The following is a 57671-nucleotide window of genomic DNA, read 5'->3' as shown; positions in this document are numbered from 1 at the left end:
TGTTTCGCTGGTGGTGAGCTGCGGCGATATGCCCGCCGCCTACCTCGAATTCATCACATCGGTGCTGAATGTGCCGCTGTTCTATGTGCGCGGTAACCACGATACGGGCTACGATGAGCGGCCACCCGGCGGTGAAAACTTACACCGGCGCATTGTGAACTATAACGGCATTAGTTTTTTTGGTATTGAAGGCTCTATCAAATATAACAACAGTCCGATTCAATATTCTGAAGGCGAAATGGGGGGGATGGTGCTCAACAGCGCCATGCCGCTGCTCGCCCGCAAGATGCGGAAAGGACGCGGAATTGATATTTTCGTCACGCACTCGCCCGCCAAGGGCATCCACGATCTCGACGATCTACCGCACCACGGGATCAAAGCCTTCCTGCGCTTCATGGATTGGTTCAAGCCGCGCTACATGGTGCATGGACACGTGCATACATGGGATCGACGAACGACGGTGGTCACGCAGTATGGCGAGACGTGCATCATGAATATCAACCCTGTGACGTTACTCGAAATTGAGCCGGAGCCCTAGTCCAAGAGGTCGACCAACATGTGGAAGCACTACTACACCGTCACCACAACCGCTGAGGCGCTCGAACTGCTCGCGCAGTATCGAGACCGCGCCCGCGTGATTGCTGGGGGAACGGATATTATCATTGAACTGGAGCGCGGCCAGCGCCCGAATCTCGACGTGCTCATCGATATCACGCGCGTATCCGGTCTGGACGAGATTCAACTGCGCGGTGACGAGATTCGCCTTGGCCCGCTGGTGACGCATAATCACGTCGTGGGCAGCGACCTACTGGTGCAGCGCGCGCTGCCGCTGGCGCAGGCATGTTGGGAAGTCGGCGCGCCGCAGATTCGCAATCGCGGCACCGTCGCAGGCAACCTGATCACCGCCTCGCCCGCGAACGACACCATCGCGCCGCTGATGGCGCTCGGCGCGTCGGTCATCCTCAGCTCGCTGGAAGGCGAACGCACGATACCGCTGGCGCAGTTTTACACTGGGGTGCGCCGTTCGGTGATGCGCCCAGACGAACTCCTCACGGGCATCACCTTCCCGGCGCTCTCAGAAAACGAACGCGGGACGTTCCTCAAGCTCGGGCTGCGGCGCGCGCAGGCGATCTCCGTGGTCAACGCTGCGGTCGTACTGTCGTTCGCTGGAGACACCGTCGCGAAGGCGGCGATCACACTCGGCAGCGTCGCGCCCACGATCTTTCGGGCGGGTGTCGCCGAACAGGCGCTGATCGGCAAACCACTGACCATCGAGGGCATCCGCGAGGCGGCGCGGCTGGCTGCCGCCGCGACGAGCCCGATTGACGATGTGCGCGGCACGGCGGAATACCGCGTAGAAATGATCCGTGTATTGGTGACGCGGGTGCTCAAAGCGCTGTTGGCCAAGTCACAAGCCGCGGCTTTCCCGACCGAACCCGCGATGCTGTGGGGGGATCATCAGGGGGCATCGGCTTCAGCACCCGAGCAGCAGATCGATCACACTGAAGCGGAACCGATTGTCACGGTCATCAATGGGCAGCCGATCACTGTGCCGACGGGGCAGGGCAAGACGCTGCTCCGCTTTCTGCGCGAAGACGTCGGCCTGACCGGGACGAAGGAGGGCTGCGCGGAAGGGGAATGCGGCGCGTGCACCGTGTTCCTCGATGGCGCGGCGGTCATGGCGTGCATGGTTCCGGCTCCGCGCGCCCACGGCGCGGCGGTGGTCACCGTGGAAGGGCTGCAGGCGGACGACGAGCTCCATCCCATACAAGAAGCGTTTGTGGAGGCTGGCGCCGTACAGTGTGGGTACTGCACACCGGGGTTCCTGATGGCGGGCGCGAAGCTGTTGGAAGAGCACCCCGACCCGACACGCGCCCAGATCGAAACGAGTATCACGGGCAACCTGTGTCGCTGCACGGGTTACTATAAGATTCTGGAAGCATTTGACGCGGCCGCGAAGTTGAAGAGACAAGAGGTGATGCATGAGCAGTCAAGTTAAGATTCAAGATAAAAAACGCGGTCGGCGGTCATGGCCCGTCATGGGCTTTTTGCTGATCGTCGCCTTCACAGTGATCGCTTATCTGATCGCCCCGGGCGTCATCGATTGGCTGCGCGACAATCTGCGTGGCTTCCGAACCACGGGTATGAACCAGACCACGCTGCGCTGGGTATTTACGGCCATCATCGCTCCTGATTCTCTCGCTGTTCGCCGGAATGATCATCGCCGTGGCCGCGCCCAAGAAGCCGATCAACGTCAAAATGAGCGATCTGGCGAAAGAACGCGATCAACTGGTGGATGCCAAGGCGAAGCGCAAGAAACAGCAGCGCCGCATTAACCGCGAGTATCGCGAACATGTGGAAGGGAAGAATAAGTAGCCTATGGATCGGACTGTTCCCAAGACTGGCAGTGAAGAGATCGAACTGTACATGCGAACGTACTATTCGCTGCTCAGGTCGAGTCAAACGATTCAGATTGAAACGCTCGTGGAAAGCCATCTGACGATGGATTCGTCGCTGCATGTTTTGGCGCGGAGTCCGCAGCCAGATGTGTCAACGCTGGTCTACAGCAGCATGCGCATGCCGCCGTGCATCATCGACGTGGATTTGGTGGTGCTCGGTCAGCTTGACCGGCAGTTCAGCGCGGCGGGCTACCCGATCAACGAGTGGGAGAAGGTGTACTCGTCGGGGCGCCGCCGCCGCACGCATTTCAACGAGGCGCAGCGGACGATGGCCGTGTTCGTCGCCAGTCGGTCGGACATTGACGACCTCATCCCCATGCTGACCGCCTACCAGATCGAATGGAATAAGCTGCATCACCTGCTGCAAGGCGAGATTCCGAAGTTGTTCCTCGCGCAGTATCAGAACCGGCAGGACCCGCTCACGGACGCTGAGATCGAGATGCTCTCCACCGCGCTGCATGTCGAGTCAGCAGATTTGCGGCGCTTGGAAGTCGCTTGGGGCGGGCGCTTTGTGCAAACCCTCGACCGGATGGCGCACGGGCGTAAGCAGTTCGGCGTGCGTTTGCTGGCCGGGTCGCTGGCGGCTTATCGTCGGGCGACCGCGCAGTGGTGGGATGAAGTGGTTGCGCAGGTCGGCAATGCGGTCAACCTACAGGAGCGCCCGATCTACTTTGTTTCCAGCAACGCGCACTCGGTCGTCAACCCGCTGACCGGGTTCGCGATTCGCGAAGAGGCGAACATCCTGCGGTACATGCAGTCGCGCGGTCACCAGAACCTGCTCAGCGAGTATCAGGCGATTCAGGCTGATCGCGGACTGACACACAAGCACAATTTTCTGTACTACGTGCTCAAAAAATACCTGACCGATGTCGGCGAGAAGCCGCGCAATCAGATGGCGGCGGACGAGCGCGAGTCCGGCATTTACCGTGTGCCGAGTCAGCATGGGTTTGACATCGAGACGCAGGTGATCGAGCTCAACAAGCTGCATGCCGATTGGCTTGACCCGCGCGTGAAGGGGGATTTGCCGACCGACTGGCTGCCCTACAGCGATGCGCTCATCCTCAACATTGACTACCCGCTCGGTTTGGGCGCGTATGAACTGCTGACCCGCTTGTCGGAACAGGTCTCGCACCTGGTTGGCGTGTACATCATGGGCAAGGCGGCGACGCTCAACGGGCGCATCGGTGATGTGATGATCTCGAACGTCGTGCACGATGAGCATTCGCAGAATACCTACCTGTTCAATAACTGCTTCACCGCACAGGATATTGCGCCGTTTTTGACCTACGGCACGGTGCTCGATAATCAGAAAGCCATCAGTGCGTTGGGGACGTTCCTGCAGAATTCACGCTATATGAGCGTGTTCTATCAGGAAGGCTACACCGTGATCGAGATGGAAGGTGGGCCGTACATGTCCAGCGTCTATGAAGTGGTACGCCCCAAGCGTCATCCGCAGAATGAGATCGTCACACTCTACGGCGCGCCGTTCGATGTCGGTATCCTGCATTACGCGTCCGATACCCCGTTCACCAAAGGCAAGAACCTGGGGACGAACCTCAGTTACGCGGGCGTTGACCCCACCTATGCAACGTCGGTCGCCATCCTGCACCGCATTATGGCGAAAGAGGCGGAGCGGATGCGGTCGGTCAAGCCGTTGGTGGCGGCAACCTAGCCAAAGGAAGGTTAGTTCATGGTGGAACCACTGAAGGCGGTCGGGCAGAGCATCCGCCGTTTTGATGCGACAAGTAAGGTCACTGGGGAGGCACTGTACCCCGGTGATTTCAATATGGACGGGCAGTTGTGGCTGAAGATTCGCTTCAGCGACCGCGCACATGCCCGCATCCGGTCAATTGATACGAGCGCTGCCGAAGCGCTGCCGGGCGTGGTGCGGGTCATCACGGCGAAAGATGTCCCGGTTAATGAGTATGGTTTGGTGACCAAGGATCAGCCGGTCCTTTGTGGACCGGGCAGTACGATCAGCGGTGCGGACGTGGTGCGCTGCTACATGGATAATGTCGCGCTGGTCGTCGCCGAAACGGAAGCGATTGCGGCGGAAGCGGCCAAGCTGATCCAGATCGATTACGAGGATCTGCCCGCGGTCTTTGACATGGAAGCCGCCATGCTTGAAGGCGCGCCGCAGCTTCACGAGGATAAGCCCAATAACATCGAGATTCACTACCGCATCCGCAAAGGCGATATGGCCGCTGGGTGGGCCCAAGCCGCTGTGGTGGTCGAGGGCGAATACAGCACGGGGTATCAGGAGCACGCCTACTTGCAGCCGGAAGCGGGTCTGAGCTACATCGACGAGCAGGGGCGAGTGACGGTCATCGTCGCCGGGCAGTGGACGCACGAGGATCAGTACCTGATCGCGCACGCGCTGAACCTCCCCGAAGAACAAGTGCGCGTGATCTACCCGGCGATTGGCGGGGCCTTTGGCGGGCGCGAAGATATGTCCGTGCAGATTGTGCTCGCGCTCGCGACACATTACGTGCGCCGCCCGGTCAAGACGATCTGGAGCCGTGAAGACTCGATCAAGTACCACCACAAGCGCCATCCCGTCACCGTGAAGGCGAAGTGGGGTGCGACCCGCGAAGGTAAGCTCGTCGCGATGGAAGCGCGGATCGTCGGCGATGCGGGGGCGTACAACTACACGTCGAGTAAGGTGCTGGCGAATGCCAACCTGATGGCGACCGGCCCGTATGAGTGCGAGAACGTCCATACAGACACGTATGCTGTGCTGACCAACAACATCCCGACGGGGGCCTTCCGCGGGTTTGGTGCGCCGCAAGCCTGTTTAGCCGCGGAAGGGCTGATGAACCGCCTCGCCGAAGCGCTGAACATGGACCCGGTGGAACTGCGCCTGCGTAATTCCATTCGGGAAGGCAGCTTCCTCTCGGTGGGGACACCGCTGCCGCCCGGTGTGAGCATGCCGCAGGTGATTGAACGCGGCGCGCTGGAAAGCTACTGGACGCGGACGAACGGCTGGCAGCGGCAGGCGGTCGAACAGCCGGAGAACCCGGCACTGCGGCGCGGGATTGGTTTCGCGTGTGGCTTCAAGAATGTCGGCTATAGTTTCGGCGCGCCCGAACAAAGCTGGGCAACGGTCGAACTGTACGGCAATACCGAGATTGAGCACGTCGTCGTGCGGCACGGTGGCGCGGATGTGGGGCAGGGGACGCACACCGTCATGGTGCAGATGGCAGCGGATGCGGTCGGTGTGCCGATTGAGTGCGTCAAGTTTATTGGGCATGATACGGCGGAGACGATGACGGCGGGCAGCGCGTCCGCATCACGGCTGACGTTCATGTCCGGCAACGCGATTTGCGGCGCGGCGGCAGAAGCGCTCGAAGCGTGGCGGCGCGAAGAACGCCCGGCCAAGGCGACTTATCGCTATCGTCCGCCGAAGACCACACCCTATGACCCTATGACGGGCAAGTCCGAACCGAACTTCGCCTACGGGTATGTCGCGCAGGCGGTGGAAGTCGAAGTCGATATTGAGACGGGTTTCGTCCGTGTATTGCGCGTAGTCAGTACGAATGACGTGGGCAAGGCGGTCAACCCGCAGCAAGTGCAAGGGCAGATTGAGGGTGCAGTCATTCAGGCACTGGGCTATGCGGTCATGGAGCATCTGATCTCGGTCGATGGCCGCATCCGCAACCCGTATCTCTCGACGTACTTGATCCCGACTGTGCTCGACATCCCCATTGAAGTCAAATCGGTGGTACTCGAATACGCCGATCCAATTGGCCCGTTTGGGGCGCGTGGGATGGCGGAAATGCCGTTCGTGCCGCTCGCTCCGGCGATTGCGGCGGCGGTCAAAGATGCGACGGGCGTCTGGATTGACGATCTACCTCTGATCCCGGATCGCGTAGTCAAGAAGCTGCGGGAGCAGGGCGTTGGCGTTCTTTGAGCAGGCGCGCGTCGTCGTGCGCGGTGGTGGCGATTTAGCCAGCGGCGCGATCTTCCGGTTGATCAAGGCGGGGTTTCCGGTCATCGTGCTTGAGCTGGATGCGCCGCTGCTCGTCCGACGGACGGTGTGCTTTGGCGATGCGGTTTACAGCGGCACGCGTACCGTCGAAGGCGTGACGAGTCGGCTGGTGTCCGACCCCGAGGTGGCATATGCGCTCAGTGCGCGGGGCGAAATCCCCGTGCTGATTGATCCGCAGGGACTCGCGCTGGTAGCGCTCCGACCGATGGTCGTGATCGATGCACGGATGGAAAAGCGCAACCTCGGCACGACGATCAGCGACGCACCGCTGGTGGTCGCCTTCGGTCCCGGTTTCACAGCGGGTGTAGATTGCCACGCCGTGATCGAGACGAATCGCGGGCACAACCTCGGACGCGCTCTCTACTCTGGCTCAGCCGAACCAGACACAGGCGAACCGGGCAGCGTGCTGAATAAGACGCATTCGCGCGTGCTGCGCGCGCCAGTTGACGGCCATGTCGAGCCGCGCTTCGCCATCGGCGACGTGATCGAAGCAAGGCAGGTCATTGCCACGGTGGATGGACAGCCCATCACAGCCGCATTCACGGGGATGCTGCGCGGCCTCATGCACGAGCGGGTGCAGGTGCGCGCGGGTATGAAAGTCGGCGATCTGGATCCGCGTGTTGAGCGCGAGCACTGCTTCACCCTGTCCGATAAGTCGCTGGCGGTGGGCGGCGGCACGCTCGAAGCGGTGCTCGCGTCGTCAGCGGTGCGCGCCGCGCTGCGATGAAACTGCGTGACGCTTTCCGCATCACGCGCGGCGAGGTCGTCGCGTTGACGGGGGCGGGTGGAAAGACTTCTACTTTAACCGTGTTGGCGCATGAGCTGGCCGATGAAGGTTGGCGCGTACTGGCAACGACCACCACGCGCATCGCCGAGGATGAACTGGCGGCTATGCCTCATGCGCTCAAACCTGAAGTAGGCGCGGCGGCGATCTCGGCGGCACTCGAGCAGCACCGCTTCAGCTTTATCTACACGGGGATTCGCGGCGGCAAGGCCTACGGGTTCGATTCCGTCTCGTGGCTGCTGGACTCGGTCGATGCTGACGCTTTGATCATTGAAGCAGACGGGGCACGGCGCATGGTCTTCAAAGCGCCGTACGCGCACGAGCCAGTCATTCCGCCGGAAACGTCCCTCGTCGTGCCCGTCGCTTCCCTAAAGGCGCTTGGGCAACCGCTGGACGAGGAGCATGTCTACAACGCACAGGCCATAATCGACAAGTTCGGGTTTTACCCCGGCGCACCGATCAAGTCGCCGTGGGTGGCGCAGGTGCTGCGCGATAAGGATTTCGGACTGAAGGGCGTGCCGGATCGCGCGCGGGTGGTGGCGTGGCTCAACGCAACGCCAGCCAGCGGGTATCAGCGGGCACGGGCGCGCCTGATCGCCCGGCTTATCCTCAGGTCACCGCGGGTGACGGCGGTGGCGCTAGGTTCGACAAGGAGCAGTGATCCGGTGAGCGAAGTGCAGCGCACGGTGGGCGCGGTCGTATTGGCGGCGGGGATGTCACGCCGCATGGGCGAGATGAAAGTGCTGCTGCCGTGGTCGGATGGCCGGACGATTCTCGAGCATATCCTGCACCAGTTGGCGCTGGCGCGTGTCGAACCCGTGGTCGTCGTGACGGGCAACCGCGCGGATGAGGTGCGGGCGGCAGCGGAGCGGTCGGGCGCGTTGACCGTGCATAATTCCGAGTATGAGACTGCGGAGATGCTGTCGTCGCTGCAGGTTGGTTTGCGGGCGCTCCCGGCGCATGTCAGCGCCGCGCTGATTGTGCTTGGGGATCAACCGCGCATTCAGCCGCGCGTGGTGGATCAGGTCATGATGGCTTATGCCGAAGGGCAGGGTGACCTGGTCGCGCCAAGCTATCAGATGCGGCGCGGACATCCAATTCTGATTGATCGGCGGTATTGGCAGGAAATTTACGATCTTCCGAAATCTGGCGCGCCGCGTGATGTGATTAACCGCCATCCGGTGACGCATATCACGGTCGAGACGGACAGTGTGCTCCGCGACGTGGATACCCCGGACGACTACCGCGAGGAGCGCGGGCGTGCCGGGTTGAGCTGACTACTGCTTGAACCAGTTGATCAAGCGCGAGACCATATTCTTCTTTTGAATATTCGCCTGATCATATTCGTGCTGCAGGCGCTTGGTCAAATGCTCCAGCTCGTTGACCTGTATGCGCGCGCCATTGACGATCACCCAGTTGCTGTCGAGCGCGCGCAAGTCTTTTGGCATCCGTTTATAGAGTTTTTTGTACGCATCGGCGTAATGTAGCATTGCCCGTTCTGCGCTCATCTCCAAAACCCCAGACCCCACCTTGATCTCTCCGTATTTTAGCAACAATTTTATCCGCCTGCATAGTTGACGTTGGTTTGGACATCGTAAGGGTAACGCGTCCTAGGTATAATGGGATGAGAAAAAGGAGTCATAGCAGCAATGGCATTTACACGAGCAGATTACGAAAAAGCAGCGGCTGTTATTCGCAATCGCACCGATCTTCCGGTGAAAGTGGGTTTGGTTCTCGGCTCGGGCTTGAATGTCCTCGCCGATGTGCTGGAAGATCGTGTGGAAATTCCCTATAAAGATATTCCCGGTTTCCCGCAGTCGACGGTCGAAGGGCATGCGGGTGAACTGGTGCTCGGTCGGCTGGAAGGCGTGCCGGCGATCACGCAAAAAGGGCGCGCCCACCTCTACGAAGGCTACAGCGCGCAGCAGATCACGTTCCCGATCCGCGTGATGCAAATGCTCGGCGTGAACACACTGATCCTCACGAATGCGGCGGGCGGCCTGAACACGAGCTTCCGCGTGGGCGATGTGATGCTGATCGTGGACCACATCAATTTCGTCGGCATGGGCGGCAACAACCCGTTGATGGGGCCGAATGATCCCTCGCTTGGAGTGCGCTTTGTCGGTCTGGCGCAGACGTATGATCGGCATTTACGCGCGCAAGCGGTGAATGTCGCCGCGGAGAACAACATCAACCTGCAGCAGGGCGTGTACGTGTGCCTCTCCGGCCCGCAGTTTGAATCGCCTGCCGAGATTCGCATGCTGCGGACGATTGGCGGTGACGCGGTTGGCATGTCGACAGTGCATGAGGTGCTGGTCGGTCGCCATGCGGGGATGCGCGTGCTGGCGTTCTCCGGCATCACCAACGAGTGCATCGACCAGATCGATACGGAACTGGAAACGAATCACGAGGAAGTGCTCGATGCGAGCCGCATCCTTGTGCCAAAGCTGGAAACCATTCTGCGTGGAGTGCTGCGGTCATTGCAATGATTGCCAGCCTGGTCTTCTTCATCGAACAAATCGCGACGGGACTATATATCGTCCTCGGCGTGCTGTTGTTTCTCGCCCTGCGCTGGTGGCTGCGAGCGAATGGCGCGTATCGTGCGACGCACTTCGAGCTCGAACGCGAGGTCGCGCGCTACAACCGCTCGAACGCCGGAACGGTCGTGATCCTGCTGCTGGAGTTGCTGCTGATCATCATCGGCTTACAACAGATCGTCGCGCCGACGCTGCGCGGCACGCTGAATCTCGAAGTCAGCCTGGTCAGTATTGCCGAAGATGGCGATTTCCGCACGCCCGTGCCTTCGCCGCCGTCCGGTGGTCTGGTGATTGACCCCAGCGGCGTGCAGCTCGGTGAAGTCGACCCGGCGTCGCAGATTTTGCCGACGCCGACGCTGACGCCGACCCCGGTCGGCACGATTGTGCCGAATGCGCCGCCCGCGGCGTGTACCTCACCAGAGGCGACGCTGGCGATTCCGGCGAATGGCATGGTCGTCTTCGAGCCGATCACCGTAGTGGGTGTGGCGACAACCGAAAACTTCTCGTTCTATCGTTTTGAGCTCAAAGGCGAATCAACGTCCGGCAATTTCGCGATCATCGGTGTCGACGGGACGCAAGCCGTGCCGGTCGAAGCGGCGTTGGGGCAATTTGTGCCCGCCTATTATCAACCGGGAGAATACGAGTTCCGCCTGACCGTGTTTGACATCACTACCGCTGTCCGTGCTTCGTGCACCGTCACGATCTACATCAGCGACCCCATCCCAACGCCCACTCCGCTGGGAACGGAGGCCGGATCATAACGGTTTCTGTCGGCATTATCGGGGCGGGTAAGGTTGGGGGAACGCTAGCTCGTCTATGGTTTGAACGCGGATATCGCATCAGTGCGGTGTACAGCCGCAGCCCGGAACGCGCGGCGGCACTGGCGGAGCGAGTCGAGGCACAGGTGGTTCCGGCAGCGGCGGACGTCGTCGACTACGCCGATCTGACCGTGATCGCGGTGCCGGATGATGTGATCGAGACGGTTGCGGCGGCGCTGGCAGTCGCGGATTGGACGGGGAAAGCGGCCGTTCACACGGCTGGATCCCGGGACAGCGCGGCGCTGGCAGTTCTGCAGAGTCGCGGCGGACTGGTCGGCACGCTGCATCCGGCGTTTCCGTTCGCCGATGTCGAGACGGCGGTGCAAAGACTGCCCGGCGCGGCGTTTGCGCTGGAAGCGGATGACCCGCGCTTATATGGCTGGTTGACCGACCTCGTGGCGGCACTGGATGGCCATCCGATCCGCATCCCGCCCGGCCAGAAGGCGCTCTATCACGCGGCATTGGTGATCGCCAGCAACTACGCGGTGACGCTATATGCGGCGGCGGAAGCGCTGCTGCTGCGCCTTGGGGCGGGACGCGAACAGGCCGACACCGCGCTCAACGCGCTGGTTGCCGGGACCGTCGAGAACCTACGGACGAAAGGCATTCCGGATGCGCTAACGGGGCCGCTCACGCGGGCGGACGTCACCACGATCGGATCACACTTGCGGGCGCTGGCAGATGATCCGGCGCTGGCGGAAATCTATGTGGCGCTGGCGCGACAGACGTATCCTCTGCTTGAGGCGCGGGGTTTATCTACTGACAGGATAGAGATGCTGTTGCGAGGGTACCATGCGAGTGAGCATCCGTGATATTCAGAAGATGAAGGCCGACCGTGAACCCATTGTCATGATCACGGCGTACGACGCGACGAGCGCGCGCTTGAGCGAAGCGGCGGGCGTGCCCATGCTGCTGGTCGGCGATTCATTGGGGATGGTGATTCAGGGACATGATGTGCCCGTTCCGGTCACCTTGGAGCATATTATTTATCACGCGGAGATTGTGACCCGCGTGACAGCCACGGCGCTGATCGTCGGTGATATGCCGTTCATGAGCTACAACGTGAGCGTTGAGCAGGCGCTGACCAACTCAGCGCGGCTCATGCAGGCCAGCGGTGTGGGCGCGGTCAAAATGGAAGGCGGCGAGTATCTCGCCGAGACGATTCACCGCGTGACCCAAGTCGGCATTCCCGTGATGGCGCACATCGGCTTACAGCCGCAGAGCGTGTACAAGGTCGGCGGGATGCGGGTGCAGGGGCGTGACCTGGATGGCGCGCGCCAACTGCTGCGCGATGCACAGGCGATTGAAGAGGCGGGCGCATTCGCGGTTGTGCTCGAATCCGTGCCTGCGCCGCTCGCAGAGATGATCACGCACAAGCTGCAAATTCCGACCATCGGGATTGGCGCCGGGGCGGCGACCGACTGGCAGGTGCAGGTCTTTCACGATATTCTTGGCCTGTTCGAGGAATTCACGCCGCGCCATGCTAAACACTACGCCGAACTCGGTGGGGTGATCCGTGAGGCGATTGGCAATTACGCGCGGGATGTGCGGGAACGCAAGTTCCCCGCGCCCGAAAACAGCTTCAACATGAAGGATGACGTATTGGCGGCGCTGCAAATCAACGGGGCGGATGAGCATGCAGGTCATTGACAGCATTGAGGGGCTGCGCAAAGCGCGGAAGGCAATCACCGGGCGCGTTGGGGTTGTGCCGACAATGGGCGCGCTGCACGAAGGGCATTTGACCTTGGCACGGCAGGCGCGCGCCGACAACGACACCGTCATCGCGACGATTTTCGTCAACCCGACGCAGTTTGCACCCAATGAAGACTTCAACGCTTATCCGCGCGATCTGGCACATGACCTCTCCATGCTGGAAACACTGGGAGTCGACGTGGTGTTCACGCCGACTCCGGCGCTGATGTACCCACCGAACTTTCAAACGTTCGTCAAGGTCGATCAGGTGACGCAGGGGTTGGAAGGCGACCTGCGCCCGAATCACTTCCGCGGGGTGGCGACCGTCGTCAGCAAGCTGTTCAACCTGACGCAGCCCGATGTCGCCTACTTTGGGCAGAAGGACGCGCAGCAGGTCGTCGTGATCCGCCGCATGGTCGCCGACCTGAATTTCCCGCTCGAAGTGGCCGTAATCCCGACGGTGCGCGAGGCCGACGGTCTCGCCATGAGTTCGCGCAACGTCTACCTGACGCCGGAACAGCGGGCGGCGGCAGGTGTGATCTACCGCGCGCTGGTTGCGGCGGCGCAGGCTTACGATGAGGGCGAACGCACCCCCGCCAATCTGCGGGCGGTCGCGCGGAACGTGCTGAAAACAGAAGCGCAAGCCGAGATTGAGTACGTCGCGGTCAACGACCCGAGCACGCTCATCGGTGTGCATGAACCGGCAGAGCAGCCGCTGCTGCTGTCGATGGCCGTGCAGATCGGGCGGCCGCGTCTGCTCGATAACTGCCTGCTTCCGTGGTCACTCAATAATCGTGAGGGTCTCACCGCCACGCTCGGCGTATGATACGACCTGCACGTCTTATCGTCGCCTAAAGGTTACATGAGTTTTACAAGTTTCTAAGAGACTTCTTGCGGTTCTTCGCGTATATTAAGATGTGTATTGACCGGAGAGGGTATTGACGATGATATTTGACACTAACTATCTTCTGCTGGTGTTTATCCCGACCCTACTGTTGTCGTTGGGCGCGCAGTTTTTCGTGCGCTCGGCATATTCCAAGTGGGGCAACGTGCGCAACAGCGCTGGCGCCACGGGCGTGGATGTCGCCCGCGCGATTTTCAGTCGCACGAATGTACAGGAAATCCGGTTGGAGGGTACGCCCGGCCAACTGACCGACCACTTTGATCCCGGCAGCAACATTGTGCGGCTCTCGCAAGGCATCGCGACGACGCCGTCGGTTGCCGCGATGGCGGTGGTCGCGCATGAGCTCGGCCACGTGCAGCAGTATCAGCAGCGTTCGCCCCTGATCGCCGCCCGGCAGTTCCTCGTCCCGGCAGTCACCTTTGCGCCGCAAATTGGCTACCTGATGATCTTCGCGGGCTTGTTCCTGCGCATGACCGGGTTGATCTGGGCGGGCATCGCGCTGTTCGCCGTGATGGTCGTGTTCATGATTTTGACACTGCCTGTGGAAATCGACGCCAGCCGGCGCGGGATGGCGCTCTTGCAGCAGTCCGGTCTGATGACCTCGGAGAGCGATGCTGGTGGTGCGCGCCAGGTGCTGACGGCGGCGGCGCTGACCTATGTGGCGGCGGCGATTACGTCAGTGCTGCAATTACTGTACTTCGTGAGCCTCGCCAATCGACGGCGCTAGGCGAAAGCTCGACCAAAATCAAACGCCCGACTCACTGTGAGTCGGGCGTTTTTCGTTTATTCGAGCGTTTCGCTGTCGATGCGCCGCCGCAGGCGCTGTAAGCGTCCGCGGTTGGGACGGATGCGGTTCACCAGATCATTGAGCTGACGGCTCAGACGGATGAGGCGCTGCCGCCAGAAGGCAAACGCGTAAATCGCCTCACGCCGCTGCCGATTGAGCATCTTCGAACGGTCATCGGGCTTCGGCGCGCCCCACTTGACGACCATCGACGCCCAGGTCAACCCGCCGCCAAAGCCCACAAAGGCGATGTGGTCGTTTTCCTTAACGCGTCCCGCCTGAATGGCCTCCACGAGCGCGATCGGAATCGAGGCAGCGGAGGTGTTGCCGTAGCGATCCAGATTGACATAGAACAGGCTTTCTTCGACCTTGAGGCTGCGCGCCGCTGCCGCGATGATGCGCAGGTTGGCCTGATGCGGCACGATCAGCGCGAGATCTTTGATGGTCAACCCGGCAATATCCAGCGCCTGATTGATGCTTTCACCAATTACGCGGCTGGCAAACTTAAAGACTTCGCCGCCGTTCATGTGCATTTTGCCGAGCTTGTGCCCGTTGGGCAGCGTCTCAATCTCGGCCATGTCAGTGCTGCCGAACGTCGGAATGCCGAGCAAATCGCCGCCCGAGCCGTCAGAGCGCAGCACGGCGGAGAGCACGCCGCCTTCGACCGAGCTGGCTTCCAGCACGACCGCGCCCGCGCCATCGCCGAAGAGGATGCACGTCCCACGGTCGGACCAATCAAGCACGCGGGACATGGTTTCCGCGCCGATGATCAGCGCTTTTTGTGAGCGACCGGAGCGGATCGCCTGAGCGGCCATATCGACCGCGTAAACGAACCCGGAACAGGCTGCGCTCAGATCGAACGCTCCCGCCTTGTTCGCGCCTAACCACGATTGGATCAGGCTGGCGGTGCTCGGGAAGACATTCTCCGGAGTCGACGTGGCGACGATGATCATGTCGAGCTCAAGCGGCAGAATATCGGCGACTTCCAGCGCGCGCTGCGCGGCCTTGAGGCCAAGAGTCGCCGTGGTTTCTTTGTCGCTGGCAATGCGCCGCTCGCGAATACCCGTGCGCTGACGAATCCAGTCGTCGGTCGTTTCGACGATAGCCGACAGATCATCATTCGTCATCACCGTCTCGGGGACAGCCATACCCCATCCGACGATGTGCGCGTAGCACGCAGCCTGAGGCGGCGGCGCAGAGCCGCGTTTATGCATGGCCATTCGTGTGGTACTTGCCAAAGATCAACACCGCGTTATGCCCACCGAAACCGAAAGAATTGCTCATCGCCACGTCGATCTGTCGCGCCACGCCGACATTCGGCGTGTAGTTCAGATCGCATTCCGGGTCCTGATTTTCCAGGTTGATGGTGGGCGGCACGAAGTTGTTCTGCATCGCCATGATGGTGAACACGGCTTCGACCGACCCCGCCGCGCCCATGAGATGCCCGGTTACCGACTTAGTCGAGCTGATCGGGATCGAGTAGGCGGTTTCGCCAAGCGCGCGCTTGAGCGCCAGCGTTTCACTCTTGTCGTTGAGCGGCGTGCTCGTACCGTGCGCGTTGATATAGTCGATGTCCGCGGGCGACAGTTCGGCATCTTCCAGCGCAAACTGGATGGCGGTGGCGGCGCCTTCGCCCGTTTCGAGCGGGGCAGTCACGTGGTACGCGTCGGAAGTGTGCCCGTAGCCGAGAATTTCGGCGTAGATCTTCGCGCCGCGGGCTACCGCATGTTCGAGGTCTTCGAGGATGAGGATCGCCGAGCCTTCCGCGACCACGAAGCCATCACGATCCTTGTCAAAGGGTCGGCTCGCATGTTCCGGATCGTCGTTGCGGCGCGAGATCGCGGTCATGTTGTTGAAGCTCGCGATGGCGACTTCGACCAAACCCGCTTCCGAACTGCCCGCGACGGCGATTTTCGCCTGCCCACGACGAATGATCTCAGTCGCTTCGCCGATGCAGTTGTTGCCAGTGGCACACGCGGTGGAAATCGCAAAGTTCGGTCCACGGATGCCGTACGTCATCGAGATTTTGCTCGACGGCGCATCGGGGAGCATCATCGGCACCATCAGCGGGCTGACCGCTTTAGGCCCTTTTTCGATGAAGGATTTGATGCTGTCGAAGATCGAGGAAATGCCGCCGATGCCAGAACCGATCACCGCGGCGATCTGGTAGCGGTTGTCGTCGGTGATTTCGATGCCCGAGTCTTCAATCGCCTGCTTGGCCGCGTAGAGCGCCATTTGCGTCACGCGGTCAGTCCGCCGAGCTTCGCGGCGGCCCAAAAACTCTTCGGGGTCAAAGTTCTTGACTTCACCGCCAAAGTGGTTCTCCAACTGCGACGTGTCAAACCGTTGGATCGTGCGAATGCCCGTTTTGCCCGCCGCAGCGTTGGTCCACGCTTCTTCTACAGTATTCCCGGTAGGACAGAGGATTCCCATCCCGGTTACGACAACTCGTCGTTGTTGCACCATCGTCTCTCCTAACAAAAAGCCGGCCGCTTTTTGATGATCATTTCGCGTATAAGGGTAGCAAACTTCTATCCCTACACAAGATGAAACCCCGCGCTAGGTCAGTCGTTACTCTGCGGGAAGCTTATGTTATAATCGCCGCTTTACGGAGGCAGGGTCGGGTGATACTGGTCACAGGCGGAACCGGATACATTGGACGGCACGTCGTAACGCGCTTATTGGAGCGTGGCCACCACGTGCGTTTGCTGCTGCCCGAACAGCGCACGCACAAACTGCCGTGGGCAGATCCACCGGAAATTGTGACCGGCAGCATCCTCGACGAAGAGGCGCTCTTCAAAGCGGTGACCGGCGTCCATGTCGTCATTCACCTCGAGAATGCCTTCTGGTGGGGACGGCGGCGCGACCTCGAACGCGTCGAACTGGCGGGCACGCGCCAGCTCATCACGGCGGCGCGGGCCGCGCGCGTTGGGCGGATCATCACGGTGAGCCAGTTGGGCGCTTCACCTTCGACGGCTTACACGCTGCTGCGCGTCAAAGGTCAGATGGAAGACACGATCAAGGCGAGCGGACTCGCCTACACGATCCTGCGCTCGGGCCTGGTGTTCGGTGAAGATGATGCCTTCATCAATCACATCGCGCTGGGCATGACAGCGAATCCGCTGTTTTTCCTGATGCCGGGACGCGGCGAAATTGTGCTGCATCCGATCTACATCGACGATCTGGTCAATGCGCTGGTGGCGAGCCTCGAAACAGTCGATACAGTCGATACGATTGTTGAGATCGGCGGCGCGGAGTACATCACTTTGTCCGATCTACTGCGGACGATTATGCGTGTTTCCGGTCGGCAGCGGATGGTGGTGAGTGTGCCGCCGTATATGCTGCGCTGGTTGACCGCAGTGTTTGAACGTGTGCTCCCACGTTCGCTGATGACCTCGCAGTGGCTGGACATTCTGGCGACGAATCGTACGGCGCGGTTAGGGACGGCTTTTCAGTATTTTGGCATTCACCCGCGGCGGCTCGAAGATACGCTGATGACGTACCTGCCCAAGCGCCGCAACGCGTTGGAACTGCTGCGGTATACCTTCCGACGGCGTCCGCGCGTCCTTTAGAGAAAGGTGGTTGCATGACAAACCGAGAAATCGAGATTCGACCGCTGCGCGCGCTTGCCGACATGCGGGCGGCCGTTGATCTGCAAAAAATCTATTGGGGCGCGGACATCGAGTCGGTGATCCCCGCGCATATGCTGTTCTCGCTGGCGAATCACGGCGGTCATGTGCTCGCCGCCTTTGATGGTGACCGGATGGTCGGTGTGCTGGTGGGTTTTCTCGGGACGAACATGGAAGAGGAAGACCGTCCCGCGATGGCCAACCTGCAGATTGTGTCGAAACGGATGGTCGTGCTGCCGGAGTATCGCAGCGGTGGCATTGGCTATCGCCTCAAGCGGGCGCAGCGCAGTCTGGCGATCACGCAGGGCATACGTCTCGTCGTGTGGACGTTTGATCCGCTGCTTTCGACCAATGCGCACCTGAATATCCGCAAGCTGTGTGCGATTAGTCACCAGTACCTGCAAGACTACTACGGCACGGAGAGCGAAGGCGGCTTGGCCAAACTCGGCTCCTCAGATCGGCTGCTGGTCGAATGGTGGGTGACGAATCGCCGCGTCGAGGAACGCCTGTATGGTCGCCGCGCCGATTTGAGCCTCGCGCATTATTTCGAAGCGGAGACGCCGATCCTCAACCCGACGGTGGTGCTGCCGAGCGGTCTTGTCGCGCCGCCGACCGAGGTGCTGCGTCCGTCCAGCAGTCTGGCGCTGCTCGAAATTCCGACCAATACGCCCGCAATCGAAACGGCCGACCCTGACCTGCATCACACCTGGCGCATGCACATCCGTGCCCAGTTCCAATACTTGTTTGAGCGCGGCTTTGTCGTCACCGACTTTTTGCACGATCAGCATGAAGGGCGCGAACGCGCATTTTACCTGTTGAGCTACAACGGCCCACAATTCGAATCCTTTTCTATGAGCTAAGGGGAGCCTGATGTCACGCGCGATCACAGTCAAAGATGTTGAGCTTTTCCCGGTGGCGATGCCCTTCGTCGAAAACCTCCGCACGAGTTTCGGTGAAGAACCGTTCAAGACGGCGATCATTGCCGCGCTGCACACCGATGAAGGCTTCACGGGGTGGGGCGAATGCGGTGCTGAGATTCATCCCGGCTACAGCTACGAGACGATGGGCACATCAATGCACGTGCTGAGCGAGTTCCTCGCGCCCGCGCTGCTCGGCAAGCGCATCAGCGATGCGACCGAAGTCCCGGCGCTCCTCAGCGCGACGCGCGGACATCCGCTGGCGAAGCACGCCGTGGAATCGGCAGTGTGGGACGCGCTGGCGCAGGCGAATGGACAGTCGCTGGCGCAGGCATTTGCCGCGCATCTGCCCGCTGGACACGAGTCCCGTGGCTACGCGAACGTGGGCGTAAGCATCGGCATTAAACCCACGGTCGAAGAGACACTCGCCGTGATCACGAAGCGTTTGGGCGAGGGGTACGGGCGGATCAAGCTGAAGATTCAGCCGGGTTGGGATGTCGAACTGGCGCGCGGCGTGCGTAAGGTCTATCCGGATATTCTGCTTATGCTGGACGCGAACAGCGCCTATACGCTAGCCGATGCCGATCACCTGAAGCAGTTGGACGAATTCAACCTGCTGATGTTGGAACAGCCACTCGGTCACGAGGACATCTATCAGCACAGCAAGCTCCAACCGCAGATGAGTACGCGCATTTGTCTTGACGAGAGCATCCTGTCGGCGGATGACACGCGCATGGCACTGGAACTCGGGGCGTGCAAGATCATCAACCTGAAGCCCGCTCGCGTGAGTGGCTACACGGAAAGCCTCGAAATCTACAAAGTGTGCGTGGAGCACAACACCCCGCTGTGGGTTGGCGGCTTGATGGAAACCGGGCCTGGGCGCGCGGCGAATCTCGCGTTCGCGTCGCTGCCGGGCGTGACGCTGCCGTGCGACATCTCCGCGACGAGCCGCTACTACGCGCAGGATTTGAGCGAACCGCCGTTCGAACTCCAGCCCGGCAGTCGCATCAATGTGCCGACCGGGTTGGGGATCGGCGTGCATGTGTATGAGGATCGCGTGCGGGCCGCCGCAGCGCTGTGGCGCGAACAATACCCGTATCAGCAGAGCTAAGGCAAAAGGACAAAGCAGCATGCCGCTCCAAGATAAACGCATCGCATTCATCGGCAGTGGGGTCATGGCGGAAGCCATGATCAACGGCCTGATCACGCAGAAACTGCTAACGGGCGCGCAGATCTCGGCTGCCGACCCGCGCGAAGATCGCGGCGCAGAATTGGTCAGCCGCTACGGACTGCGCTTCAGCACCGACAACGCGACAGTCGTCGAGAACGCAGACATCATCGTGATTTCGACCAAGCCGCAGGTGGTGGGGCAGGTGTTTAGCTCGTTGAATGGGCGGGGCAGCCGCGCCAGCATGGTGTTGAGCATTCTGGCTGGCGTTAAAATCGGTGCACTGGCGGAAGGTATGTTCAACCCGAACATCGTCCGCGCCATGCCGAACACACCAGCGCAGATCGGCGAAGGAATCACTGTGTGGACGGCAACGTCCGAAGTGCCGGATGCCAGTCGCGATGAAGCGCGCGCGCTGCTCGGCGCGTTGGGCGAAGAGATGTATGTCGACGATGAGAAATTCCTCGACATGGCGACGGCATTGAGCGGCACCGGTCCGGCCTATGTCTTCCTGTTTATGGAAGCGCTGATCGACGCGGGCGTGCATATGGGCTTTTCGCGCCGTGATGCCGAGCGTTTGGTGCTCAAAACGGTGCGCGGATCGGTTGATTATGCGATGCATTCCGGGTTGCATCCGGCGCAGCTCCGCAATCAGGTCACCAGTCCCGGCGGCACATCCGCGGAAGCGATTTACCAGTTGGAGAAGGGCGGATTGCGCACGGTGATCTCGCGCGCGGTCTGGGCGGCGTTCCAGCGATCGGTCGCGTTGGGCAAGGGGCAGAAGCGTAAAGAGGAGAGCGAAGACGTCTAAATGGAAAGATGAGCGTTTTGTGCGAACTATCACAAATTGCTGATCTCCGTTTGTGAAAAAGTGGACAGGTAGCACTGGATAAGGTAGAATTACAGCATTACGTTTTCGCACAGCGTTACATAAATCTTACGGTTGGTCTTTCTGACGCTCTGCGCGTTTGAATGCATCGTTTATCTCTATCGAGGAGACCCAGATGGCGGACATCTCCAGCAATATGTTTGAGTCCCTGCTGAAGCAAGTACAAGACTATACCCCTGAGATCGAAGCGGTCGAGGTCGGGTATGTCGAAGAAATTGGCGACGGCATCGCGCGTGTCGCTGGTTTGCGCAATATCCGCTACAGCGAACTGGTTCGCTTTAGCAACGGCGTCGCCGGGATCGCGTTCAACCTGGAACGTGATAACGTCGGTATCATCATTATGGGCGATTACGACACCATCAACGAAGGTGACGAAGTCCGCCCGCTCGGTCGTATCGCCTCGGTGCCGGTGGGCATGGGTCTGGTCGGTCGCGTGGTAAACGCGCTCGGCGAGCCGGTCGACGGTCGCGGTCCGATTGGTGAGACGGAATACTACAACATCGAACGTATTGCGCCCGGTGTTATGGAACGTCAGAACGTGAACCGCCCGGTGCAGACGGGTATCGTCGCCATTGACTCGATGACCCCGATTGGCCGTGGTCAGCGCGAGCTCATCATTGGCGACCGCCAGACGGGCAAGACGGCGATTGCGATTGACACGATCCTCAACCAGAAGGGCAAGGATCTGTACTGCATCTACGTCGCCATCGGCAAGCGCCGCGGTGAAATCGCGCGTTTGGTGGCGCTGCTCGAAGAAAACGGCGCGATGGAATACACGACCGTCGTCGTGGCGACCGCTTCGGAAGCAGCCGCGCTCCAGTACATCGCCCCGTACGCTGGCTGCGCTATCGGCGAATGGTTCATGGAAAACGGCAAGGACTCGCTGATCGTCTATGACGATCTGTCGAAGCATGCGTGGGCGTACCGTCAGGTTTCGCTGCTCATGCGTCGTCCCCCGGGTCGTGAAGCATATCCCGGTGATGTGTTCTACCTCCACAGCCGTCTGTTGGAACGTGCGGCGCAGCTCTCCGAAGCACGCGGCGGCGGCAGCCTGACCGCTCTCCCGATGATCGAAACGCTGCTCGGCGACGTCTCCGCGTACGTGCCGACGAACGTGATTTCGATTACGGATGGTCAGATCTTCCTTGAAACCGAACTCTTCAACGCCGGTCAGCGTCCCGCGATCAACGTCGGTATCTCCGTGAGCCGCGTGGGTGGTGATGCGCAGACGAAGGCGATGAAGCGCGTTGCGGGTGGTTTGCGCCTCGACCTCGCGCAGTTCCGTTCGCTCGCCGCGTTCGCGCAGTTTGGCTCCGACCTCGACAAAGCGACCCAGCGTCAGCTCGACCGTGGTCTCCGCCTGACCGAACTGCTCAAGCAGCCGCAGTATCAGCCGCTCTCGCTGTCAGATCAGATTGCGGTGCTGTTCGCCGGTACGCGTGGTCTGCTGGACAGCATTCCGGTGGAACGCGTCAAGGAATGGCAGGTCGCGTGGCAGCGTGCCTATCACAGCCAGTACGCCGCGATTGCCGATCACATCGAAAACAACAAGACCCTGCCGGAAGACCAGGAAAAGGCACTGCGGAGCGCCATCGAACAGTTTACCGCCAGCTGGAGTTAACCTATGGCAACCGCACGCGAAGTAAAGAAGCGTATTCGCAGTGTGAAAAACATTGGGCAGATCACGCGCGCTCTGGAGGCGGTCTCCGCCTCGCGGGTGCGTAAGGCGCAAGCTCGTGTGCTTGCCAGCCGTGCCTTCGCTGAAAAAGCGTGGGAAATTCTGCTCAATGTGCAAAACTCGATGACGGGGACGTCACTGCACCCCCTGTTGACCGCGCGTTCGGAAGTCAAGAACACGATGGTGATCCTCATCACCTCAGATCGTGGGCTGGCTGGCGCGTTCAACACCAACATCCTGCGTGTGGCCCGGCGCTTTCAGGATCGGTTGGGCAAGCCGGCGCGCTTTGTGACCATTGGTCGCAAGGGGCGCGACTCGCTCATCCGCGTCCAAGAGAATGTCGTGGCGGAGTTTTCAAACCCCGCCGAGACGACGCTCCAGCAGATTTCGCCGATTGTGCGCCTAGCCACCGAGGAATTTCTGAACGGGACGGTCGATGAAGTGTTCATCGCCTACACCGACTTTGTGAACCTGCTCACCCAGCGCCCGCGCGTGACGCGCTTGCTCCCGCTCTCGCCCTATGAGACGGAAGATCAGGTCGTTGCGGAGCTGATCAAGAATGCGCCGCACGTGTCGAGCGGCTCGGCTGATTATGAATATGAGCCGAGTGCTACAGCCATCCTCGACGAAATTGTGCCGCGCTTCACGCTGCTGCAGATGTATCAGGCGATCCTGGAAAGCCAGGCGAGTGAACATTCGGCGCGCATGGTCGCCATGCGCAATGCGTCGGACAATGCGTCCACGCTGGTCGAAGACCTCACACTGGTCTACAACAAGGCGCGTCAGGCAGGCATCACAAGCGAAATCCTCGATATTGTGGGCGGCGCAGAGGCGCTGCAAAACTCGATTGACAAGCTGGCTGGGAATATTGAAGCGGATCTCGCGGCACACGCGGTGGTCTAGCGGCAGGACTGGGGAGATATAGATGGCTGAAATTCAAGGGGTTGTGTCGCAGGTTCTCGGCGCGGTAGTCGATGTCGATTTTCCGCCCGGGCAGCTGCCGAATATTTACGACGCGCTGCGCATTGAGCGTGAAGGCGAAGAAGACCTGATTCTCGAAGTGCAGATGCACCTCGGTCACAACGCCGTGCGTACGGTCGCGATGGATACGACGGATGGCTTGAAACGCGGCGTCGCCGCTTTCGCAACGGGTTCGCCGATCACGGTGCCGGTTGGCCCGGCGTCGCTCGGTCGCGTGTTCAACGTGCTCGGTCGCCCGATTGACCTCGGCGCGGCAGTGGCGGACGATACCACCCGCCGCCCAATCCACAACACGGCGCCGGAATTCGAAGAACAGACCACCCGCATCGAAGTGTTCGAAACGGGCATGAAGGTTATTGACCTGATCGCGCCGATGACCAAGGGCGGCAAGACGGGCATTTTCGGTGGCGCGGGTGTGGGCAAGACCGTGACCATTCAGGAACTGATTAACTCGATTGCGACCCAGCACTCCGGTCTGTCGGTGTTTGCGGGCGTAGGTGAACGCACCCGTGAAGGCACGGCGCTCTACTACGAAATGAAAGAAGCGGGCGTGCTCGACAAGCTGGCGATGGTGTTCGGTCAGATGAACGAACCGCCGGGTGTGCGTCTGCGCGTGGCGCTTTCCGGTCTCGCGATGGCGGAACACTTCCGCGACGAAGGCCGTGATGTGCTGCTGTTCATCGACAACATTTTCCGTTACTCGCTGGCGGGTGCGGAAGTGTCAGCGCTCCTCGGTCGTATGCCTTCGGCGGTGGGTTATCAGCCCACGCTGGCTGACGAAATGGGGCAATTGCAGGAACGCATCACTTCCACGCAGACGGGTTCGATCACGTCGATGCAGGCCGTGTATGTGCCCGCGGACGACTACTCGGATCCCGCGCCGGTGGCAGTGTTCGCGCACCTCGACGGCACGATTGCGTTGGAGCGCTCGATTGCGTCGCGCGGTCTGTTCCCCGCGGTCGATCCGCTCGGCAGCACCAGCAAGATTCTCGACCCGCTGGTCGTGGGTGAAGATCACTACCGCGTGGCGCGTGAAGTGCAGCAGATCCTCCAGCGGTATAAGGACCTGCAAGACATCATCGCCATTCTCGGTATCGACGAACTGTCGGACGACGACAAACTGTTGGTCGCCCGCGCTCGTAAGATCGAATTGTTCCTCAGCCAGCCGATGAAGGTGGCGGAGCAGTTCACGGGTCGTGAAGGCAAGTACGTCAAGATCAAGGACACCGTGCGCGGTTTCCGCATGATCCTCGACGGCGAAGTCGACCACATCTCGGAACAGCTTTTCTACATGGCTGGCCCCATCGAAGACGTACTGGCGCGTCACGAAGAAGCGCTGCGGCAAGGGTAAACTGATGCCAATCGCGGTCGAGGTTGTCACGCAGGAAAAAGTGGTCTTCTCCGAGCCGGAAGCCGATATGGTGATTGTTCCGGCGGCGGAAGGCGAGATGGGCGTGCTGCCGCGGCACGCGCCCGTCCTGACCACGCTCACCTACGGTGAGTTGATCGTCCGCAAGGGGCGCGCCGAAGAACGCTTCGCCATTTACGGCGGCGTGGTCGATGTACGCCCGGATAAAGTCGTCGTCCTCGCGGATCTCGCCGAATCGTCGTATGAAATTGACGAAGCGGCGATGGAAGCGGCGCGCGCCAACGCCCAGAAGATGCTGCAGGAAGGCGTCGCGCCGGAAGAAAACCGCGCGGCCGCCCTCGCGCTCCGGCGCGCTGAACTCGCGCTGAAGATTCAGCGTAAGGTGCAGGCGCGGAGCTCGTCAGTGCTGCGTATCATCGACGATACGGGCGAGAGCGACTAACGTATCTCTGTCACAGGTTAAGCGCCCGATGGGAGAACTCCCGTCGGGCGTTTTGTTTGCTATAATACAGCCCGATCACCGCGCTAGAACAAGTAAGGGTCGCTATGGGACTGTTCGATAAACGCTTGGGTGTGGACTTAGGGACGATCAACACGCTGATCTCCGACAACGATCAGATCGTTTTACAGGAGCCAACGTTGGTCGCGATGACCGTCGAAGATCAGTCGGTCGTGGAAATCGGCCAGCCCGCGCGTGAAATGCTGGGTAAAGTGGACGACGAAGACATTCAGTTGGTGCGCCCGCTGCAAAATGGGGTCGTGGCTGACTACGATGTCACCGTGTTCATGCTGCGCCAGTTCTTCAACAAGATTGCCGGACGCGTCCGCTTGTTCAAGCCGACGATCATGATCACGGTGCCGTATGGCGCGAACAGCGTAGAAAAACGTGCCGTGCATGATGTGGCAATGGATGCGGGGGCGCGCGAAGCGATCCTCATTCCGGAACCGCTGGCGGCGGCGATTGGGGCAGGGCTGCCTGTGAGCACCCCGGCGGGTGACATGGTCGTGAATGTCGGCGGCGGCATCACCGAGGCAGCCGTGATGACGATGAACAATATCGTGCGCGCAGAGAGTGGGCGCGTTGGCGGGCTAAAGATGGACGACGCCATCATCAGCTATATTCGGCGCAAGTACAACCTGACTATCGGTCAGCCGTCGGCTGAGTCGGTCAAGATTCAGGTGGGCGCCGCGGTACCGCTGATGGACGAACTGACGATGGAAGTGCAGGGCCGCGACAACGTGAGTGGTCTGCCGCGCACGATCACGGTGAGCACGGGCGAGATCGTCGAAGCGATTGAAGAACCGCTGCGGGAAATTTCCGGAGTGGTCAAAGCGGTGCTGGGGAATACGCTGCCGGAGTTGGCCGCAGATATCATCGACCGCGGGATTGTGCTGACGGGTGGTGGCGCGATGCTGCGCGGACTGGATCAATATCTGACGCGGGAAACCGGCGTCCCGGTCTACCGGGCGGATAACGCGATGATTTCGGTGGCGATTGGAGCCGGGCGTGCCCTGAATGACCCTGCCATTCTGCGCCGGATCACTCAGAGCGTGTGGAGCTAACTAATCCAGATAGTAGGTCATGCGCTGCAAATGGATGACCGGGTCAATGTATTGAACATGCACATTGTCTGGCACATTCAGGTTGATCGGCGCGTAGTTGAGGATGGCGCGCACCCCCGCGGCGATGAGCGTATCGGCCACGGACTGCGCCGCCTCAGCGGGGACGGCGACCATGGCGATCTTGATGCCGCGCTCAGTAATGACGGTGTGGAGATTGTCGAGCGGCAGAATCAAAAACTCGCCGATACTCTTACCGACTTTGTCCGGGGCGCTGTCGAAGACACAGGCGATGTGAAACCCGCGGTTGGAGAAGCCTCGATACCGGGCGACCGCATTACCTAAGTCACCCGCGCCGATAAGTGCCACTTCCCAATCCCGTTCCACGTTCAAGACCTGCCGCAGTTGTTCCTTGAGGTAGGCAATTCGGTAGCCAGTGCCCTGTTTCCCGAACCCACCGAAGTGCGACAAATCCTTGCGAATTTGTGCCGAACTAATGCCCAAACGCTTGCCAAGTTCGTGCGAAGAGGTCACTTCCTGTCCCTCTTGCGACAGGCGTTCGAGCGCCCGAAGGTAGACCGGCAGGCGACTGATCACAATGTCGGGAATACTGGACGGCATAATGAGCGGTTCTCCTAACAGCCGATGGTGATTGTGAAAGATGTGACAACTTCTATAGTACCATTAAGCCTACCTTCACGCCAGCACAGTTTTAACAGTGTTGAAATAATCTGAACTGATTTTCATGTAGAATCGGATATAGCAGGGAACTAGGTGGAAGGTTTAGCGTTAGCACCGTATGTCAGTTAGCCGAAGCATATTTGTCCTCATCATCGTCACGCTCGGACTGCCGCTCGTCGCCTTTGGGCTGCGCGCTAATCAGGCGCAGAGCAGTGCGAGTGCTGCCCCACAGGTTGAGCAGTACATCGTCGGACGGGGAGCTGTGGAACTCTCCGTATCCGCTCTCGGAACCATGCAGCCAGATCAGACTGCGGCCTTAAGCTTCACGATTCCCGGGCGCATCACGGAGATTCCCGTGGTTGTGGGGCAGGCGGTCACCCCCGGTGACGTGCTCCTTGTCCAAGCCGATGAGCCGCTCCGCATCGCCTACCAGCAGGCCGAACTCGCGCTTATGTCCGCGCAATTGCAGTTGGATGATGTGCTCGACGGGCCGGATGAGGGTGAGATCACTATCGCGCGCGCCAATGTGACCGCGGCGCAGAGCGCGGTTGGTGCCGTGCAGGGTGCGGTCTCCAGCGCTGACCTGCAAACGGCGCAGCTTTCGTATCAACAGGCGCAAGCGGCGGTGGCGGCGGCGCAGGAAGCCCGCGCGACCGCGCCCGGTGGTCAGGATCAGGCCGCGTATGACCTCCTTGATGCCCGCATCGGGCAGGCGAGCTTCAACGCCGAAATCGCGCGGCTGCAGGTGGAACGCCTGCAATCGGGCAATCCCGCGGCAGTCGGGGCAGCCGCGGCGCGGGTGGCGCAGGCGCAGGCGGAATTGGATCGCCTATTGGCGGGCCCAACGCAAGCCGAGATTGACCGCGCTGCTGCCGGCGTCGACCGCGCGCAGTTGGCGCTCGACCAAGCGCAGGCCGCGTGGGACCGCGCCCGGTTGGTCGCGCCATTCGCTGGCATCATCAGCGCGCTTAACACGGAGATCGGTGCGCTGGTCGCGCCCGGTTTCGCCGTAGTTGAGTTGACCGACGCCACGCCGCTGCACCTCACCGTGCAGGTCGACGAAATCGACGTGCGCCAGATCGTTACGGGCATGCCCGCGCGGATTACCCTCGATGCGCTGCCGGAGGTCGAACTCCCCGGCGTGGTCGACGAGATCGCGCTGGTAGCCACCAACGAGAGCGGCATCGTCAGCTTTGACGTACGACTGCATGTCGACGCCACCGATCCGCGGCTGCGCGTCGGCATGACCGCGGAAGCCAATATCATCATCGAAGCAGAGGCTGACGCGCTGATCGTGCCGAACCAGTACATTCGCCTCGATCGGGCACAGGGAGATGCTTATGTCAATCTGCTGCAGCCCGACGGAACCCTCCTCGAAATTCCGGTGACGCTCGGCTTGCAGGGGCAAGACGTGAGTCAGGTGATCGCCGGGCTAACTGAAGGCGCTGTCATCGGCGTCGACCTCGCGGGTGACAGTCTATCGATCTTCGGGGGCTAAAAAGCGCATGCGGAAATTTCTCACTTATGCCGTGATCGGGACACTGGTCGCGGGGGCGCTGTTGGGCGCGCGTGAACTGCGGCAGTCCCAGCAGGCGAGCGACGAACCGCCCGTCGAGATCCTTGACCAGACGGTCGTGCAGCGGGGGAACCTGCGCGTGACTATCAGCGCGACCGGGGCGGTCAGCCCGCAGCGACAGGTGCCGCTCCTGTTTGAGTCGACCGGAACGGTCACTGAAGTGCTCGTCGGCGTCGGCGATACCGTGCGCGCGGGCGATGTGCTCGCCCGGTTGGATACGGCGCAAGCCGAGGCGACGCTCAACGAAGCATTGCTTGCGCTCGATGTGCAGCAGCGCGCCTATGCGCTGCTGACCAGCCCACCGCGCCCGGAAGACCTCGCCGTCGCGCAGGCGGCACTCAACAGCGCCCTCGCCGCGCTCAATGCGGCGGCTTCGACGGGTGTCACCGCGCAGGACGAGCAAATCGCCTATCTTCAGTCGGAATTGGCGCGCAATCAGTTGTGGCAAGCGCAGCTGCAGCGCGACATTGCGGCGAATCCCTCGCCGCTGGTCGATGTGTCCAGTCTGCTGCCCGACGGCGCGACCAACGTGCCGCAGGAACTTATCGATCAGGCAAATGCGGCACTCTCCGGCCTCATTCCGTCGAGCTCGCTCAACACGGGCAGCCTCAACGCAGGTCTGAATCAAGCCGAGTATGGCGTGGCGATTGCCGACTCGAACTACAACGCAACTCTCTCCCGGACAGGTGACGCGGCGGGCATCTCCTCCGCGCAGGCGGCGGCGACCGCAGCGCAGATCGCGCTGGATCGGCTGACGAACGGTGCGAGTGACCGCGACTTGCAGTTGGCAGAAATCGGCTTGCAGCAAGCAGAACTGGCCGTCGAAGCGGCGCAGGCCAGCGTCGATCGCGCGCTCTTGATCGCGCCGTTTGAGGGCGTGATCGCCCTCAACAACCTCGTTATCGGTGAACTCCCGCCCACGCAGTCAGCGGCCATGCTGCTCATGGATACGAGCGGTTACTACGTGGACATTGCGGCGGACGAGACCGATGTGGTCGATCTTGCGGTTGATCAGCCTGTCGAACTGGACTTTGACGCGCTGCCGGATCAAGTGCTTACTGGCAGCGTGGCGCGGATCAACTTGCTGCCGACGGTGCTCGGTCAGTTGGTCACGTACCCGGTCCGGGTCGCGCTCGACCCGACCGAGCAGCCTGTGCGCGTGGGCATGACGGCCACGGCGACCGTCATCGTGAACGAGCTGCGCGACGTGCTGGTGGTGCCGAATCGCTTCATTCGCTTAGATCGCGTGACGGGACGGGCGTACCTCACGGTGCAGGATGCCGCAAACAGCTTCCGCGAAGTCGAAGTGGTGCTGGGTCTGCGCAACGAGATCGACAGCGAGATCGTGAGCGGCGTCGATGAAGGCGCGACCATTGCGTTGATTCCGCGTGCCACCTTTGACCCAATCCGGGGATTCTAGGCGATGTTCAAACTCTGCAAACGGGATGCCGCGCCGCCGACGAGCACCGAACCCAAAGCGGTCATCGATGTGCGCGCGATCACCAAGATGTACAAGATGGGCGATGTCGAAGTCCATGCGCTGCGCGGCGTCGACCTCAAGATCATGGAAGGCGAGTTCGTCTCGATCATGGGGCCGTCGGGCAGTGGTAAAAGTACGCTGATGAACATCCTCGGCGCGCTCGATCAGCCATCATCTGGCGATTACTTCCTCGACGGCGTGAATGTCAGCCGCCTGAGCGAAAGCGATCTGGCGCGGGTGCGCAACAAGAAGATCGGCTTCGTGTTCCAGAACTTCAACCTGCTCAAACGCACGTCGGCGCTGCGGCAGGTGGAACTGCCGCTGATGTACGCGGGCGTGAGCGGGCGGCAGAAGAAAGCGAAAGCGGCGCTCGAATCGGTGGGGTTAGGCAGTCGGCTGGATCACCTCCCGAGCGAACTCTCCGGCGGGCAGCAGCAGCGCGTGGCGATTGCGCGGGCGCTGGTCAACGAACCGGCTATGATCCTCGCCGACGAACCGACGGGTAACCTCGACTCGCGTTCGGGCACGGAAGTCATGCAGATTTTTCAGCGGCTGAACCGCGAGCAGGGGATCACCGTGGTGTTCGTCACACATGACCCGTGGATCGCGCGGCACACCAACCGCGTGGTCATGCTGCGCGACGGGAGCATCATTGCGGATCAAGCGGTCAAAAGCCCACTGGTCGCGGGCGCAGCGGAGCGGCCGTCGCTCGCCGACGAGATGGAAGAGATTTTGCAGGATGCGTACTACGGTGGGCAGAAGGATGAGTACAACTGAACCTCGGTGAGAGCATCCGCATTGCCCTCGATGGGCTGCTGACCAACCGCCTGCGCGCGCTGCTGACCACGCTCGGCATTATCATCGGTGTGGGCGCGGTGATCGGCCTGGTGAGCCTCGGGCGCGGCGTCGAGAACTTCATCGCGGCGGAGTTTCAGGGGCTCGGCTCGAACTTGCTGTTTGTGTTTTCGAGCGCCCCCGCCAACGGCACGCGCACGACGATTCAGCCGCTGTCGACCAATGAAGCGGAAGATCTTGATAATTCAGCAGTTGCGCCGAGCATCCGCCAACTGTCGCAGGAGTTTGTGCTGCCCGCCGCCGTTGTCGCCGAGTCGGTGAGCATTCAACTGGGCGTGAGCGGCGTCACCGCGAACTGGGATGATGTGCGCAGTTGGACGACCGACAAGGGCGCGTTCATCAGCACGGAAGACATCGACAATGTCGCGCGCGTCGCTGTGCTCGGCACGACGGTCGTCGAGGCGATCTATGGCGACAAGACGTTTGACCCGGTCGGGCGCACTATCCGCATCAATGAGCGCGTGTTCACGGTGATCGGCGTGATGGCGGAGCAGGGCGGGGGCATTGGCGTGCTCGGCGACCAGAATGAAGTGATCTTCATCCCCATCTCCACCGCGCAGACACGTTTGTCCCGCGCGCGTACCCGTGACGGTGGCTACCGTGTCGACATCTTCAATATTCAGGCCGTTTCCGAAGATCGGATGGATCAGGCGGTGCGCGAGATTGAAGCCTATCTCGATGAAGCCCACGCCATTACGTTTCAAGGCGAGCAGGATTACAGCATCATCAGTCAGGCCGAACTGCTCAATTCGCTCGGGTCGATCACCGGGGTGCTGACCGTGTTCCTCAGCCTGATTGCGGGCGTTTCGCTGCTGGTCGGTGGCATTGGCATCATGAATATCATGCTTGTCTCGGTGACAGAACGCACACGCGAGATCGGCCTGCGCAAAGCCGTCGGCGCGCGGGGCAGCGATATCCTGCTGCAGTTCCTGATCGAAAGCGTATTCCTCTCGATTTTGGGCGGGGTGCTCGGCGTGGCGCTGGGCTGGTTCCTGACGTGGATCGGTGGTCAGCTTGTCCCCGACCTCACTTTGAGCGTCACCGGAGATGCGGTTGTGCTGGCGACGGTCGTTAGCACCGGGATCGGCGTCTTCTTTGGACTCTACCCGGCGAGCCGCGCCGCCCAGATGCGCCCGATTGATGCGCTGAGGTTCGAATAACATGATTGTCGAGAATACGCGCATCGCCCTCATTGGCCTGCGGTCGAATAAGCTGCGTTCGGTGCTGACGATGCTTGGCATCACGATTGGCGTCGCGGCGGTGATTGTGCTGGTCTCGCTCGGGCAGGCCGTCGAGACCTTTGTGCGCAACCAGTTTTTGGGCTTAGGCACGAACCTTATGCTCGTGTCGCAGCGCGAGGCCTCGCTGGCGGACGCGCGCACAGGCGGCGCGAGTCAGATGATGACCATGCGCGACTACGAAACCCTGCGCGATCTCTCCCGCGTGCCGGACGCGCTGAACGTGATGCCGCAGTTGAATTTCAGCCGCCCGGTCGCGGTCGAAGGGCGGCAGGCGAACGGACGCATTCGCGGCGTGACCGAAGCCTTCGTGCCCATGCGCAACCGGGATGTCGTCGCGGGGCGCTTCCTTGATCGCACGGATGTGGAGAGCGAGGCGCGCGTCGCCGTGATCGGCTTGACGGTGGTTGAGCGCCTGTTCCCGGACAGTTACCCCATTGGGCAGAACATACGCATCAGCGAGGTCACATTTCGCGTGATCGGCGTGATGGAAGAGGCGGGCGGGAGCGGCTTCGGCGGCGACGAAAATGACCTGATCTGGATTCCGGTCACGACGGCGCAGAGCCGCCTGAACACGGGGGAGGATGCGAGCGGTCGCAAACGCGTGACGAACGTGCTCGTGCAGGCGCGTGACGCGGACAGCGTCGATCTGGTGGCGGCGCAGGTGCGCGAGGCGCTGCGCGAGGCGCGGAACATCAACTTTCGTGACGAAGATACCTTCCAGATCTTCACGCAAACCGACTTACTGGAGTCGGTGGGGCAAATCACGAGCCTGCTGACGATCTTTCTCGCGATCATCGCCGGGATTTCGCTGCTGGTCGGGGGCATTGGCATCATGAATATCATGCTGGTGACGGTGACCGAACGCACGCGCGAAATTGGCCTGCGCAAGGCGGTCGGCGCGCAGAAACGCGATATTCAGCTCCAGTTTCTAACCGAAGCAACCGTGCTCTCGCTGCTGGGCGGGGCGTTTGGTATTGGCATCGCCTTGGCCGGATCGCTGGCGGTCTCCGCGGTGTCAGCCGATCTGCAGGTGCGGGTGCAACTGTCGAGTATTCTGCTCGCCACGCTGATCTCGATTGGGATCGGCGTATTCTTCGGCATTTATCCGGCGAATCGCGCGGCGGCGCTCAACCCCATCGACGCCCTGCGCTATGAGTAATCCGCGTGAAAGTGCGGGATTGCGAATGAGCGTTGTTCTCTACCCCTAAGGATGCTACAATGACCGTTAAGAATATTCCCCGCGTGAGTTCTTAAAGGCTGCGGCATGTCGGCAAAACCGAACGGTAAAGAGTTAGGGACCGAGGCACTTCTTGGAACTGTCCATGAGAGTATGCTGGACGGTCTGGGGCAGCTTCTCGACTACTTCGGCTTTAGCAAAGTCATGGGGCAGTTATACGCAGCCATGTTGTTGAGTGATAAGCCGCTCTGCCTCGATGATCTGGTCGAGCGTCTGGATATCTCCAAAGCCAACGCCAGCATGAACATGCGCACGCTCGAAAACCTGGGGATGGTGCGGCAGGTGTGGGTGCGGGGCAGCGGCGGACGCCGGAAGTTCTACGAAGCGGAAACTGACTTCTGGACGATCATCACGAACATTATCAAAGGGCGCGAGATGCGCGACGTGGATCGGGCGATTTCAGTGATGAACGCCAATATCCAGCGCTTGCAGACGGCTATGCCGGAGATGGGCGAGACCGATCAGCAGTTGGCTCAACTCTACGTAGAACGCATTACGCAGCTGCAGGGCCTGTTTCAGTTCGCGCAGATGATGATCAACGCGATTCTGGCGAAGGTTGCAGAAGGTGAAGGCGAGGATGACGGGGTGAGCCTGAAGGGCAACTTGCCCTTGTAGCGATTGTTCGCCTTGACTATAATGTAGTTGCCTGAGGGGGAATGGCGGAATTGGCAGACGCGCATGACTTAGGATCATGTCTCTTACGAGGTGAGGGTTCGAGTCCCTTTTTCCCCACTTGAAAACCTGATACGTGTCACCGATTGCCTGCCCTACACTCCCCCTAAATGTGCTATTCGAAACCCGTAGTCTCAAAAACCGACATCACTTCCCGGATCATCGCGTCATAATCCCCACCGAAACGCGAGACTTCATAGCATCCCAGCGGATTCTCCAGGACATTGACTAAGCATTTGTTGCAATAGGTACAGGGATTACTGGGACGGTCTAGGCCGGAAGCGAAAGTCTGCACGAGATCCGGATTGGCGATCAACGAGCGCGCGATAGAGACGGCATCGCAGTCCCCCGCACTGATGACCCGCCGGATTACCGATGCGGTCTGGAAACCCCCGGTACAGATCACGGGGACGGTGACGGCCTGCTTGATCGCGCGGGCATTCGTGACGTTGACACCCTCAATGATTTTGCCTTGTGCGCGCTTCCACAAGAGCCGAAAAATCATTCTCCCCGGCGGAGAACTGAGGAGCAGAAAATTCCGAAATGTGTACAGGCCGCTGGAGATGATCGAGTCATACGCACGCAAAACATCTTCGGCGGGAAAGCCGCCCATAGGGTTACGTGGATGCGGAAATAGGCTGCCCGCTGATACGTGGATCGCATCGACCCCCGCCGCCTCCAACCACTGGCAGATCTGAATTGAGTCTTCAAGCGTGTTGCCCCGTTTTTCCCACGGAATGACGGCGTTGTTGTCATCGACCGCGCTGATCTTCATCTGGAGGTGAAAGTCCGCGCCGACTTCCTGACGAATCGCTCTGACGACCTCCAGCACGAAGCGCGCGCGGTTCTCTAAAGAACCACCATACTCATCGCGGCGATCGTTGATGCCTGAACTGAGGAACTGGGTGATCAGGTAGCCGTTAGCGCCGTGCAATTCGATCCCATCGAGCCCCGCCGTTCGCGCGCGCCGCGCTCCAGCGGCAAAATCCTGAATAGTGCTCTTGATCTCCGCGGTCGTCATGGCGCTACACTGGAACCCGTGAAATGATTCTGTTCGACTGGTTGAGCTGAGTGCCTTTTTGCCCAGATTTTCCACGCCGCCGGCATCCTGCTGTCGCCCCGCATGACTTAACTGCAAAATGTACCGACAATCATGTTCGTGAACCTGCTCGCCTAAGCGCCGCCAAAACGGAATGGCTTCGTCGCGATGGATAGTCGCGTAGTTGGGCAGAATTCGTCCGCGAATGGACACCGGCACGAACGAAGAGATGATTGCGCCGACGCCGCCACGCGCAAACTTGAGTTCCCAGTTGATGCGTGCCTGAGTGCCAGAACCGTCATAGTTGTCGAAGCGACCGGAGATGTTTGAGCGGAAGACCCGGTTTTTCACGCTTAGATTGCGAAACGCCAGCGTCTGAAAGAGGATGTCGGGCTGCATCACACCCTCTCCGTCTCTTGCGCCCAATACGGCAAGTATTCGATGGGTTGGCGATGCCCCAGCAGGAAATAGCAGTAAAACACGTTGAGCCAGTGGAAGCCTTGCAGGTAGGCTTTGCACAACATCAGACTGTGATCGCCCGCGTTAGGCAGCACCACCATATCGCGGATAAAGCGAAATGGCAGGTTGATCCCGGTGTTGATATCGATGTTGTAGTTGAAGTGTCCGAGATGCTGGTAGGGGGCATAGAGTGGCTGCGGCGGCTCTTGCGCGATAAGGCTCGTTCTGAAGTACCCGAGCTGGATGGGCCGCCCCCGCCACATTCTGACGTTCCAAGCGCCCCGGTACTCTTGGTAGTCCTGAATGACAATTTCGTTATAGCCGAAATTCCGACCATCTTTCTTCCAAAAACCCTTTTTGAACTTTTTGCCGGAAAGATGCCCAACCCATTCGTGATTCCAGCCACAGTAGATATAGCCGTTCAACTGCTCCGGGTCAGGAGCAGTTCCGGTGAGAAGGACTTGTTCAAGGGTACTGCTGTCCGCCTGCGCCAATGACTCATAGGTCCAGCTTTGGGCTGCCATCTTATTTCCCCTTAAATTATCCGTGGTCGATTTCATCAGCGTACTGGAGAATTGATTTGAGAGCAAACCGACTGCTGGAGCGTGGAACGTTCCCGATTCTGAGTAGAGCGCACGGACGGCAAACACAGTTGCCGGATTCTGTGGTCGAATTTCCCCTGTTCTAAGAGGGCGTATGTTGTACAATGAACAGTATTATGAATCGGCTTTAGTCAATTGGTGAAGCGAACTAGCGGAGTATGGGGGCGACAGCAGGCATGAACGGTCCCTCTTTCCCCACATATAATTCTCTAACACTCAATTGCTATAATGGCAAGCAATCGCTTCTGCGAAGGATAGTCTCTTGAACATTCAAACGGAACGTCTTGAAGATCATACCGCTCGTGTCACTGTCGAACTCGAAGCTGAACGCCTCGACCAGGCAAAGAAACAAGCCGCGCAAGAAATCTCCAAAAAAGTCAATATCCCCGGGTTTCGTAAAGGCAAAGCGCCGTACCGCCTCGTTGCCAATTACGTCGGCGAAGCGGCGATCCTCGAAGAAGCCGTCGAGCTGTTGAGCAACACCATCTATCAGGAAGCGCTGCCGCAAACGGGGCTTGATCCGTATGGTCCGGGTTCACTGGTTGACTTCAAGCCGGAACCGCCGGCGTTCGTGTACGCGCTGCCGCTCCAGCCATCGGTAGATCTCAAGGATTACCAGTCGTTCCGCCTCGATTTTGCGCCGCCCGCGGTTGAAGACCGCGACGTGAATCTCGCGCTGCGCAACCTGCAAGAGGAGCAAGCGGTCGTCGAATTGAGCTCGCAGCCCGCAGTGCTCGGCAACCGCGTCACGGTCGATATTCACTCGCACATTATAGAAGAGGGTGAAGAACACGAGCACGCGGAAGGCGAAGAGGGCGAGGACGAAGCGGATACGCACGATCACCAGCATGGCGAACCGTTCATGCACGAGCATGACGCGGGCTTCATTCTGGATGCAGATGGCGAACCCGTCCCCGGTTTCAATGAGCAGCTGCTCGGCGTGGTCGAAGGCGATACGCGCATGTTCGAACTGAGCGTGCCGGAAGACACGGACAAGTACGGCGATGCATCGGGCAAGAAGGTGCACTTCACCACCACGGTCAAGAAGGTCGAAGTGGTGACGCTGCCCGAACTGACAGACGACTTCGCCGCGCGCGTGACCAAGGACGAGGAAAAGCCACTGTCACTGCTGGAACTGCGCATGCGTGTGCGCGAGAACCTTGAAAAGACGTCCTCGGATCGCTACCGCGAAGACTTCTTGCGCCGTGCGATTGACGCGCTGGTCGAAAAGGCGGAAATCGGCTTCCCGGAAGCGGTCGTCGCGGATCAGGTTGAGGACTTCATGCAAGACCTCGATCAGCGGCTGCGGCGGCAGGGGATGACCCTCAAAGACTATATGTCGATTTACAAGAAGTCGGCGGATGATATGTATGCCGACTACCGTCCGATGGCGGTGCAGACAGTTCAGCGGCAGCTGGTTTTGCGGCAGTTGGTAAGTTCTGAGGCGCTCGATGTGTCCGAAGAGAGTATCAACGCCGAAATCGACCGCGTCATCGAACGGTTTGGGGCGGAACGCAAGGACGACATTCGCAAGATGTTTGACGCGCCGCAGATGCGCGACAGTGTGCGGAATGATCTCCTGCGTGAGGCGGTGATTGATCGCATTATCACGATTGCCAAGGGCGAAGCCCCGGCGGCGGAGACTTCCACGACAGAAGCGGGAAGCACCAGCACCGAGAGTACCGAAGACAAAGAGGAGTCTGCCTAATGTACCCGCAAAACGTTATTCCGATGGTGATTGAGCAGGGCAGCCGCGGCGAACGCGCGTATGACATCTACTCCCTGCTGCTGAAGGAACGCATCATCCTCCTCGGCACACCGATCAACGATCAGATCGCGAACCTGATTGTGGCGCAGCTGTTGTTCCTGCAAAGCCAGGACCCGGAACGCCAGATTCAGATGTTCATCAACTCCCCCGGTGGTGTGGTGTACTCCGGCATGGCGATTTACGACACGATGCAGCAGATCAGCGCGCCCGTGGCAACCACCGCGGTCGGCATTACGGCGAGCTTTGGTACGGTGCTGCTGACGGCGGGCGCCAAGGGCCTGCGCTATGCTCTGCCGAACGCCACTATCCACATGCACCAGCCGCTGGGCGGCGCGCAGGGGCAGGCGTCCGACATCGTCATTCAGGCGAATGAAATCATGCGCTTGAAGGAACGCCTGAATCAGATTCTCGTGTTCCACACCGGGCGCGAATTGGAAGTCATCGAACGCGACACCGACCGCGACATCTACTTCAGCGCCAAGCAGGGTGTGGAGTACGGCCTCATCGACTCGGTGCTCGAAAGCACGAAAGTTCCTATGGGAGCATTAACGAAGTGAATTTTTCGCCAACGAACCAACGCTGTTCATTCTGCCGGCGCGGTCACGACGAGGTTGAACGTCTGATTGCGGGACCCGATGGGGTGTTCATCTGCGATAACTGCGTTGAACTGTGCCAGCGCATCCTGTTCGAGGAAAACCCGAACTATGGACGCGAAGAGCTGGGGATCAACCTTGAGCGCCTGCCGCTCCCCCGTGAACTCATGGCGCACCTCGACGAATATGTCGTCGGCCAGGAACATGCCAAGCGTGTGCTGAGTGTGGCGGTGTACAACCACTACAAGCGCATCCGCAATGGCGGCATGGCGAACGGCGTGGAGTTGGAGAAGAGCAACATCCTGATCGTGGGCCCGACGGGGAGCGGTAAGACGCTCCTCGCGCAGACCCTGGCGCGCATTCTGGATGTGCCGTTCTGCATTGCCGACGCGACTTCGCTCACCGAAGCGGGGTATGTTGGCGAAGATGTCGAGAACATCCTGCTGCGCCTGATTCAGGCCGCCGATGGTGATATCGCCCGCGCGGAAAAGGGCATCGTCTACATTGACGAAATCGACAAAATTGCGCGCAAGTCGGCGGATAACCCGTCGATCACCCGCGATGTCTCCGGCGAAGGCGTGCAGCAGGCGCTGCTTAAGATCGTCGAGGGCACGCTGGCGAATGTGCCGCCGCAGGGCGGACGCAAGCATCCGCACCAGGAATTCCTGCAGGTCGACACGTCGAACATCCTCTTCATCTGCGGCGGCACGTTCGCCGGGATCGATGATGTGATCGGCAAGCGAGTGGGTGGCAAGGGCGCGATCGGCTTCACCGCGCAGAACACAGAAGAACGAATTAATATCACCGACAAACGCGAACTGCTGCAGCATGTCGCGCCGGAAGACCTGATTCAGTACGGCCTGATCCCCGAATTTGTGGGACGCCTGCCCGTGCTGGTCAACGTCGAACCGCTGGACAAGGCGGCGCTCATGCGCATTCTGGTCGAACCGAAGAACGCGCTCGTTAAGCAGTACCAGCAGCTTTTGGCGCTGGATGGCTTGGAACTCGCGTTTGATGACTCGGCGCTCGGCGCGGCGGCGGATATCGCTCTGAAACGTGGCACGGGAGCGCGTGGTCTGCGCTCGATCATCGAAAGCCGGTTGCTTGACGTGATGTTCGAAGCGCCGGGGCGCGATGACATTCAGCGCGTCGTGATCGATGCGGACGTCGTGACGGGCGTGTCAACGCCGCTGGTGTTCAACAGCTCGGGCGAACGGGTCACGTGGGACGACGCCAAGGTCGCCGACGAGCACAAGCCGCTCGATACCGCGGCGTAAACGCACGAACCAACAAAAACGGACGAGGTTAACCTCGTCCGTTTTGATTCGGTGTCTAAACGATTGTTAGCGATCCGGGGTGAGCAGCACAACTTCGGACTTGCTGCCGACTTCCCGTTGGAACAACGCCGCGTCGACCTTGTTCGCGCCCGACGAGCTCAAGCTCCAGTTGCAGGGGATGACCCAGCGCGGGCGCATCTGGTCGGTGACCTCCGCGGCCTGCTGCGGTGAGAGGGTGCCGCGTCCATCAATCGGCAGAATGGCGATATCCGGATGAATGGAGGCCATTTCCGGAATGACACCCGTGTCGCCAGCGTAGTAGATGTCGTAGTAGTTGGCGGAGATGACAAAACCGAGGCCGCTGTCCTTCGCTGCTGGACGGGGATCGCTCGGATCATAGGCGGGGACCGCTTTGATGCATACCCGGTCGACGGCAATGCTTTGCCACGGCAGGAGCACAGTGCAGCCGGGGATTTCCTGCGCAACGCGTTCGTTACCAATGATACGGGTCTGGTCGCCGCGCAGCTTATTGATATCCGCGAGCGAGCAGCGATCATAATGGTCATGACTCACGAGGATGACGTCAGCCGGCTGATCCGTCCGCAGAATGCGCCACGGGTTGATATAGATCAGCGGCGATCCCTGAATGACAAAACTTCCGTGTCCTAGCCAATGGATCTGGTCAATCATGTTTGGTCAGCTCAACGCAGTGGGTCTGATTCATAATGGAGCGTAACTTTACTACATATGTGGTGTTCAAGCAAGCTTTTTGTCCTAGTCTCAATGAACGGACGACATGCGGATTGCAAACCGGATATATAATGGGCATGCGATAATGCGTCAAACAGCCTTCATTTACGACTAAGGGATCAATCGATGAGCAATCCTCCAATCAATCGAATTCAGCCCAAGCCGAATCCTAACCAACCGCGCCAGGCGACGGGCGAACTGGGCGGCGCATGGTCGCCTCCGCCGCTCAACTCACTCAACGATACCGGGCTCAACCTGCTGGCGGTTGCAGAACTTGTGTTGAAGGTGCTGTACTTCGGCGGGTATATGTCCGGGCATACCATCTCCGACATCGTCAAACTGCCCTTTACGGGTGTGCTCGATTCGGTGATTGACTTCCTCAAGCGCGAGAAATTCATCGAAGTGAAGGGCTCCGGCGGTCTAGGTGAAGCCAGCTTCCAGTATCTGATCTCGAACGCGGGCGCGGCCAAGGCGCGTGAAGCTCTGGAGCGCTCGCAGTATGCCGGCCCGGCGCCCGTGACGCTTCAGCAGTACATCGCCTCGCTGCGCTCGCAGAACAAAGAACGCCTGATTGTGCACGAAGAACAGATGAAGACGGTGACCAATCACCTCGTCATCTCGGATGATATGCTGGCGCGCATTGGCCCGGCAATCAACTCCGGACGCTCGATGTTCCTGTACGGCCCGCCCGGCAATGGTAAGACGACCGTCGCGGAGCAGGTGGGGCGGCTCGTGCTCGGTGATACCATCTGGATTCCCTATGCTTTCGACGTCGACGGGCAGATCGTGCGCGTGTTCGACAACGTCAACCATGAACTCGCGGACGATATGTCGACCAAGCTCGGCACGGGCGTCGTCATGGACCCGCGCTGGGTGCGCATCCGCCGCCCGATGATCATGGTCGGTGGTGAACTCACGCTCAGCGGCCTCGACCTCGTCTACGACTCGATCAACAAGTACTATGAAGCGCCGTTCCAGGTCAAAGCCAACGGCGGCATGTTCCTCATCGACGACTTTGGCCGCCAGCAAGTACGTCCGCGCGATCTGCTCAACCGCTGGATTGTGCCGCTCGAAAAGGGCGTTGACTTCCTGACACTGGCGACCGGGCGCAAGATTGAAATCCCCTTCTTCGTGCTCATCGTGTTTTCCACGAACATCGACCCGCGCGATCTCGTCGACGAAGCCTTCCTGCGCCGTATCCGCCACAAAATCGAGATCACAGACCCGACTTACGAGCAGTTCCGCGATATCTTTAAGCGCGTATGTACCGCGAAGGGCGTCAAGTACGATGAGCAGGCGCTGGCTTATCTGCTCAAGGAATGGTACATCAGCAAGAACCGGGCGCTGCGGGCTGTCCATCCGCGTGACTTGATCAATCAACTGCTGGATATCGCGACGTACCTGAACAAACCGCCCGTGTTGAGCAAGGACATGATCGACCGCTCCGCGGCATCGTATTTCGTCAACCTCGATTGACGCGGACCTATGAACAGGACCTACAACGGAGCGGCAATCCCGCGCTACCAGATCTTCGTGCTGGCCGATGGCAACCCGGTCGTGCAGTGGAGCGAGCACACGGTTCAGGACTTGATGTCCGGGACGTACCGTCCCTACACGCAGCATGACTTCGGCCACTTGATCCATGATTACGAGCTCGAACGTCTGAAGAGCGCGGGCATCATCGAACATTACAACCGGACCTATGTGTGGGTATATGCCCTGCCAGAGAATAATCGCTTCGGAATGCTGCGGACGCAGGAACGCTCGACGAGCCGCGTCCGCTCGTATTACCTGAACACAACACTGCCCGTCGAGCGCTTTGATGATGTGCTCAATCAATTACAGGCGCTCGGACTGATCGACCAGTATTGGGCGACGGAACATGAAGGCGTCGTCGCCATCTTCAATAAGGACGAACAGCCGTTCGCTCAGTTGAAAGATGCGGAGGCCGTGCAGCGCATGCTGAGCGGTGCGGCTCCGGACATCTTTAAGGATACGGCGGTCGCGTTCATCGAGCGCAAGCGCGATGATCTCGCGCTGCGCACGCCGGAAACCGATCACCTCAATCTGGACGACATCATCGCGGCGCAGACCGATACGAGCCTGTTTGCGGGCAAGCGCGCGATGGTCATCGTCAAGGATGAGCAGGAATCGCACTCAATCTGCCAGCTGCTGACTGGCCTATTGATGGACGTGTGCACGGCGACGACGGGCGGTGATGCGCTGCTCAGCCTCGAAGAGCAGCCATCCGATGTCGTCGTCATGGAACTGCAGCTGCCGGATATGCACGGCTACGAACTGATCGCTAAAGTGCGGGAAATCGGTTCCAGCACGCCCATTCATGTCATTGTGCTGGCCGAAGCGCATGCGACGGAAGCGGATCAAGTCTTCGCCCTGACTATCGCCAAGGTCGACAGCTATCTGGTGAAACCAATCAAACTGCCGCAGCTGCGCCAGAACATCTGGACGGCTTTGAAGAGCTAACCACCCATTGTGTTTTGGGGGCGTGACCAGTAGACTCATTCAGAATCAGCCCGACTGAATATGAGCGTCTTGCCATGTCTCAACTACCCTGGGAAAGCAAAATGCGCCGCACAAATGCGGAAGCAGAATGGATGGCACCAGAAGAAGTCGTGCAGCAGGTCCGTCTGCACTATTTTGAAGCCGTGAATTGGCTGCATGACAGCACGTTTGAAGCGTGGGCGGCGCAGTGGTCCGAGGCTCCGGCTCATCTGAGTGGTTCCTTCCTCAAGCGCCACCAGCAAGCACTCATGAGCAACCGCGATTCCTCGCTGCCGGGGATCGTCGGCGTGCTGCGCTGCGATCACACAATCGAAGTGCGCCATTTTAGCGCGCAGGGCGGCGACTGTCTGATCGTCGATCACCAGACCGGGCGGCGCATGGCGACGTATAACCGGGAAACGCAGCAGCGCCTCAACACCCAGGATCTCGGCGATGGGGCAGTCGTGTACCGCATGCACTACGACAGTCGATCCCGCCGCTGGAAGATCGATCACTTTGTGCAGGAACTCCCGGTGGCGTGGGGCAGTGCGCGGCGGCGCATCCGCGAAACGTCGAATATGCCCACATCGTTTGGACGCGACTATTAAAGCAGTCCGCGTCAGACCACCGCGTCGCAGTACCAGTCAGGCAACCCATTGACCTCCACGATCTTTATTACGGGCGGGACCGGCTTCTTAGGTCGACATCTCATTCCAACCCTGTGTCGCGCTGGCTATCACGTGCGGGTGCTTGCCCGCCACCCCGAAGCGCACGTTTGGCTCACACGTTATCCGCAGGTCAGTGCCGTTCAAGGGGATGTCCTCGATCCGACGAGTCTGGCGCCGGGGCTGGACGGATGTGACTATGTCATTCATGCGGCGGGGCTGTTTCGGTTTTGGGGCGAACAGGCGCTGTTTGACGCGACCAATGTTGGTGGGACGGAAAATGTCCTCAAGGCCGCGAACGGCGTGCAGCGCTTCGTACATGTCTCGACGGTCGCGCTGATCGGCACGCCGAGTGGGATCGTCGATGAGGAGCACCCGGCACACCCGGCTGACAATTACCAGCGGAGCAAATACAAAGCCGAACAGCTCGCGCTCCGCTACCACGCCGACCACGGTGTGCCGCTGGTCGTGCTGCGCCCCGGCGCCTTCTATGGTCCGCTCGGTTCGTATGCCTTCAACCGCCTGTTTTTCCGTGACCCGATGCGCGGCATCATCATGCAGATCAACGGTGGGAGCTATATCACGTTTCCGGCGTACATCGGCGATGTGGCACAGGCCATCGTACGCGCTCTGACGGCCGGGCGTCCCGGCGAAATCTACAATGTGTGCGGCGAGACGCTGACGCACCAAGCGGCCTTTGACATCATCACACGTGAGGCCGGGCTGTGGTACCCGCGTCTGAACATCCCGGATTGGTTAGGGGAAGCGTTCGCTCGCTTTCTGTCGGGCATCGCATACGTCACACGGCAGGAGCCGTTCTACCCGATCACCTTGCGTTCTTATGTGTATAATGACTGGCGCGTCACCAGCGCCAAGGCGCAGCGCGAACTTGGTTTCGTGCCGACGCCGTTCCTCGAAGGGGCGCGCCGGACGATTGCTTGGTATCGGGCGGGACAGCCCGATACGATTCCTGAAGTCGAATGTTAGGACGATCATGATCGATCAAGTCAAGATTTTTGTGCAGAGCGGCAACGGTGGCGACGGCGCCATCGCTTTTCGCCGCGAGAAATTCGTCCCACACGGGGGCCCGGCAGGTGGCGATGGCGGCGAGGGGGGCGACATCATCTTCAAGGTCAACCCGAAGATGAACACGCTCGCGCCGTTTGGCAATCGCATCCACTTCCGCGCGCAGCATGGCGAGAAGGGCGGCACGAGCAATAAGGCGGGCAGTGATGGCAAAGATGTCATCGTGGAAGTGCCGCCGGGGACGGTCGTACGCCGGGCTGATAATGAACAGATCCTCGCCGATTTGGTACGCTCCGGCGAAAGTGTGATCATCGCCAAGGGCGGGCGCGGCGGACGCGGTAACTCACGCTTTGCGTCGGCGGCCAACCAAGCGCCGCGTATCGCCGACAAAGGCGAGCCCGGCATCGAAATGTGGGTGATCCTCGAACTGCGCCTGATCGCGGATGTGGGGATTGTCGGCGTGCCGAACGCGGGCAAATCGACGCTGCTGTCGGTCATCAGCAATGCGCGCCCGAAGATCGCCGATTACCCGTTTACGACGCTGGAGCCGAATCTCGGCGTAGTGACGCTCGATATGAGTGACATCGTGGTTGCGGATATCCCCGGTCTGGTTGAAGGGGCGCACATGGGGGTGGGGCTGGGGCACGCCTTCCTGCGGCATGTGACGCGCACGCGCATGCTGGTGCATCTGCTGAACGGCCTCGCCGATGATCCGGTCGCGGACTTCAACCAGATCAACGCCGAATTGGCGCTGTACGACGACCGCTTGGCGCAAAAACCACAGATCGTCGTCGTCAACAAGCTGGATATGCCCGAGGTGCAGGAACGCTGGCCCGAGATCGAAGCGGCGCTCAAGAGCCGCGGCATCGAAAAGCCGATGGCGATTTCCGGTATGACGCGCCTGAACGTGCAGAAGCTGATCGGGCGGCTGTTCGAAGAGTTCGCCAAACTGCCCGAAACCGAGCCGTTCACGGTTGAAGAGATGCCGATTTACGAACTACCCGAAGAAGATGAAGCCGTCTTCACCATCGAGAAACTCGGTGATGGCGAGTACCGCGTGGTCGGTCAGCGCATTGAACGCGCCGCTGCCCGCACCTACTGGGACTACGAAGAAGCGGTCTACCGCTTCCAGAAAATGCTGGATACGCTCGGCGTGACGGAAGCGCTGCGTAAAGCGGGCGTGCAGGAAGGCGATTCTGTCTTCATCGGCGAGAACGAGCTGGAGTGGTCAGACTAAGCGATGCGTCTGGGAATTCTGGGCGGCAGCTTTGATCCGCCGCACATCGGCCATCTGATTCTGGCCGAATACGCGCTCGACGCCGTGCCGCTCGATCACGTGCTGTTCGTGCCCGCCGCGGATCCACCCCACAAACGCGGTACCCGCGCAGCGGTCGACCATCGACTGGCGATGATCACGGCGGCTATTCAGGATCGACCGGAGTTCAGCGTATCGCGGGTCGACATTGATCGTCCCGGTCCGCATTACACCGTCGACATGCTGCGCCTGCTCAGGGCGCAATTTCCCGAAGCCGAACTGTATTTCATCATGGGCGGAGATTCGCTGCGCGATCTGGTCAAGTGGAGCCGACCACAGGAACTGATCACGCTCTGTACGCTGGTGGTAATGGGGCGACCGGATGCGATCGCTTATCCGGACATGCACGAGGCGGTTCTGCCCGGGTTAGTCGAGCGCGTGATCATGACGGAGTCGCCCATGCTTGGGGTTTCGTCCAGCGAGATCGCCGCGCGACTGGTCGCTGGGCACAGTGTGCGTTATGTTGTGCCCGCGCCCGTCTTATCGTATATCGAAACGAATAGGTTATACCACGATGACTAAATCACGACTCTGGTTGGGCCTGTTGCTGCTGCTCCTTGTCAGCCTTTCCGGCGGTTTGCTGACCGCTGCGCCGAGTGGTCAAACCGCGCCGACTCTTGTGCCGCCGACGCTCGTCCCGACGACTCCGCCGAATTTCATCGATGCGCTGCCGTCGGAGTCGGGGGTGGCACGCATTGCCCGGGAGGGCAAAGTGCGCGTCGGGATTCTGTATAACGAGCCGCCGTTCGGCGAATTGAACGTGCGCGGCGAACAAACGGGCTTCGATGCTGACCTCGCGCGCAGTATTGCCGACGCGTGGGGCGTGACTATCGAATTCGTGCAGGCGACCCGACAGACAGGGATTGAACTGGTGGCGAATGGCGACATCGATCTGCTGATCGCCGCTCAGCCGCATCTGCGTGAGCTCGACAACCGCGTGGAATTCAGCCAATCCTACTATCCCAGTACGCAGGTGCTGCTCGTGCGCAATGGCGATGGCGCGACGGTGCTCGGTCACATGGCGGATCGCAAGATCGGCATCGTGATGGGTACGCGCGGTGAACTTGCGGTCGCGGATTGGGAAATGCGCAGCGACTACACCTTCAGTGTGACGCGCTACCCGACGCTGGACCGGGCGCTCGCGGCACTGATGACGAATGAGATTGACGGCGTGGTCGACAATTATGTGCGCGTTCAGCGGACGATTCGCTTTCAAGCCGAAAACTTTCGCTTTGTCGACGAGCCAGTGCTCTCCGAACCGTACGCGATCGCGCTGCAGCGGCAGGACGTGAATCTGCGTAATCTGGTCAATCGGACGCTGCAATATCTCTACGCTAACGGTCGCTTGAACGAACTGCATCAAGCCTACTTTGAGGGAGCGGTTTACCCCGGCAGCACGTTCGTCACGTGGACGAATATCGGCGACGAAGCGCCGAAGCCCGCCAACTTCGCCGCGGATGTGCCATTCCCGCGCCAGTACGTCGTGCCGAATTTGCAGTCGGCGCGCGTGGTGCGCGTCGCTGGCCTGCGCGATCTGCCCCCGGATGCACCAGAAAGCCAGCGGCGCCTGGATGGCGTCAACCGGGCCTTGATCAATGCGATGGCCATGCGCTGGAATGTGACGGTCCAGCCTGTTCCCGGCGACGATCCGGCGCAGTTGGTCGCCGATGGGCAAGCGGATATCGCCATTGGGGTCACGCCCGACTGGAACGCGGCAGATCGTGTGGATTTCAGCAGCTACTATCTGCTGCACGGCCTGCGCATGATGCTGCGCAGCGACGCGCAAATCGGCGGATTGGGCGACCTGCGCGGGCAGATCGTTGGCGTGTTTCAGGATGAATCCGGCGTCAGCCAACTAGTGACGCAGCTCGCCGCCGATCAACGCGCGGTTGTCGATGACTTCTTCATCATTCTGCGCGAACAGGACGCGGCCTATACCATGCTGGTGGACAACAATGCCCGTGTGGTGATCGGCGACAGCCTGAGGCTGATGCCGAACGTCGAAGGGAGCGACGGCGCGCTCCAACTGCTGACGGATGCCGATGGTCGCGCCGTGTGGTACAGCCGCCAATACTTCGGCATGGCCGTGCCGCGCAATGATATCGACTTCCGACTGCTCGTCGAATATACACTGCAGGAAATGGCGCGCGATGGTTCGCTGCTGCCCATTTTGCAGCCCGTGATGTACCCGCAGGATGCGCCGCTCTTCGAGTATTACCCCGGCCCGACGCAGTATCTCGGCTTCAACCTGTCGGGACTGCAAGGGTAACACCCAACGATGAACTCCACAGAGAACACCGCCGAGGAACCGACTACAATTCCTCGGCGTGTTCGGCTGTCTCGGTGCTGTCGCTGGTCTGCTGCCCCAGGCTGGTGAGAATCACCCCGCCAATGATGGCGAGGCTGCCGATGGCCTGCTGCAAAGTCGGCGTTTCGTTCAACAGGATCAACGCGGCAATCGCGCTGCCAATCGGTTCCATCTGCGTGGCGACGGCGACAAAGGTCGCGGACAGATAGCGCAGCGCGTAGTTGAACGACGAGTGGCCGATTAACTGCGGCATGATGGCGAGTAGGAGAATCCAGAAGTAGCCTTGCGCGCTGTAGCCCGTGATCGCCGTGCCCGTCGCCGCCACGAGCAGCAGGAGGAACACGGAGGCGAAACCGTACACCAGCCAGATGTACGGAATGAGCGACAGCTTGGCGCGCAGCTTGCGCCCGATCACCAGATAGATCGCGAAGGCAACTGCGCCCGCCAGCGCCAGCAGTCCGCCCATCAACGCTTCACCCGTCAAGGGGGCAGCGGAGTCGCCGCCGACGCCGATCACCAGCCCGCCGATGAAGGCGACGACCAGGCCGACGATCACCAGCAGCGCCAGCCGCGCGCGCAGGAAGATCACTTCGAGAATGGCCACCCACAGCGGCCCGGTGCATACAAACGCCACGCTGATCAGCACGCTGGTCATGCCGAGCGAGGCGATCCACGTTGCGAAATGCATGGCGAGGATGAAACCGGAGGCGACGGCGAGCAGCAGGTCGCGGCGCGAGAGCTGGCGCAGGGCAGGCCAGTGGCCGCGCAGGGCGAAGGGCGTCAAGATCAACGCGGAGAGAGTGAGACGACCCGCGGCAATCGCGTTGGCGGGGATCCCCTCCGTCATGGCAAAGCGGATGAAAATCGCCGCCATCGAGACCGCGGCAATGCCCGCGAGCATGACAAAATAGACCTGTGACGGCACAGTTTTTCGGTTGGTCATAGAGCGCCTTTCGATGCAGTCGGCAATCTTAACATTCGATGAATGCCCTGTACAAAAGACCAGTTTGTCGTGAAAACCGAAACTACCCGTGATACACTAAAATGAGTTTTATCGCGACCAATATTAAGGAGTACGCACACATGGCCTTCGAATTACCCGCGCTGCCTTACGAGAAATCGGCTCTTGAACCGCACATCGATGCGATGACGATGGAAATCCATCACGGCAAGCACCACGCCGCCTATGTGAACAACCTGAATAAGGCGCTGGAAAGCGCGCCCGAACTGGCGGGCAAGTCGCTGGAAGAACTGATCAGCAACCTGAGCGCCGTGCCGGAAAGCATTCGCGGCGCGGTCCGCAATAACGGCGGCGGTCACGCCAATCACACGCTGTTCTGGCAGATCCTCAGCCCGAATGGCGGCGGCGCGCCCTCCGGCGATCTGGCGAACGCCATCAACGCGGCCTTTGGCTCGTTCGACAACTTCAAGGCGCAGTTCAAGACCGCCGCGACCGGCCGTTTCGGTTCGGGTTGGGCGTGGCTGGTTGTGGCGTCGGATGGCTCGGTGAGCATCACCTCGACCCCGAATCAGGACACCCCGGTCATGGACGGCCAGACGCCGATTCTCGGCCTCGACGTGTGGGAACACGCGTACTACCTGAAGTATCAGAATCGCCGTCCCGACTATGTCGATGCGTTCTGGAATGTGGTCAACTGGGCGGAAGTCGCGCGCCGTTACGCTGCCCGCTAACCCCGGCTAGGTGACATTCGTCACCCGCCGGACTTGCGTCCCGACAATACACTAATTTCTGCGAAGGCGTTACAATGCGTAACGCCTTTGTTATTGAAAATTCTAGGAGCGAACAGCGTGACTGATTATCGCATTGAGAAGGACTCGCTCGGCGAGGTGCAGGTGCCCGCGGGCGCATACTACGGCGCGCAGACGCAGCGCGCGGTGCTGAATTTCCCGGTGAGTGGTTTGAAACCATATCCGGCGTTCGTGTGGTCGATGGCGCTCATCAAGCGGGCGGCGGCGGAGGTTCACCTCGACCTCGGCCTACTCGACGAGAAGATGGCGCGCGCGATCATGCAGGCGGGCGACGAAGTGCTCGAAGGCAAGTGGCAGGCGCAGTTCGTGGTCGATCCGTTCCAGGCGGGCGCGGGCACCAGCCACAACATGAACATCAACGAAGTGATCGCCAACCGCGCGAACGAAATCCTCGGCTACCAGTTGGAAGATCCCAGCAAGCCGGTCAACCCGAATGATCACGTCAACATGGCGCAGAGCACCAACGATACGATCCCGACCGCGATCCGGTTGGGCGCGCTGTGGCGCTTCGACGAACTGCTGCAAGCGCTGGGCGCGCTCGCCGAAGCTTTCGAGATGAAGGCCGCTGAATGGGATGACATCGTCAAGAGCGGTCGTACCCACCTGCAGGACGCCGTCCCCGTGCGGCTCGGTCAGGAAGTCGGCGCATGGGCGAAAGCAGTGCGCCGCAGCATGGAAAAACTGGCGCTGGCGGCGGAAGGGCTGCGGCGACTGGGCATCGGCGGCACGGCGACGGGCTCCGCGCTCAACGCGCACCCCGAATACCACAAGCGGATGGTTGCCAAGTTGAGCCAACTGAGTGGGTTGAAGCTGTACGAATCGGACAACCTGTTTGAATCGATGCAGTCGATGGGTGACGCGACGTTCTTCTCGTCGGCACTGCGTACGACCGCTCAGGATCTGAGCCGCATCGCCAACGACATCCGTCTGCTGTCGAGCGGCCCGACGACCGGCCTCGCCGAACTGACGTGCCCGCCCGTGCAGCCCGGTTCGTCGATCATGCCGGGGAAGGTCAATCCCGTGCTGGCCGAAATGCTGAATCAGGCGATGTTCCACATCATGGGCAACGACTTGACGGTGCTGCTGGCCTCGCAGGCGGGGCAGTTGGAACTCAACGTGATGATGCCGATCATTGCGCACAACCTGTTTGAAAGCGAACTGGTCATGATCGGCGCGGTGAATGCCTTCACGACCAAGCTGGTTGTCGGCTTGGTGGCGAACAGCGACCGCGCGACCGCGTGGCTGGCGAAGAACCCCATCCTCGTGACCGCGCTTAACCCGATCATCGGCTACAAGAAGGGCGCTGAAGTCGCCAAGAAGTCGCTGGCGGAGAACAAGAGCATCCGCGACATCGTGGTCGAGCTCGGCTACATGACCGCCGAAGCGGCGGACGCGGCGCTCGACGCGCGCAAGATGACCGAAGGTGGCATCCAGGGCGTGTCGGCAGGCGGTTGATTCAAAATTGTTACAATTGAGGGACAAGGGCAACTTCGTCCCTCAATAACGCGATTCCTCATTTGAGCCACGCTTGATCTACGGTATACTGATGGCGCAGGCAAAAAACAGTGCGCTCTGTCCCGTAATAAGGCGTTCATTGCAATCGTGGCGACCCGAAAATTAGGCAAATACGAGATAATTGAGCGGCTCGGTCGTGGCGGCATGGCAGAAGTCTACCGCGCGTATCATGCTAGCCTTGACCGCTTCGTCGCGATCAAGGTCCTGCATGCGTTCCTCGCTGACGATCCCGAATTCAAGGAACGCTTTGAAAAAGAAGCCAAGCATATCGCGCGCCTGAAACACGCGAACATCGTGCAGGTGTACGACTTCGAGAACGACCCCGATAACGAAAGCTACTATATGGTGATGGAACTCATTCAGGGGCCGACCCTGAAGGATGTCCTCACCGATTTGCAGACGCGGCACGAGCTCATGCCGCTCAAAGAGGCGCTGCGCGTCGTGCGTGAAGCCGCGAGCGCACTGGCCTATGCGCACAGCCAGAATATGATTCACCGCGATGTGAAACCAGCTAACCTCATGCTGGATTCGGACAGCCGCATTGTGCTGACGGACTTTGGCATTGCCAAAATCGTCACGGGCATCCAGTTCACAGCGAGCGGTGGCATGGTCGGCACGCCCGCCTACATGGCTCCGGAGCAGGGGCTCGGTGAAGCGGGTGACGAGCGGTCAGATCTCTACTCGCTCGGCGTGATCATGTACCAACTGGTAACCGGGAATCTGCCATTTGAAGGCGATACGCCCATCGCCGTCATCCTGCGGCATGTTAATGATCCGGTGCCGTCGGCGCGTGTCAGTAATCCGTCCCTGCCTGAATCGGTCGACAAGATCATTCAGCGGCTGCTGGCCAAAGACCCGGACGAGCGCTACCAGTCGGCCACCGACCTGATCGCCGATCTCGAAAAGGTCGAGCGCGGGCAAGTCGTCAGCTTTGATCAGGTAGTGAAAGTCGACCGTCCGCACCGACCCGTCCCGGCGGAATATGACACGCTCGATTTGTCGCCGCGGGATCGTTCCACTATGCGGCGGTCGTCGATTGACCTGTCGCGTCCCAATGATATGGTGATGGCACCCGAACCCCGGGAGCGTCAGCGCCGTCCGTCGTGGCCGCTGTGGCTGCTGCTGGTCGCGGTGATCGGCATTGGCGGCGGGGCGTTTGCCCTCGTTCCTCGCGATGATGGCCGTTCCTGGTTGGCCGCGCTGATCGCGACGTCGACGCCGAGTTCGACGCCCACCGCGACATCCACGCCGACCGAGACGCTGCCGCCCACGGCGACGTTCACCCCGTCACTGACGCCGACCGAAACCCCGACAAGCACCTTCACGGCCACGCTGACGCCGACCGAGACGTTCACGCCGTCGAATACCCCGACCTTCACCTATACGCCCACGCCGACGCCGACGAGCAGCCTCACGCCGTCGAATACGCCGACCGAGACGTTCACGCCGTCGAATACGCCGACAAGCACGTATACGCCGTCGAATACGCCAACTAGCACGTTCACTGCCTCGTTCACGCCGACGCCGACGCCGTCGAATACGCCGAGCATCACGCCGACGCCGACCATCGACCTGACGATGACGCTGATCATGGCGACGCAGTTCTACGAATTCCAGACGGCGACGATTGCCGCGTGTGATTTCGATTATGCGATCAGCGATCAACAGCCGCCGGATGATGATTTCTTCCGCGCCGACCAACCCTATGTTCGGCAAATTACGTTCGTGAACACGGGGACATGCCCGTGGGAGCGCAACACATCACTGACGTATGTGAGTGGGGAAGATTTCAACCTCGTGGATCGCATCTTTGTGCGGGAGCGCGTCAATGTCGGGGAAGATGTTACGCTGACGTTCTCCGGACGTACGCCGCGCACGGGCGCGACCTACAGCGGCGTCTTTGAACTCCGCACGCCGGGGCAAATTCTCATCGGCCAGCCGCTGACGATCACCGTACAGGTCTTCGAAGGCCAGTAGCGCGCACTGCTGAAATTAAAGACCGCCGCGAGCGCTCGCGGCGGTCTTTTTGTTAGTTGGGCAGGGCGTTACACGGGATCTTCTGTGGTGACGCGGTACATGGGGATCGCAATCTCCACAAATTCCGACCAGCCTTCACCGCCGATCAGTTGGCGCTGTTCCTCAGTCAATTCCAACCGAATGTCGTCTTTGCCCGTGTGCAGGTCGATGGTCAGGAGGTCGCTGCCATCTTCGCGCACTTCCTCGAAGCATTGGCGCTCGTAACCCAGCGGATTCTTCAGAAACTTGCCTAAGCAGCGTTCACAGATCGGCAGTTGATGGTCACACACGTTGCGGTTGATTTTGACGTACATGGTGCAGTCTCCTAAGGTGCATTTATTGGCAGCATAGATCCGGTCGGAGCGGCGACCCTAGTGACGTTCATCATGCGGTTTCCGTGAAACGTCCATAAACAGTATAATCGCGCCGTTGCTGGTCTTTTTCAGGGAAACTGGAGAAATTTCGTCATGGATCGCGATCAGGCATGGGGGATCGTGTGCGAGTTCGTCAAGTCAGACAGCCTACGCAAGCATATGCTGTCAGTCGAGTTCGCGATGCGAGGATATGCGCAGCATTACGGTGAGAACGCGGACTCATGGGGATTAGTCGGCTTGCTGCACGACTTCGACTGGGAGATTCACCCGACGCTGGAACAGCATCCGATGGACGGCGCGCCGATTCTCCGTGAACGTGGGCTGGCGGAGGCTGATGTGCAGACGATTCTCAGCCACGGCCCGCTGGCAGAACGCGTCACCCTGCGTGACAAGACGCTGCACGCCGTCGATGAGCTGACTGGGTTGATCACCGCCGTCACGCTGGTGCGCCCGAGCAAGAATATCACTGACGTAGAACCGAAATCGATCAAGAAAAAGTGGAAAGACAAGACCTTCGCCGCGGGCGTGAATCGCGAGGAAATCGAACAGGCGACAGCGGAACTTGGCGTAGACCTATGGGAGTTTCATGTGCCGCTGGTGCTCAAAGCGATGCAGGACCATGCCGCCGACCTCGGCCTAGATGGTCAGTAAGTTTTCAGGGGATTTACAGGAAAAAAACAGGCGATCCACCCGGATCGCCTGTTGATTGGTTACGACTGAACGTGGATTGGGGTGCCGATATCCACGAAGTTGTAGAACCATTCGGCTTCGGGCGTCGGTAGGTTGACGCAGCCGTGACTCATCGGTTGGCCGAAGTTGTTGTGCCAGTAGGTGCCATGCAGGGCGTAGCCCGCATAGAAGTAGGCAACATAGGGCACGTCGGGGAGGTAATAGCCGGGGCCAGTCATCGTTTGCGCGGAGTATTTCCGCTGAATAGTGAAGTCGCCCCGAACCGTGGGCGTGTTGGGCAGCCCGGTCGATACGATGACGTTGCGCACGAGCACCCCGTTTTCGTAGGCGTAAGCGCGCTGTTCGCTCAGGTCAACGATCACTTCGCGACCGACCCCATGAATGGGGGCAGGGGCAGCAGCGGCGCCTTCGACGGCGGCGGCCCCGGCGAGGACGTTCGGTATGATGAGTTCCTGCCCCGCGACAATTTGGTCGGCGTTGAGGATGTTATTCGCCTGCGCAATCGCCAGCCAGCTCACACCGTACTGCGTGCCAATTGAGGCGAGACTCTCACCACTTGCCACGGTGTGGCGAATGCTGTTCGGGTTGATGAGATCGCTGTCGAGCGTGAGCGATTCGGTGTCGTCGGCAGGCGCGTCTTCGCTCGGCACGCCGGAGATCAACAGCCGCTGACCCGCGTAGATCATGTTCGGATTGCTGATATCATTGAGGCGGGCTAACGCCTCCGCACTGATACCATACTGGCGCGCAATGGCCGCGAGATTTTCGCCGCGCGCGATCGTGTGGTATTCTGCGGGTTGTGCGGGTTCTTCGACCGCGGTGATTGGTTCGGAAACGGCAGGCGCCGCCTCGGCGACGGCTTCATCTCCGGGGATGAGCAGTTGCTGCCCAGCGAAGATTTGCCAGGTATTCGTAATGCCATTGGCCTGCGCAAGTTCCGTCATCGGCACGCCATACTGGAGCGAGATGCGGAACAAGTTTTCGCCGGGCTGGACAATATGAACATTGTCGTCCTGCCCGACCACCGGCGCAACGGCCAGCATCAGGATCAAGGCAAGGATTACGAGCAATGGGAGTACTGAACGAGACATCGAGGCCAAAACTCCTATAGTCGTTGTGGGTGGATGTAGGCATTGTAGCATATTTCCATACGATTGCTGTGAATACTGTTCGCGGCTACAATTCCTGATTGTAAACCAAGGTACATAGTCGATGCTTTTACGTGCATATCGCTTCACAGACAAATCAGGTGTGGTACTGCTCAAGCTGAGCATTGCGCTCATTGATGCGCTGCTCGAAGGCTTGCTGCTGATTCGCCGCGCGGTGGCGGGCGTGGTGTTGTTCATCGCGCGCACCGTATGGCGCATTCTGCGTCCGTTTGCGGGCTTGCTGGTGGCGGTGTTGATGATCTTCGTCAACCTCCTGCGGCGCGGCGGCGCCCAGACGGCCCAGGCGGGCGGCGGCGCGATGGCGCGCCGCGCGGCGCGGGCGCAAATCAAGGCGACCATTACGGAAGATCCGCTCAAAGCGCAGAACCGGACATTGAGCGCGGTAACGGTCGTGCTGCTGTTGATTCTGTTCGGGGTGGTGCTGTGGGCGACCAATCCCGCGCGCACCGCGACGACGACTTCGGGCGGTGCCCCCCTCGATCTCGCGGCAGCAGCGTTACCGACGGCGACACAGTCGATTATTTTGCAGAATACCCCGGTGCCCACCGCCACACCTCAGCCCGCATTTCTCGGCGTGCGCGGCTCCATGGCGTACGTGGCCCGGGAACGTGGTCAATCTGACCTCTGGGGCGTTCCCATTGGCAGTCGTGACCCGATCCGCTTGACCAACGACCCGGCGGACGAACGCGATCCCGCGTGGTCGCCGGATGGTCGGCGCTTGGCTTATGCGTCACACAAAGACGGCAACTGGGAAATCTACGTGCTGAACATCGGCGAGGAAGAACCCACGCGCTTGACCTACGATCTCTCGTTTCAGGCAGCGCCGCAGTGGAGCCCGGATGGTGAATGGCTGGTCTACGAGAGCTATCAGGGGAACAACCTTGACATCTACGTGATGAATATTCAGGGCGTGTTGAACGGTTCCGAATCACCGATTCGTCTGCCCGGCAACTCCGACGCGCCGGATTTCTCGCCCGTGTGGTCGCCGCAAAGCGATGATGGCCGCCACATTGTTTTTGTCTCATGGCGCGACGGCAATCAGGACATTTACTCGTTCTCGCTCGATGATCAGAGCGTCGTCAACCTGACGCAGACGCCCACCCGGCAGGAAGATCACCCGGCGTGGAGTCCCGATGGCGACCGGATCGCCTACAGCGCGTTCGATGTGGGCTTGGAGAAGGTCTTCGTCACGAGCGCGGATGGCTCGGGTGGCGCTCAGGTGATCGCACCGGGACGCGCGCCCGCGTGGTCGCCGGATGGCGGCAGCCTGGTCGCGGCGGTCGATTCGATTGACGGGACGCAGTTGGTGGTGACGCCGTTTGCCGGGTCGGGCGTGAGCACGGCGATTATTCCGGCGCAGGCGGGCGCGACCTCGCTCTCGTGGACGTTGACTGCGCTGCCGCAGACGCTGGTCAATGCGGGCGGTCTGCCGCTCGCCGTGACTGAGCCGCTCTACATTGAACAGGAAGAACGCTTGAACGCGGATCCGCCGTACCGCCTGAACACGATTGGCGGCGTGTCGGTCGAAACCGCCGTGTTGAGCGACCGGGTCAACGACTCCTTCATCGCACTGCGCGAACAGGTCGCCGAATCGACCGGCGTTGATTTCCTCGGGCGGCTGGATGATGCCTTCTGGGAGATTACCCGCCCGCCGCAGCCGGGCGAGCCACGCCCGAACTGGCTGCAAACCGGGCGCGCCTTCGGGATTACCCGCAATGGGATTGTGGGCTTCCCGCCGCCCATTGAAGTTGTGCGCGAGGATGTCGGCGTGAACACCTACTGGCGCGTGTATGTACGCGTTTCCGATGACGCGCAGTCCGGTCAGTTGGGCGAACCACTGCGCCATATGCCGTGGGATTTCGCCAGCCGCACCCAGGGCGATGTCGAAGCCTATGATCAAGGCGGCCGCTTGAAGTCGGTGATGCCCGAAGGCT

General features: G+C 60.3%; 53 protein-coding genes and 1 tRNA gene (2 of these 54 cut by a window edge). 44 read left to right on the top strand and 10 right to left on the bottom strand.

Going from position 1 to position 57671, the window contains the following annotated elements:
- The 7 genes in view from IPK17_RS24945 to yqeC are tightly spaced (at most 43 nt apart) and all read left to right on the top strand, a layout consistent with a single transcriptional unit that may run on beyond the window.
- Positions 1-538, top strand: partial view of a metallophosphoesterase family protein gene (locus IPK17_RS24945; RefSeq protein ID WP_343420407.1) — the 3' portion only. It extends 77 nt beyond the left edge of the window; only the last 538 of its 615 coding nucleotides appear in the window; its start codon lies beyond the left edge, outside the window; its stop codon occupies positions 536-538.
- A gap of 18 nt (positions 539-556) precedes the next feature.
- Positions 557-1999, top strand: coding sequence for an FAD binding domain-containing protein (locus IPK17_RS24940; RefSeq protein ID WP_343420406.1), 1443 nt, complete (start codon positions 557-559; stop codon positions 1997-1999).
- Complete coding sequence (locus IPK17_RS24935; RefSeq protein WP_343420405.1) at positions 1983-2336, top strand: hypothetical protein; 354 nt, start codon at positions 1983-1985, stop codon at positions 2334-2336. The genes IPK17_RS24940 and IPK17_RS24935 overlap by 17 nt, the downstream gene beginning before the upstream one ends.
- Positions 2337-2379: 43 nt before the next feature.
- Positions 2380-4131, top strand: a complete 1752-nt coding sequence (locus IPK17_RS24930; RefSeq protein ID WP_343420404.1) for a DUF6909 family protein — start codon at positions 2380-2382, stop codon at positions 4129-4131.
- Positions 4132-4149: 18 nt separating this feature from the next.
- Complete coding sequence (locus IPK17_RS24925; RefSeq protein ID WP_343420403.1) at positions 4150-6369, top strand: xanthine dehydrogenase family protein molybdopterin-binding subunit; 2220 nt, start codon at positions 4150-4152, stop codon at positions 6367-6369.
- On the top strand, positions 6356-7174 hold the full coding sequence (yqeB, locus tag IPK17_RS24920; RefSeq protein WP_343420402.1) for a selenium-dependent molybdenum cofactor biosynthesis protein YqeB: 819 nt from the start codon (positions 6356-6358) through the stop codon (positions 7172-7174). Before IPK17_RS24925 ends, yqeB begins: the two co-directional genes overlap by 14 nt.
- Positions 7171-8508, top strand: a complete 1338-nt coding sequence (yqeC, locus tag IPK17_RS24915; protein ID WP_343420401.1) for a selenium cofactor biosynthesis protein YqeC — start codon at positions 7171-7173, stop codon at positions 8506-8508. Before yqeB ends, yqeC begins: the two co-directional genes overlap by 4 nt.
- Here the strand turns inward: yqeC and IPK17_RS24910 are convergent, their stop codons facing one another.
- On the bottom strand, positions 8509-8679 hold the full coding sequence (locus tag IPK17_RS24910) for a hypothetical protein (RefSeq protein WP_343420400.1): 171 nt from the start codon (positions 8677-8679) through the stop codon (positions 8509-8511).
- 201 nt (positions 8680-8880) lie between these two features.
- On the opposite strand from IPK17_RS24910, the gene IPK17_RS24905 reads away from it, so the two are divergent.
- The 6 genes from IPK17_RS24905 (at position 8881) to IPK17_RS24880 (ending at position 13909) form a co-directional block, all read left to right on the top strand.
- The gene (locus tag IPK17_RS24905; RefSeq protein ID WP_343420399.1) at positions 8881-9720 is read left to right on the top strand and encodes a purine-nucleoside phosphorylase; all 840 of its coding nucleotides are present in this window, start codon (positions 8881-8883) and stop codon (positions 9718-9720) included.
- Positions 9717-10529 carry a hypothetical protein gene (locus tag IPK17_RS24900; protein ID WP_343420398.1) on the top strand — a complete coding sequence of 271 codons (813 nt, stop codon included), beginning with the start codon at positions 9717-9719 and terminating at the stop codon, positions 10527-10529. Before IPK17_RS24905 ends, IPK17_RS24900 begins: the two co-directional genes overlap by 4 nt.
- On the top strand, positions 10457-11398 hold the full coding sequence (locus IPK17_RS24895) for a Rossmann-like and DUF2520 domain-containing protein (RefSeq protein ID WP_343420397.1): 942 nt from the start codon (positions 10457-10459) through the stop codon (positions 11396-11398). The genes IPK17_RS24900 and IPK17_RS24895 overlap by 73 nt, the downstream gene beginning before the upstream one ends.
- Positions 11379-12236 carry a 3-methyl-2-oxobutanoate hydroxymethyltransferase gene (panB, locus tag IPK17_RS24890; RefSeq protein ID WP_343420396.1) on the top strand — a complete coding sequence of 286 codons (858 nt, stop codon included), beginning with the start codon at positions 11379-11381 and terminating at the stop codon, positions 12234-12236. Before IPK17_RS24895 ends, panB begins: the two co-directional genes overlap by 20 nt.
- Positions 12223-13104 (top strand): pantoate--beta-alanine ligase, encoded by an 882-nt coding sequence (gene panC / locus IPK17_RS24885; protein WP_343420395.1) that lies wholly within the window; start codon positions 12223-12225, stop codon positions 13102-13104. Before panB ends, panC begins: the two co-directional genes overlap by 14 nt.
- Positions 13105-13222: 118 nt before the next feature.
- Positions 13223-13909, top strand: coding sequence for a zinc metallopeptidase (locus tag IPK17_RS24880; protein WP_343420394.1), 687 nt, complete (start codon positions 13223-13225; stop codon positions 13907-13909).
- Positions 13910-13965: 56 nt separating this feature from the next.
- Here IPK17_RS24880 and IPK17_RS24875 read toward each other — a convergent pair whose 3' ends face one another.
- Together IPK17_RS24875 and fabF are read right to left on the bottom strand one after the other, a co-directional pair.
- Positions 13966-15180, bottom strand: a complete 1215-nt coding sequence (locus tag IPK17_RS24875; protein WP_343420393.1) for a beta-ketoacyl-ACP synthase III — start codon at positions 15178-15180, stop codon at positions 13966-13968.
- The gene (gene fabF / locus IPK17_RS24870; RefSeq protein ID WP_343420392.1) at positions 15173-16432 is read right to left on the bottom strand and encodes a beta-ketoacyl-ACP synthase II; all 1260 of its coding nucleotides are present in this window, start codon (positions 16430-16432) and stop codon (positions 15173-15175) included. Before fabF ends, IPK17_RS24875 begins: the two co-directional genes overlap by 8 nt.
- 158 nt (positions 16433-16590) lie before the next feature.
- Here fabF and IPK17_RS24865 point away from each other — a divergent pair, with 158 nt between their 5' ends.
- The 9 genes from IPK17_RS24865 (at position 16591) to IPK17_RS24825 (ending at position 26160) form a co-directional block, all read left to right on the top strand.
- A complete protein-coding gene (locus IPK17_RS24865) occupies positions 16591-17538 on the top strand; it encodes an NAD(P)H-binding protein (protein WP_343420391.1) in 948 nt (315 codons plus the stop codon).
- Between the two features lie 14 nt (positions 17539-17552).
- Entirely contained in the window at positions 17553-18455 is a 903-nt protein-coding gene (locus IPK17_RS24860) for a GNAT family N-acetyltransferase (protein WP_343420390.1), read from the top strand.
- A 10-nt stretch (positions 18456-18465) separates the two neighbouring features.
- The gene (menC, locus tag IPK17_RS24855; RefSeq protein WP_343420389.1) at positions 18466-19623 is read left to right on the top strand and encodes an o-succinylbenzoate synthase; all 1158 of its coding nucleotides are present in this window, start codon (positions 18466-18468) and stop codon (positions 19621-19623) included.
- Positions 19624-19642: 19 nt separating this feature from the next.
- Entirely contained in the window at positions 19643-20491 is an 849-nt protein-coding gene (gene proC / locus IPK17_RS24850; RefSeq protein WP_343420388.1) for a pyrroline-5-carboxylate reductase, read from the top strand.
- 193 nt (positions 20492-20684) lie between these two features.
- A complete protein-coding gene (gene atpA, locus IPK17_RS24845) occupies positions 20685-22190 on the top strand; it encodes a F0F1 ATP synthase subunit alpha (protein WP_343420387.1) in 1506 nt (501 codons plus the stop codon).
- A 3-nt stretch (positions 22191-22193) separates the two neighbouring features.
- On the top strand, positions 22194-23150 hold the full coding sequence (gene atpG / locus IPK17_RS24840) for an ATP synthase F1 subunit gamma (protein ID WP_343420386.1): 957 nt from the start codon (positions 22194-22196) through the stop codon (positions 23148-23150).
- Between the two features lie 22 nt (positions 23151-23172).
- A complete protein-coding gene (gene atpD / locus IPK17_RS24835; protein ID WP_343420385.1) occupies positions 23173-24579 on the top strand; it encodes a F0F1 ATP synthase subunit beta in 1407 nt (468 codons plus the stop codon).
- Positions 24580-24583: 4 nt separating this feature from the next.
- Positions 24584-25039: an ATP synthase F1 subunit epsilon gene (gene atpC, locus IPK17_RS24830; protein ID WP_343420384.1), complete on the top strand. Its 456-nt coding sequence runs from the start codon at positions 24584-24586 to the stop codon at positions 25037-25039.
- A 104-nt stretch (positions 25040-25143) separates the two neighbouring features.
- Positions 25144-26160 (top strand): rod shape-determining protein, encoded by a 1017-nt coding sequence (locus IPK17_RS24825; RefSeq protein ID WP_343420383.1) that lies wholly within the window; start codon positions 25144-25146, stop codon positions 26158-26160.
- Here IPK17_RS24825 and IPK17_RS24820 read toward each other — a convergent pair whose 3' ends face one another.
- Entirely contained in the window at positions 26161-26778 is a 618-nt protein-coding gene (locus IPK17_RS24820; protein ID WP_343420382.1) for a redox-sensing transcriptional repressor Rex, read from the bottom strand.
- A gap of 178 nt (positions 26779-26956) precedes the next feature.
- Between IPK17_RS24820 and IPK17_RS24815 the strand changes: the two genes are divergently transcribed.
- The 7 genes from IPK17_RS24815 (at position 26957) to IPK17_RS24785 (ending at position 33959) form a co-directional block, all read left to right on the top strand.
- Complete coding sequence (locus tag IPK17_RS24815) at positions 26957-28336, top strand: efflux RND transporter periplasmic adaptor subunit (RefSeq protein WP_343420381.1); 1380 nt, start codon at positions 26957-26959, stop codon at positions 28334-28336.
- A gap of 7 nt (positions 28337-28343) precedes the next feature.
- On the top strand, positions 28344-29834 hold the full coding sequence (locus tag IPK17_RS24810; RefSeq protein ID WP_343420380.1) for an efflux RND transporter periplasmic adaptor subunit: 1491 nt from the start codon (positions 28344-28346) through the stop codon (positions 29832-29834).
- A gap of 3 nt (positions 29835-29837) precedes the next feature.
- The gene (locus tag IPK17_RS24805; protein ID WP_343420379.1) at positions 29838-30671 is read left to right on the top strand and encodes an ABC transporter ATP-binding protein; all 834 of its coding nucleotides are present in this window, start codon (positions 29838-29840) and stop codon (positions 30669-30671) included.
- On the top strand, positions 30668-31909 hold the full coding sequence (locus tag IPK17_RS24800) for an ABC transporter permease (protein WP_343421505.1): 1242 nt from the start codon (positions 30668-30670) through the stop codon (positions 31907-31909). The genes IPK17_RS24805 and IPK17_RS24800 overlap by 4 nt, the downstream gene beginning before the upstream one ends.
- Before the next feature lies 1 nt (position 31910).
- Positions 31911-33149: an ABC transporter permease gene (locus IPK17_RS24795; protein WP_343420378.1), complete on the top strand. Its 1239-nt coding sequence runs from the start codon at positions 31911-31913 to the stop codon at positions 33147-33149.
- Between the two features lie 105 nt (positions 33150-33254).
- Complete coding sequence (locus IPK17_RS24790; protein ID WP_343420377.1) at positions 33255-33842, top strand: GbsR/MarR family transcriptional regulator; 588 nt, start codon at positions 33255-33257, stop codon at positions 33840-33842.
- A 35-nt stretch (positions 33843-33877) separates the two neighbouring features.
- Positions 33878-33959: transfer RNA gene (locus IPK17_RS24785), tRNA-Leu, on the top strand.
- Between the two features lie 55 nt (positions 33960-34014).
- On the opposite strand, the gene IPK17_RS24780 is transcribed toward IPK17_RS24785, so the two are convergent.
- Both IPK17_RS24780 and IPK17_RS24775 read right to left on the bottom strand, forming a co-directional pair.
- The gene (locus IPK17_RS24780) at positions 34015-35337 is read right to left on the bottom strand and encodes an NADH:flavin oxidoreductase (RefSeq protein ID WP_343420376.1); all 1323 of its coding nucleotides are present in this window, start codon (positions 35335-35337) and stop codon (positions 34015-34017) included.
- On the bottom strand, positions 35337-35921 hold the full coding sequence (locus IPK17_RS24775; RefSeq protein ID WP_343420375.1) for a hypothetical protein: 585 nt from the start codon (positions 35919-35921) through the stop codon (positions 35337-35339). Before IPK17_RS24775 ends, IPK17_RS24780 begins: the two co-directional genes overlap by 1 nt.
- Positions 35922-36261: 340 nt before the next feature.
- Here IPK17_RS24775 and tig point away from each other — a divergent pair, with 340 nt between their 5' ends.
- The 3 genes from tig to clpX are packed head-to-tail and all read left to right on the top strand — an operon-like array spanning position 36262 to position 39637.
- On the top strand, positions 36262-37707 hold the full coding sequence (gene tig / locus IPK17_RS24770; protein ID WP_343420374.1) for a trigger factor: 1446 nt from the start codon (positions 36262-36264) through the stop codon (positions 37705-37707).
- Complete coding sequence (locus tag IPK17_RS24765; protein ID WP_343420373.1) at positions 37707-38324, top strand: ATP-dependent Clp protease proteolytic subunit; 618 nt, start codon at positions 37707-37709, stop codon at positions 38322-38324. The genes tig and IPK17_RS24765 overlap by 1 nt, the downstream gene beginning before the upstream one ends.
- Entirely contained in the window at positions 38312-39637 is a 1326-nt protein-coding gene (clpX, locus tag IPK17_RS24760; RefSeq protein ID WP_502749413.1) for an ATP-dependent Clp protease ATP-binding subunit ClpX, read from the top strand. The genes IPK17_RS24765 and clpX overlap by 13 nt, the downstream gene beginning before the upstream one ends.
- A gap of 66 nt (positions 39638-39703) precedes the next feature.
- Here the strand turns inward: clpX and IPK17_RS24755 are convergent, their stop codons facing one another.
- Entirely contained in the window at positions 39704-40327 is a 624-nt protein-coding gene (locus tag IPK17_RS24755; protein WP_343420371.1) for an MBL fold metallo-hydrolase, read from the bottom strand.
- A gap of 186 nt (positions 40328-40513) precedes the next feature.
- On the opposite strand from IPK17_RS24755, the gene IPK17_RS24750 reads away from it, so the two are divergent.
- The 7 genes from IPK17_RS24750 to IPK17_RS24720 all read left to right on the top strand — a co-directional run bounded on the left by IPK17_RS24750 (position 40514) and on the right by IPK17_RS24720 (position 48164).
- Complete coding sequence (locus IPK17_RS24750; RefSeq protein WP_343420370.1) at positions 40514-41863, top strand: DUF8689 domain-containing protein; 1350 nt, start codon at positions 40514-40516, stop codon at positions 41861-41863.
- Between the two features lie 9 nt (positions 41864-41872).
- Entirely contained in the window at positions 41873-42871 is a 999-nt protein-coding gene (locus IPK17_RS24745; protein ID WP_343420369.1) for a response regulator transcription factor, read from the top strand.
- Positions 42872-42945: 74 nt separating this feature from the next.
- Positions 42946-43497, top strand: a complete 552-nt coding sequence (locus tag IPK17_RS24740) for a hypothetical protein (protein ID WP_343420368.1) — start codon at positions 42946-42948, stop codon at positions 43495-43497.
- A gap of 48 nt (positions 43498-43545) precedes the next feature.
- Positions 43546-44541, top strand: coding sequence for an NAD-dependent epimerase/dehydratase family protein (locus tag IPK17_RS24735; RefSeq protein WP_343420367.1), 996 nt, complete (start codon positions 43546-43548; stop codon positions 44539-44541).
- A gap of 7 nt (positions 44542-44548) precedes the next feature.
- Entirely contained in the window at positions 44549-45817 is a 1269-nt protein-coding gene (gene obgE, locus IPK17_RS24730) for a GTPase ObgE (protein ID WP_343420366.1), read from the top strand.
- A 3-nt stretch (positions 45818-45820) separates the two neighbouring features.
- Complete coding sequence (gene nadD, locus IPK17_RS24725) at positions 45821-46417, top strand: nicotinate-nucleotide adenylyltransferase (protein WP_343420365.1); 597 nt, start codon at positions 45821-45823, stop codon at positions 46415-46417.
- Entirely contained in the window at positions 46410-48164 is a 1755-nt protein-coding gene (locus IPK17_RS24720) for a transporter substrate-binding domain-containing protein (protein ID WP_343420364.1), read from the top strand. The genes nadD and IPK17_RS24720 overlap by 8 nt, the downstream gene beginning before the upstream one ends.
- A 43-nt stretch (positions 48165-48207) precedes the next feature.
- Here the strand turns inward: IPK17_RS24720 and IPK17_RS24715 are convergent, their stop codons facing one another.
- Positions 48208-49146 carry a DMT family transporter gene (locus IPK17_RS24715; RefSeq protein ID WP_343420363.1) on the bottom strand — a complete coding sequence of 313 codons (939 nt, stop codon included), beginning with the start codon at positions 49144-49146 and terminating at the stop codon, positions 48208-48210.
- Between the two features lie 140 nt (positions 49147-49286).
- Between IPK17_RS24715 and IPK17_RS24710 the strand changes: the two genes are divergently transcribed.
- The 3 genes from IPK17_RS24710 (at position 49287) to IPK17_RS24700 (ending at position 53465) form a co-directional block, all read left to right on the top strand.
- Positions 49287-49895 (top strand): superoxide dismutase, encoded by a 609-nt coding sequence (locus IPK17_RS24710; RefSeq protein ID WP_343420362.1) that lies wholly within the window; start codon positions 49287-49289, stop codon positions 49893-49895.
- A gap of 117 nt (positions 49896-50012) precedes the next feature.
- On the top strand, positions 50013-51428 hold the full coding sequence (locus tag IPK17_RS24705; protein WP_343420361.1) for an aspartate ammonia-lyase: 1416 nt from the start codon (positions 50013-50015) through the stop codon (positions 51426-51428).
- A 147-nt stretch (positions 51429-51575) separates the two neighbouring features.
- Positions 51576-53465 carry a protein kinase domain-containing protein gene (locus tag IPK17_RS24700; RefSeq protein ID WP_343420360.1) on the top strand — a complete coding sequence of 630 codons (1890 nt, stop codon included), beginning with the start codon at positions 51576-51578 and terminating at the stop codon, positions 53463-53465.
- Between the two features lie 68 nt (positions 53466-53533).
- Here IPK17_RS24700 and IPK17_RS24695 read toward each other — a convergent pair whose 3' ends face one another.
- Positions 53534-53818: a hypothetical protein gene (locus IPK17_RS24695; RefSeq protein ID WP_343420359.1), complete on the bottom strand. Its 285-nt coding sequence runs from the start codon at positions 53816-53818 to the stop codon at positions 53534-53536.
- Positions 53819-53971: 153 nt separating this feature from the next.
- On the opposite strand from IPK17_RS24695, the gene IPK17_RS24690 reads away from it, so the two are divergent.
- Positions 53972-54529 (top strand): HD domain-containing protein, encoded by a 558-nt coding sequence (locus IPK17_RS24690; protein WP_343420358.1) that lies wholly within the window; start codon positions 53972-53974, stop codon positions 54527-54529.
- 59 nt (positions 54530-54588) lie between these two features.
- Here IPK17_RS24690 and IPK17_RS24685 read toward each other — a convergent pair whose 3' ends face one another.
- Positions 54589-55659, bottom strand: coding sequence for a LysM peptidoglycan-binding domain-containing protein (locus IPK17_RS24685; RefSeq protein WP_343420357.1), 1071 nt, complete (start codon positions 55657-55659; stop codon positions 54589-54591).
- 121 nt (positions 55660-55780) lie between these two features.
- Between IPK17_RS24685 and IPK17_RS24680 the strand changes: the two genes are divergently transcribed.
- Positions 55781-57671, top strand: the 5' portion of a protein-coding gene (locus IPK17_RS24680; RefSeq protein ID WP_343420356.1) for a TolB family protein. 221 nt of this gene lie beyond the right edge of the window; 1891 of the gene's 2112 nt are visible here — the first part of the coding sequence; it begins with the start codon at positions 55781-55783; the stop codon falls past the right edge of the window.

Source organism: Candidatus Flexifilum breve (genome assembly GCF_016713355.1).
Note: the sequence above shows the minus strand (reverse complement) of the source record. Positions and strands in the feature narration are given on the sequence as shown.

Excerpts from the sequence above, each read along its gene's own strand:
- IPK17_RS24940 (WP_343420406.1), top strand. The coding sequence starts at position 557 with ATGTGGAAGCACTACTACACCGTCACCACAACCGCTGAGGCGCTCGAA.
- IPK17_RS24935 (WP_343420405.1), top strand. The coding sequence starts at position 1,983 with ATGAGCAGTCAAGTTAAGATTCAAGATAAAAAACGCGGTCGGCGGTCA.
- IPK17_RS24930 (WP_343420404.1), top strand. The coding sequence starts at position 2,380 with ATGGATCGGACTGTTCCCAAGACTGGCAGTGAAGAGATCGAACTGTAC.
- IPK17_RS24925 (WP_343420403.1), top strand. The coding sequence starts at position 4,150 with ATGGTGGAACCACTGAAGGCGGTCGGGCAGAGCATCCGCCGTTTTGAT.
- yqeC (WP_343420401.1), top strand. The coding sequence starts at position 7,171 with ATGAAACTGCGTGACGCTTTCCGCATCACGCGCGGCGAGGTCGTCGCG.
- IPK17_RS24910 (WP_343420400.1), bottom strand. The coding sequence starts at position 8,679 with ATGCCAAAAGACTTGCGCGCGCTCGACAGCAACTGGGTGATCGTCAAT.
- IPK17_RS24905 (WP_343420399.1), top strand. The coding sequence starts at position 8,881 with ATGGCATTTACACGAGCAGATTACGAAAAAGCAGCGGCTGTTATTCGC.
- IPK17_RS24900 (WP_343420398.1), top strand. The coding sequence starts at position 9,717 with ATGATTGCCAGCCTGGTCTTCTTCATCGAACAAATCGCGACGGGACTA.
- panB (WP_343420396.1), top strand. The coding sequence starts at position 11,379 with ATGCGAGTGAGCATCCGTGATATTCAGAAGATGAAGGCCGACCGTGAA.
- panC (WP_343420395.1), top strand. The coding sequence starts at position 12,223 with ATGCAGGTCATTGACAGCATTGAGGGGCTGCGCAAAGCGCGGAAGGCA.
- IPK17_RS24880 (WP_343420394.1), top strand. The coding sequence starts at position 13,223 with ATGATATTTGACACTAACTATCTTCTGCTGGTGTTTATCCCGACCCTA.
- IPK17_RS24875 (WP_343420393.1), bottom strand. The coding sequence starts at position 15,180 with ATGCATAAACGCGGCTCTGCGCCGCCGCCTCAGGCTGCGTGCTACGCG.
- fabF (WP_343420392.1), bottom strand. The coding sequence starts at position 16,432 with ATGGTGCAACAACGACGAGTTGTCGTAACCGGGATGGGAATCCTCTGT.
- IPK17_RS24860 (WP_343420390.1), top strand. The coding sequence starts at position 17,553 with ATGACAAACCGAGAAATCGAGATTCGACCGCTGCGCGCGCTTGCCGAC.
- menC (WP_343420389.1), top strand. The coding sequence starts at position 18,466 with ATGTCACGCGCGATCACAGTCAAAGATGTTGAGCTTTTCCCGGTGGCG.
- proC (WP_343420388.1), top strand. The coding sequence starts at position 19,643 with ATGCCGCTCCAAGATAAACGCATCGCATTCATCGGCAGTGGGGTCATG.
- atpA (WP_343420387.1), top strand. The coding sequence starts at position 20,685 with ATGGCGGACATCTCCAGCAATATGTTTGAGTCCCTGCTGAAGCAAGTA.
- atpG (WP_343420386.1), top strand. The coding sequence starts at position 22,194 with ATGGCAACCGCACGCGAAGTAAAGAAGCGTATTCGCAGTGTGAAAAAC.
- atpD (WP_343420385.1), top strand. The coding sequence starts at position 23,173 with ATGGCTGAAATTCAAGGGGTTGTGTCGCAGGTTCTCGGCGCGGTAGTC.
- atpC (WP_343420384.1), top strand. The coding sequence starts at position 24,584 with ATGCCAATCGCGGTCGAGGTTGTCACGCAGGAAAAAGTGGTCTTCTCC.
- IPK17_RS24825 (WP_343420383.1), top strand. The coding sequence starts at position 25,144 with ATGGGACTGTTCGATAAACGCTTGGGTGTGGACTTAGGGACGATCAAC.
- IPK17_RS24820 (WP_343420382.1), bottom strand. The coding sequence starts at position 26,778 with ATGCCGTCCAGTATTCCCGACATTGTGATCAGTCGCCTGCCGGTCTAC.
- IPK17_RS24815 (WP_343420381.1), top strand. The coding sequence starts at position 26,957 with ATGTCAGTTAGCCGAAGCATATTTGTCCTCATCATCGTCACGCTCGGA.
- IPK17_RS24810 (WP_343420380.1), top strand. The coding sequence starts at position 28,344 with ATGCGGAAATTTCTCACTTATGCCGTGATCGGGACACTGGTCGCGGGG.
- IPK17_RS24805 (WP_343420379.1), top strand. The coding sequence starts at position 29,838 with ATGTTCAAACTCTGCAAACGGGATGCCGCGCCGCCGACGAGCACCGAA.
- IPK17_RS24795 (WP_343420378.1), top strand. The coding sequence starts at position 31,911 with ATGATTGTCGAGAATACGCGCATCGCCCTCATTGGCCTGCGGTCGAAT.
- IPK17_RS24790 (WP_343420377.1), top strand. The coding sequence starts at position 33,255 with ATGTCGGCAAAACCGAACGGTAAAGAGTTAGGGACCGAGGCACTTCTT.
- IPK17_RS24780 (WP_343420376.1), bottom strand. The coding sequence starts at position 35,337 with ATGCAGCCCGACATCCTCTTTCAGACGCTGGCGTTTCGCAATCTAAGC.
- IPK17_RS24775 (WP_343420375.1), bottom strand. The coding sequence starts at position 35,921 with ATGGCAGCCCAAAGCTGGACCTATGAGTCATTGGCGCAGGCGGACAGC.
- IPK17_RS24765 (WP_343420373.1), top strand. The coding sequence starts at position 37,707 with ATGTACCCGCAAAACGTTATTCCGATGGTGATTGAGCAGGGCAGCCGC.
- IPK17_RS24755 (WP_343420371.1), bottom strand. The coding sequence starts at position 40,327 with ATGATTGACCAGATCCATTGGCTAGGACACGGAAGTTTTGTCATTCAG.
- IPK17_RS24750 (WP_343420370.1), top strand. The coding sequence starts at position 40,514 with ATGAGCAATCCTCCAATCAATCGAATTCAGCCCAAGCCGAATCCTAAC.
- IPK17_RS24745 (WP_343420369.1), top strand. The coding sequence starts at position 41,873 with ATGAACAGGACCTACAACGGAGCGGCAATCCCGCGCTACCAGATCTTC.
- IPK17_RS24740 (WP_343420368.1), top strand. The coding sequence starts at position 42,946 with ATGTCTCAACTACCCTGGGAAAGCAAAATGCGCCGCACAAATGCGGAA.
- obgE (WP_343420366.1), top strand. The coding sequence starts at position 44,549 with ATGATCGATCAAGTCAAGATTTTTGTGCAGAGCGGCAACGGTGGCGAC.
- nadD (WP_343420365.1), top strand. The coding sequence starts at position 45,821 with ATGCGTCTGGGAATTCTGGGCGGCAGCTTTGATCCGCCGCACATCGGC.
- IPK17_RS24720 (WP_343420364.1), top strand. The coding sequence starts at position 46,410 with ATGACTAAATCACGACTCTGGTTGGGCCTGTTGCTGCTGCTCCTTGTC.
- IPK17_RS24715 (WP_343420363.1), bottom strand. The coding sequence starts at position 49,146 with ATGACCAACCGAAAAACTGTGCCGTCACAGGTCTATTTTGTCATGCTC.
- IPK17_RS24710 (WP_343420362.1), top strand. The coding sequence starts at position 49,287 with ATGGCCTTCGAATTACCCGCGCTGCCTTACGAGAAATCGGCTCTTGAA.
- IPK17_RS24695 (WP_343420359.1), bottom strand. The coding sequence starts at position 53,818 with ATGTACGTCAAAATCAACCGCAACGTGTGTGACCATCAACTGCCGATC.
- IPK17_RS24690 (WP_343420358.1), top strand. The coding sequence starts at position 53,972 with ATGGATCGCGATCAGGCATGGGGGATCGTGTGCGAGTTCGTCAAGTCA.
- IPK17_RS24685 (WP_343420357.1), bottom strand. The coding sequence starts at position 55,659 with ATGTCTCGTTCAGTACTCCCATTGCTCGTAATCCTTGCCTTGATCCTG.